The organism is Streptomyces sp. NPDC092369, from assembly GCF_044755245.1.
In the GTDB taxonomy this organism is placed as follows: domain Bacteria; phylum Actinomycetota; class Actinomycetes; order Streptomycetales; family Streptomycetaceae; genus Streptomyces.
On sequence record NZ_JBIVQP010000004.1, the window covers coordinates 115343 to 170737 of the forward strand.

The window sequence follows — 55395 nt, forward strand, 5'->3', positions numbered from 1 at the left end:
CCGCCACGGGCTGACCCCCGCCATGACCGTGGCCACCGCTTTCGCCGAGGTACTGGCCGCCTGGAGCGGACAGCCTCGCTTCCTGCTGAACGTGCCGATGTTCGACCGGCGCGGCTCCCATCCCGATGTCGACCTGCTGGTCGGCGACTTCACCAGTTCCGTGCTGCTGGACGTCGACGTCACCGAGCCCACGTCGTTCACCGACCACGCCCGGCGCCTCCAGGACCGTATGCACACCGATGCCGCACACGCCGACTACTCCGGCGTCGAGGTGCTGCGGGACCTGACCCGGCACAACGGTGAACAGGTTCTGGCGCCGGTCGTGTTCACCAGCGCGCTGAACCTCGGGGAGCTGTTCGACTCCGGTGTCACGCACTCCTTCGGGAAGCCGGTCTGGATCATCTCCCAGGGGCCGCAGGTCCTGTTGGACGCCCAGGTGACCGAGGTCGACGGCGGTCTGCTCGTCAACTGGGACATCCGGGAGGACGCCTTCCCGGCCGGACTGATCGACGCGATGTTCGCCGCCTTCCACGGGCTCGTCACCCGGCTCGGCACCGACGACACGCTGTGGGAGCGGCCGGTCCCGGCCCTCCTGCCCGCTGGGCAGTCCGCGGTGCGTGCCGTCGCGAACGCGACCGACGGACCACGCAGCCATCGCCTCCTGCACCAGGGGTTCTTCGAGCGCGCGGCCGAGCGCCCGGATGCGCCCGCCCTGCTGTGGGACAGCGAAAGCTCTCTGTCCTACGGTGAGTTGGCGGACCGGGTGCTTCGTACCGCCGCCGCCCTGGTCCAGCGCGGGACCGGCCCCGGGGACACGGTCGCCGTCAGTCTGCCCAAGGGACCCGAGCAGATCGTCGCCGCCCTGGGCGTGCTGGCGGCCGGCGCCGCCTACGTGCCGATCGGGATCGAGCAGCCCGCCGCCCGCCGCGACCGCATCCGTGCGACGGCCGGCTTCCGGCTCGCCCTGACCGACGGGCGCCCGCTGGAGGGACTCGACACCCTCGCGGTCGCCGACGCCCTGGCGGCCGAGCCGCTGTCCGCGCCGGTGCCGGTGGACGAGGAGCAGGCGGCCTACGTCCTGTTCACCTCGGGCTCCACCGGCGAACCCAAGGGCGTCGACGTGCCGCACCGGGCGGCCATGAACACCATCGACGACCTCAACGACCGCTTCTCCGTGGGCCCTTCGGACCGCTGCCTGGCGGTCTCCGCCTTTGACTTCGACCTCTCCGTCTACGACCTGTTCGGGCTGCTGAGCGCCGGTGGGGCCGTGGTCCTGGTCGACGAGGCCGACCGGCTCGAAGCGCGGCAGTGGGCGGAACTCGTCCGCGCCCACCGGGTCACGCTCCTCAACTGCGCGCCCCCGCTGCTGGACATGCTCCTGCTGGCCACCGGACCAGGTGAACTCGCCGGACTGCGCACGGTGTTGCTCGGCGGCGACTGGGTCGGCACCGATCTGGCCGGCCGGCTCGCCGAACGGGCGCCGGGCTGCCGGTTCGTCGGTCTGGGCGGGACCACCGAGACCGCGATCCACTCCACGGTCTGCGAGGTGACGGATGCTCAGGTCCCCGTGCACTGGCGGGCGGTGCCCTACGGGACCCCGTTGCGCAATGTGCGCTGCCGGGTGGTCGACGCGCAGGGCCGGGACTGCCCGGACTGGGTGCCGGGGGAGCTGTGGATCGGCGGGGACGGGGTGGCGCTCGGCTACCGGCGCGATCCGGAGCGCACCGCCGAGAAGTTCCCCGAGTGCGACGGCATCCGCTGGTACCGGACCGGTGACCTCGCCCGCTACTGGCCCGACGGCACCCTGGAGTTCCTGGGCCGCCGCGACCACCAGGTGAAGGTGCGCGGCTTCCGGATCGAGCTGGGCGAGGTGGAGGCGGCCCTCGCCGGACATCCGGCGGTACGGCGTGCGGTGGCCGGGGTGACCCGGGCGCAGGGCGCCCAGCTCGCCGCCACGGTGGCCGCCGAGGACGTGACCGAGGACGAGCTGCGGGAGTGGGCGCGGACGGTGCTGCCGCCGCATATGGTCCCGGCCCGCATCGTCGTCGTACGAGAGCTGCCCCTCACCTCGAACGGGAAGCTGGACCGGCGGACGGTGGCGCAACTCTGGGAGTCCGCGGAGGAGTTGGAGCATCGGGCGCCGGGCACCGCACTGGAGAGCGTCGTGGCGCAGATCTGGGGAGACGTCCTCGGCACCGGGCGCGTCGGTCTCGACGACGGGTTCTTCGCGCTCGGCGGTGATTCGGTGCTCGCCACCGTGATCGTCAGCCGCTTGCGGGAGGCGCTGGACACCTCCGAGGTGTCCGTCCGTGCCCTGTTCGCGACTCTCACGGCCGGTGGGATGGCCAAGCGGCTGTCCGCCGAGGAGGAGACGCCCGGCCGGCTCGAACAGGTCGCCGCCATCCACCTGGAGATCGAGGGGATGTCGGCGGAGGAGATCGACTCGGCGCTGCGGGACGCGTGAGACGGTGAAGCGGCGGGGCGCCTGGGGCACCCCGCCGCTTCACCGTATGTGCCGGGCCCAAGTAGCCGCTCGGCGTACCTACTTGTCGAGCTTGGCGAAGCCCGCGTCCAGGTTGTTCAGCGCCCACGGGATGCCCAGCGCCGAGGGGCTGCGCAGCTGGCTGATGGTCTCGACGTCGGTGACGAAGTAGTTGCCCTTCTTCACCGCCGACATGTTCTTCACCAGCGTGCTGGACTCGAACGCCTTCTGCAGGTCCTTCGTCGTGAACGCGATGACCACGAGGTCGGCGTCCAGCTTGTCGAGCTGCTCGAAGGACAGCTCGCCCGTGGGGCTGCCGCTGACCGTCTTGATGTTCTTGATCGACGGGGTCAGCCCCAGCCCGAGTTCGCTCATCAGCTTGGCGGCGAAGTCCGTCTCGGAGGCGATGGTGTAGATCTTCGCCGGGGTGTTGCCGATGGACAGGCTGTAGGTCTTGCCGGCCAGGCCGGGGTGGGCCGCCTTCACCTTGGCGACGGCCGCCTCGGTGTCCTTGACGACCTGCTCGGCCTGCGCCTCCTTGCCCACGGCCTTGCCGACCACCTCGACGTGCTGCTGCCAGGTCTGCTGGCCCCACGCGCTCTCGTAGCCGATGGTCGGGGCCACCGCGGACAGCTTCTTGTAGTCCTTGTCCAGGGTGAAGTCGGAGGTGGCGAGAATCAGATCGGGCCGGAGGGCCGCGACCGCCTCGAAGTCGACGCCGTTGACGGTGTCGAGGAGCTTGGTCTTCTTGGTGTCGAGCTTGCCCTTCAGCCACGGGTAGACGCCGTCGGAGGCGAAGGTGTCCTTGGACACCGCGATCGGGGTGACGCCCAGGGCGTAGAGCGCGTCGATGTCGTCGGTGCCGCCGTTGCCGATCACCACGACCCGCTTGGGCGCCGAGGGAATCTTCGTGTCCCCGAACTTGTGCTTGATGGTCACCGGGAAGGCGGCGGAGGAGGCTTCCGCCTTCGCCGCGTCCGTCGAGGAGTTGCTGTCGTCGTCCTCGACCGAGCCGCAGGCTGCCAGACCGGCGATCAGGGTGACGCTGAGCAGGGTGGTCCGGAGCGATCTAGACATGGCGGTGCTTCCCTTTTCGCCGGGCGTGGGCAGAGTCATAAGGCCGCCAGTAAAGCAAGGTTAGGCTTGCCTTAGCAATGGATTCAGGCCGTTCGAGTCATCTGACCTGGTGTCATATACCTTTGGACATAAGGTTGTTGGGCACGCCAGAGGGGGCGTCGTCGTACGACGACGCCCCGGCTCGCGGGAGTCGGTCAGGGGCGTGCCGTGAGGTACCCGCCCATCGTGCGGAAGTAGTCGGCGGCGGCCAGTTCGGTGCCGTCCTCGGTGCGTACGCGCCGGACGAGCAGGCCGCGGCACCGGCCGTTGTGCGCGTCCGCGCCCGCCACGACGACCACGCCGTCGCCCTCACGGATGAAGATCCGCCCGGGCGTGCCGCCGTAGAACGCCTCGGACACGCCCGCCGACACGATCCTGAGGCGCTGACCGCGGTGGAAGGTGTAGGCGTTCGGGTACGGGTCCGACTGGGCGCGTACGAGGCGCTCCAGGCGTTCCGCCGGCCAACTCCAGTCGATCCGGCTGTCCTCGGCCGACCGCTTGTGGAAGAAGCTCGCCCGGCCGCGGTCCTGCGGCTGCCACTGGCCCGCGTCCTGGCCGGACGCGATCAGGTCGAGCGACTCGCGCACGATGGGGCTGATCAGGTCGACGGTGCGGTGGAACAGGTCGGTCGCGGTGTCGGTGGGGCCGACCGCGACCGGGCGCTGCACCAGGATGTCCCCGGCGTCGAGTTCGCCGTTCATGCGGTGTGCGGTGACGCCGACCCTGGGCTCGTTGTTGATGAGCGCCCAGATGATCGGCGAGAAGCCGGCGTACGACGGCAGCAGCGAGTCGTGGATGTTGAGCGTGCCGTGCGGCGGCAGGTCGAACAGCTCCGGCGGCAGCCAGGTGCGCCAGTTGTTGGCCACGATGATGTCCGGCGCCGCCTCGCGCAGCGCGGCGAGGAGTTCGGGGTCGTCCGGGCGGTTGCGCAGCAGGACGGGGACGTCGTTCTTCTCGGCGAGTTCGGCGACGCTGTCGTCCCAGATCTTCTCGTAGGCGTGGTCGCTCTTGGGGTGGGTGACCACGAGAACGACCTCGTGATCGGAGTCCAGCAAGGCCTGGAGGGTGCGGTGGCCCCAGGTCTGGTAGCCGAACATGGCGACGCGCATGCGGTTCTCCCGTCCAACGGCTCCATTGCAAGGTTAGGCTAACCTTATCTAACATGTGGCTGCCTGAGGGAGGCGATGCCACGGTGAAGTCACCGCTCAAGGGATCTGACACCAGCTACGACGTCCTCGGAATCGGTTTTGGGCCGTCAAATCTCGCTCTCGCCATAGCGATCGAGGAACACAACGCGGGACTACCACCGGAGGAACGACTCAACGCCCTGTTCCTGGAACGCCAGCCGGGCTTCGGCTGGCACCGGGGCATGCTGATCGACGACGCGACCATGCAGGTGTCGTTCCTCAAGGACCTTGTGACACTGCGCAATCCGACCAGCGACTTCAGCTTCCTGTGCTTCCTGCGGGAGCGCGGCCGGCTGGTCGACTTCCTGAACCAGAAAACCCTGTTCCCGCTGCGGGTCGAGTTCCACGAGTACTTCACGTGGGCCGCGGAGCGGGTACGGCACCTGGTGGCGTACGAGCATGTCGTCACCGCCGTCGACCCGGTGCGCGACGAGTCGGGCACCGTGACCCACTTCGACGTGGTGTGCCGGGATCCCGAGCGCCCCGGCAAGACGGTGACCTACCGGGCCCGGGACATCAGCGTGGCGGTCGGCCTGGAACCCCATGTGCCGCCCGGCATCGAGCTGTCCGAACGGATCTGGCACAACAGCCAGTTGCTGCCCCGGGTCACCGAACTCGCCGCCGAGGGCACGCCGGTCAACCGCGCCGTCGTGCTGGGCGCCGGGCAGAGCGCGGCCGAGACCGTCGACTATCTGCACCGCTCCTTCCCGGACGCCGAGGTCTGCGCCGTCTTCGCCAAATACGGCTACACCCTGGCCGACGACAGCCCGTTCGCCAATCGCATATTCGACCCCGAGGCCGTCGACGTGTACTTCGGCGCGCCCTCTGAGGTGAAGCAGTCCCTCTTCGACTACCACCGCTCCACCAACTACTCGGTGGTCGACATGGAGTTGATCGAGGCCCTGTACGCGACCGCCTACCAGGAGAAGGTGAGCGGGCGGGAGCGGCTGCGGTTCCTCAACGTCTCGCGCATCCGTGACGTGGTGACCCGGGACGACGGATCGCTCGACATCGCCGTCGAGTTCCTGCCCACCGGCGAACAACAGGTGCTGTCGGCCGACGTGTTGGTGCACGCCACCGGCTATCGCCCACGTGACCTCACATCCCTGCTGGGCCAGGCCGCCAAGGTCTGTCTGCGCGACGACGAGGACGCGCTGCGGGTGAGCCGGGACCACCGGGTGGAGACGGCGCAGGGCGTCACCGCGGGGATCTATCTGCAGGGCGGCACCGAGCACACGCACGGCCTGACCTCGACGCTGCTGTCGACGACCGCGATCCGGGCGGGGGAGATCCACCGCTCGCTGGTGGCCAGGCGCGTGGCGCCCGTCTGAGCCGGCCGGATGAGCCCGGGGGAAAGCGGCCCGGGCGGCGCGTGGAGCGGAGGCGGTCGGTCAGACCGCCTCCGCCTCCGTCACCGGGTGCTCGGTGCCGAACGCGGCCACCACCCGGTCCGTCGCCGTCACCGCCCCGCACGTGTCCGCCACCCACTCCAGCGCGAACTCGTGGCTCCCAGGCGTCAGGTCGGCGACCGCGTCGGCCACGACGAACGCCTCCAGATCCTGCGTCCAGGCGTCACCGGCGGTCATCAGCACACCGGCCCGGGCGTACAGTCCGAGGATCACCACCTGGTCGCGCTCCAACTCCCGCAACCGGCCGTCCAGTCGGGTCCGGGCGAACGCGCTGTACTTCCGGGCGGTCAGCACGGTGTCGCCGGCCAGCGGCTCGACCTGCGGGACGAACTCCTCGGCCGCCGCGCCCGCCGACAGGCCGGCGAGCTTCGCGTAGGGGACGGGACCCCGGCCCGAGGCGCGCCGGTCGCCGGCCGGCACCGAGTGGATCACGGGCACTCCGGCGGCCCGGGCGCCGTCGACCAACTGACGCGCGTTGGCGAGGAGTTCGGTCGCAGGGGCGGCCTCTCGCTCCAACGCGCGTACGAACCGGTTCTGGAGATTGAGGACGAGGAGCGCGGCCCTGGCCGGGTCGAGGGTCCAGCCCGTCTGGTCGGCGGGCAGCATCGCGGGGGTCGGCATGACGTAGGGGAACATCGGAGGAGTCATCTCGGTGTGCCCTTCGGAAGTGTGCGGACGGGGCCGTCGGCCGCGCGCCGCCGGGACCGGGCGGGCGGTGCGCCCGGCCGCGACCGGACCACCGGCGGGCAGCTCCGGCCCCCGCTCGACGACCAGGTGATCCGTGTCGGTCACCCGCGCGATCGCCCCGGTGCGGTGGAAGCCGTCGGCGGTGAGGAATCCGGCGTCGTGCTCGGGCGAGCGCCAGTAGCCGCGGATCGTGGACGGGCCGCGGCTGAGCAGATGACCGCTCGTGCCGTCGAGGACCTCGCGGCCCGAGTCGTCGACGATCCGCACCTCGTCCGCGGTCGACACCGGACGCCCCCGGCCGGTCAGGCACGCCTCCGGGCCGTCCTGGGGCCGGGTCCAGGAGATCAGGCCCTGCGCCGTCCCGAAGACCTGCCGCAGCGAGCAGCCGAGCGCCGGCCGCACCCGCCGGGCCAGCCGCTCGTCCAGGGCGGCGCCACTGACCACCAGGGTCTGCAGACCGCCTAGATCGTACGCGGTGACCGCGGCGGCCAGCGTCCACGACGCGACGAGGTGCGCGGGAAGCGCGGTGTGGGTCACCCCCGCGCTCGCGACCACCGGGAACGCGGTGTCCGGATCGGCGGCCCCGGGTCCCAGGACCACCCGGCCGCCCGCCCACAGTACCGCCAGCCAGTCCGCCAACCCCGGTACGCCGACGGTCAGTTCGGGCAGCGCGGCGAGGTGGACCGTGTCCTCGCCGACGCCCAGCACGGTCGCCCTGTCCTCCACCGCGCGCACCAACTCCCGGTCGCTGAGCGGCACGAGGCGTGGGACGCCCACTCCGTCACCGGCGAGCTGGAGGAGGGCGAGATCGTCGGACCCGGGCGCCTCGGCGGCCGACGTGAACCGGCTCACGGCCCGCGTCACCGACTCGCGCACACCGGGCGGCACGACGACGGGCACGGCCCCGATCCGCCGCAGTGCGAAGAACTCCTCGAACAGGTGCAGGGAGCCGGGGAGTTGGACGACCACCCGGTCTCCTGGCCGGATCCGGCGGGCCGTCAGCTCGGCGGCTCGTCGGCGTACCTGCTCGTCCAGTCGGCGATAGGTCCAGGCCCGTCCGCCGTCCGTGACCTCGACGAGCGCCACCCGCTCGGGATGCAGCTCCGCGCGCCCGAGGAGCACATCGTGGAGCGTGGTGGGCAGGGATGCGTCGCTGCTCACAGATCGTTTCCCCTCGCGGTCACGGGCCCGGGGCGCACGGGGGCCGTCGGCGCGGGGGTGGCGAGTGGCACGACTCGTCCACGGCACGGCCTCCCGGTCGGGCTTGGGAGATTAGGTTAGCCTCACCTAAGCTCCTCTGTCGCCTTCATTGGCGCCGAACGCCGGCCCGGTGCCGGGGAGTGCCGAGGGGCGGGACGCGAGGGGTGATCCGAGGGGCCGGGATGCGAGGGGTGGTCCGAGGAGTCGGATGCGAGGGATGATCCGCGCCGTCACCGGCGGCGGGCGGGAGGTCAGAGAGGACCGTGCGTCCAGCGCCCGCCGAGCATCGTCGCGTGCACCGGCATGTCGCGCAGCGTGTCCGCGTCCGCCTTCAGCGGGTCCACGTCGACGGCCACCAGATCGGCCGCGTCACCGACCCGGATCAGCGACCGGCCGAGGGCCGACGCGGCCAGCGCCGCACGCACCGGGACGCGCTGCTCCGGATGCCAGGCGGGCCGCTCGTCGCTCGTCCGGCTGACGGCCGAGGCGATGCCCAGCCACGGGTCGAGCGGCGAGACGGGCGCGTCCGAACCGAACTCCAGCCGTGCACCCGACGCCAGCAGGTCGGCATAGGCGAACGCCCGTCCGGTGCGCCCCGCCCAGTACACGTCCGCCACGTCACGGTCGTCGGGGGCGTGCGCGGGCTGCACGCTCGCCGTCACGCCCAACTCCGCGAACCGGGGCACATCGGCGGCCGACAGCAACTGGGCGTGCTCGATGCGCCCACGGCAGCGGACCGCCTCGAACGCGTCCAGGGCAAGGGTGTTGGCCCGGTCGCCGATCGCGTGGACGGCCGGCTCTATCCCGTGTGCGGAGGCGCGCCGCATCAGCCGGACCAGCTCCTCGTACGGCGTCTCCTCGATGCCGTACGCCTCCTCGGTGTTCTCCATGCCGGGGTACGGGTCGCAGCACAGCGCGGTACGGGTGTTGAGAGAGCCGTCGGTGAAGAGCTTCAGGGGGCCGACCTGGACCAGGCCGCCGGTGCCGGGCAGCACGTCACCGGTTCGCAGGCCGCGGGCGATCGCCGCTTCCAGGTGCGCGGGGTAGACGGCCGCCCGCACCCGCACAGGGAGCGGTGAACTCGCGGCGCGGCGGCTCCAGTCGACGAGGTTGTCGGAGAAGTGGAAGTCGATGAACCCCGTCACCCCGCGCGCGGCCGCGTCCCGGCAGGCCTCCGCGACCCAGCGGTCGAGGACGTCCTGGGGCACCTCGGGCAGCGCGGCGATCGCCTCGAAGCACTCGTGCTCCCGCAGGACGCCCGTGGGATGGTCACCGCGTCCGACCAGCGCCAGACAGGGCGAGTTGAGCCACGCCGCATGCAGATCGGCGCTGATCAGCGCGACCGGCCGGTCCGGGCACACCGCGTCCAGCAGCGACTTGTGCGGCAGGTCGGGCCACAGTCCGTCCCGGAACCCCTGCCCCAACAGGACGTCCCCGCCGGGCAGTTCCGCCGCGGCAGTCCGTACGGCAGCCGCCACCGCCCGTGCGGACCCACGACCGGACAGGTCCACCCGGTGCCGGTTGCCGGCCCACTGGGCGGCATGCACATGGGCGTCCCACAGACCCGGCAGCACGGTACGCCCGTCCAGATCGACCACCGGACCGTCCCCGAGATCGCCCTGCGTGGCACCCTCGGTGATCACGACGATCCGTCCGCCCTCGATCCGCAGGCTGCGCAGCGGCCCGCCCGCCCCCAATCGCACCCGCGTGAGCGTCAGCGCGGTTGGCGGGGTGTCGAGAGCGTCCGCCAGGGGGCCGGAGATGCCGTCGAGGCTCGTCATGAGGGCTCCAGTGGTGTGATCACGTGCGGTGGGGCGGGACCGGGACGTCCGACCGGCGTCCCGTCCTGAGCGTCGAACCAACCGGGTCCTCAGCCGAGGGCCCGGTCCAGGTTGAACGCTGCACTGATCAGCGCGAGATGCGTGAACGCCTGCGGGAAATTGCCCTGTTGCTCACCGGTCTGGCTGATCTCCTCGGCGTACAGACCCAGATGGTTGGCGTACGTCAGCATCTTCTCGAAGGCGAGGCGCGCCTCGTCGATCCGGCCGGCGTGGACCATGGCCTCGACGTACCAGAACGAGCAGATGGAGAAGGTGCCTTCGTCGCCCCGCAGCCCGTCGGGGCTGGCCAACGGGTCGTAACGGTAGACCAGCGAGTCCGAGACCAGGTCGTGGGTGAGGGCGTCCAGGGTGGACAGCCACTTGGGGTCGGTGGGCGCGATGAACTTCGTCAGCGGCATCATCAGGACGGACGCGTCCAGCACCTCGCTGCCCTCGAACTGCGTGAAGGCCTGACGGGACTCGGACCAGCCCTTGCTCATGATCCGCCGGTAGATCGTGTCCCGGCAGTCGCGCCAGCGCAGCAGGTCGGCCGGCAGACCGCGGCGGTTGGCCATCCGGATGGCCCGCTCGATGGCCACCCAGCACATCAGCCGCGAATAGAGGAAGGTCTTGCGGCCGCCGCGCGTCTCCCAGATGCCCTCGTCGGGCTGGTCCCAGTTGTCGCACACCCAGTCCACCAGCGCGCACACGTCGTCCCACTGGGCGCTGGAGACGGGCTTGGCCCACTTGTCGTAGAGGTAGATCGAGTCGATCAGCGCGCCGTAGATGTCGAGTTGGAGCTGCTCGGCGGCGGCGTTGCCGACCCGCACCGGCGCGGAGCCCTGATGCCCTTCCAGGTGGTCGAGTTCGAGCTCGGGGAGGTCGGTGCGGCCGTCGATGCCGTACATGATCTGCAGGGGGCCCGAGGGTTTGCCGTCGCCCGGGGAGATGTGCCGGGTCACGAACTTCATGAACGCCTCGGCCTCGCCGGTGAATCCGAGCCGCAGCAGGGCGTAGACACAGAAGGCCGCGTCGCGCACCCACACGTAGCGGTAGTCCCAGTTGCGCTCGCCGCCGAGCTGCTCGGGCAGGCTCGTCGTCGGGGCGGCGACGATCGCGCCGGTGGGCGCGTACGTGAGGAGCTTCAGGGTGAGGGCGGAGCGGTGCACCATCTCCCGCCAGCGGCCCCGGTACTTGGAGGCGGACAGCCAGTGCCGCCAGTAGTCCACCGTCGTGGCGAACTGCGCCTCGGCCTCCTCCTTCGCGCACCGGTGCGGCTCGACGCCGCGGCCGACCTGGTCGAGGGCGAAGACGGCCTGCTCGCCCTCGGCGAGCTTGAAGTCGGCCCGGACGTCCGCTCCGTCGGCCTCCAGCGGCACGGTCGAGGTCAGCGCGAGCGACAGTTCGCCGGTGTCGAAGACGGCGGCCTCGCCGATCATGCGCACGGTGTGCGGGAGGGAACCGTAGTCGAAGCGCGGGGCGACCCGGGCGCGGAACGGGATGGAGCCGCGTACGCACACGACCCGGCGGATCAGCCGATGCCGCTCGGCGTCACCGTCCTCGCCGTCGATCGGCATGAAGTCCTGTACCTCACCGACGCCCTCTTCGGTGAAGAACCGGGTGATCAGGACGTTGGTGTCCGGGAAGTAGAACTGCTTCGTCTTCGCCGGCACGGCCGCCGCGAGCTCGAAGGAGCCGCCGCGCTCCGCGTCCAGGATCGCCGCGAAGACGCTCGGCGCGTCGAAGGCCGGGCAGCAGTACCAGTCGATGGTGCCGTCGGTCCCGACCAGGGCCACGCTGCGCAGATCGCCGATCAGTCCGTGCTCGGCGATCGGCAGATAGCGGCGATCGCCCCCGGGGGTGTCCTGGTCGTTCTCCGTCGCGCCCATCGCCGCCTCCCGATCCCCGACCCACAGTGCGCTCTCAGCCTAGGTGGAAACGGTCTTGCGGGCGCGAGGATCGAGGTGGCCGGAAGGGACTGTGGCCAGTCACACGGTGAAGGCACCACGGCCGGTCACACGACGAGGACGTCGATGCCCGCCTCCTCGAAGCGCCGTACCGTGTCCGGGCCCGCCGCCGTGTCCGTCACGAGCGTGTCCACCGTCTCGGCCGCGCAGATCCGGGCGAACGCGCGCCGGCCCAGCTTGCTGGAGTCGGCGGCGACGACCACGCGCTCGGCACGCTCGCACAGCGTCCGGTTGATCGCGGCCTCCGCCTCGTCGTGCGCGGCGGCCCCGTGCGCGACGTCGAAGGCGACGACACCGAGCACCGCCACGTCGAGGGTGATCTGCCCGAGCACCCCGTCGGCGAGCGGCCCGATCAGCTCGTACGACTGCGGCCGGGCGACCCCGCCGGTCACCACGATCTTGAACTGGGGGCGCACGGCCAGCTCGTTGGCGATGTTGAGCGCGTTGGTGACGACGGTGAGCGCGGGGGAGCCGGTGCCGAGATCGCCGCGCACCGCGAGGGAGCGCGCGACCTCGGTGGTCGTCGTCCCGCCGGTCAAGCCGACGGCCTCGCCGGGTGCGACGAGATCGGCGACCGCCTTCGCGATGCGCTGCTTCTCGGAGGCGTGCCGGGCGGTCTTGTAGCGCAGCGGCAGCTCGTAGGACACCCCGTGCACGACCGCGCCCCCACGCGTGCGGACCAGCATCTGCTGCTCGGCGAGCTGGTCGAAGTCGCGCCGGATCGTCGCGGCCGAGACCGCCAGCTCGACGGCCACCTCCTCGACGTCCAGCCGGCCCCGCTCCACGAGCAGTTCCAGCAGCGTCTGCCAGCGGGCGTCGCGCGACATCCGGTCCCTCCGTTCCCTGGCCCGTTCCCGGCCCGTTCCCCGGCCGGTGGCCGATCTTCCGGCGACCCTAGCGCACCTGGAGTGCGCTCGAATGCTTGATTGTGCTCGAAAACTCGCTATATCTTGCAAGAACAATCATATCCGGGAGGGGTAAGCATGACCCACGTCGAGGACGAGCTGACCAGCCAGCCCGAGTGCTGGACCCGGGCGGCAGCGGAGGCGCCCGGGTACCGCGGGGTGCTGCCGGCGCCGGGGGAGCGGGTCGCGATCGTCGGCTGCGGCACCTCGTACTTCATGGCGCAGGCCGCCGCGGCCCTGCGCGAGGGCGCGGGCCAGGGCGAGACGGACGCCTTCGCCGCATCCGAGTACCCGCGCGGGCGCACCTACGACCGTGTCGTCGCCCTCACGCGGTCCGGCACGACCACCGAAGTGCTGGAGCTGCTCGGTGAGTTGACGGGCCGCATCCGCACCACCGCGATCACCGCCGACCCGGACACCCCGGTCATGACGGCCGCCGACGACGTCGTCGTCCTCGACTACGCGGACGAACGCTCCGTCGTGCAGACCCGGTTCGCGACCACCGCGCTGACCCTGCTCCGCGCCCACCTGGGCCTGCACACCGACTCCGCGGTCGCCGACGCCCGCACCGCGCTGGCGACACCGCTGCCCGAAGGCCTTGTCGCCTGCACGCAGTTCACCTTCCTGGGCCGTGGCTGGACGGTGGGCCTCGCCAACGAGGCCGGACTCAAGATGCGCGAGGCCTCCCTCGCCTGGACCGAGGCCTACCCCGCGATGGAGTACCGGCACGGCCCCATCAGCATCACCACCGAGGGCACCGCGACCTGGATGCTCGGCGAGGCGCCCGAAGGGCTCGCCGAACAGGTCCGCGCCACCGGCGGGTTGTGGGTGGCCGGGGTCCTGGACCCGCTCGCCGAACTGGTCCGCGCCCAGCGCCTCGCGGTCGCCGTCGCGGCGGCCAGGGGCCTCGATCCGGACGCCCCGCGCCACCTCACCCGCTCGGTGATCCTCGCCCCCTGAGCCGATCCCTCGAAGGACCGACCGGACAGGACCTGACAGCACCGAGCAGGATCGGAGAAGAGAAGCCGTGCCCCTCGTCACCACCGCAGAACTGGTCACCCGCGCCGCCGCCGCGCATTCCGCCGTCCCCTCCTTCAACGTCATCACGTTGGAACACGTCGAGGCCGTCATCGCCGGAGCCGAGGCCGCGCAGGCGCCCGTCGTCCTCCAAGTCAGTGAGAACGCCGTCAAGTTCCGTTATGGGCGCCTCCTCCCGCTCGCCCGCGCGGCCGTCGCCGCCGCCGAACGTGCCTCCGTGCCCGTCGCGTTGCACCTCGACCACGTCCAGAGCGACGACCTGCTGCGGCAGGCCGCGACCGCCGGCTTCAGCTCGGTGATGTACGACGCGGCCCGGTTGCCCTACCTCGACAACCTCGCCGCGACCCGGGCCGCCGCCGACTGGGCGCACTCCCAAGGCCTGTGGATCGAAGCCGAGTTGGGCCAGGTCGGCGGGAAGACCGGCGAGCCCCGCCTTGACGCCCACGCGCCCGGTGCCCGCACCGACCCCGTGGAGGCGGGGGCCTTCGTCGCCGACTCCGGGGTGGACGCCCTCGCCGTCGCCGTGGGCAGCACGCACGCGATGACCACTCGCACCGCGACCCTCGACCACGCCCTGATCAAACGCCTCTCCGCCGCCGTGAGCGTCCCCCTCGTCCTGCACGGCTCCTCCGGAGTGCCGGACGGCGAACTCACCGCCGCGGTCGCGGGCGGCATCGCCAAGGTCAACGTCGGCACCGCCCTCAACCTCGCCATGACCGGCGCCATCCGTGACTTCCTCGCCGCCCACCCCGAGGCGGTCGACTCGCGCAAGTACCTGAGCGTGGGCCGGGAGGCGATGGCGGAGACGGCCCGACGGATCATCCAGGTGCTGAACGGGCTCTGCTGACTTGTTGTCAAATAGCGTCGCCGGAAGGGAATTTGGTAATCGCGTTGCGGAAGTGAAAGGACACACACAGTCTCTTCACGGGGTGTAGCTTCTACCCGTCAGTAGAGGCTTGAGCGAGGGTGGTTGTGTGGTTGCCTCTCCGCATACCGAAAAGTTCGCGGCCCACCTCCGGATGCTGAAGGACCGCAGCCGTCGCGGCTACGACCGTCTCGGCAAGGAGGCGGGCGTCAGCGGTTCCAGTCTGCATCGGTACTGCTCCGGGCTCAGCGTCCCCGCGGACTATCGGGTGGTGCACGCCTTCGCCAAGGTGTGCGGCGCCAGCGCGGAGGAACTGCGCGAACTCCATCGGCTGTGGGCACTGGCGGACACCGATCGGGACGCACCGGTCGTGCCGGTCAAGGACGCACCGGCCGTGCCGGTCAAGGACGCATCGGCCGTGCCGGACAAGGACGACCCCGCACCGGTACCGGAATCCGACGGCTCGGCCGTGCCGGTGCAGACGAGCCCTGAGCCCGACGAGCCCGCTGCCGTGCCTGCGCCGCTGTCCCCTGCCGTGTCCGCCCAGGCGGGCCCCGGACCGGACGACATCACCCCGTCGGAGCTCACCCCCGGCGAGAGCGAGAAGCCGCGATGGTCCGGGGTGCCGGAGAAGTGGTCCTCCCGTTGGGCGGTACTGGCGGCCGTGGTCGCGGTGGTGCTGGTGGCGGGCTTCGTGTGGATGCCCGACAGCGACACCGGCGGAGGCTCGTCCGCGGCCGGCAAGAGGCTCCTGTACTCCAAGGCGTGCAAGTCGGTCAGCATGGGGCAGCACGACGAGTGCGTACGCGAGTTGCAGACCCTGTTGCTGCGGGCGAAGGGCAAGCTCGCCGTCGACGGGGACTTCGGGCCGGAGACCCTGCGCAGACTGACCGCGTTCCAGGTGCTGGCGGGTCTGCCGGCCACCAACGTGGTCGATGAAGCCACCAAGAAGGCGCTCTACGCGCACAAGGTGAGCATGACGACCTGGTCGCAGGCAAAGGTGGCGAAGCGGGTCCGAGAGGTGTTCGTCGAGGATCCCGACACCGCCGTGGCCGTCGCCCGCTGTGCGTCCTTCCTCGACCCGCTCTACGTACTGCCCAACACCAACGGCAGCCGGAACTGGGGCGTTTTCCAGATCTCCGACCGCCGCCTGCCGGAGCTCGGCGGCACTCCGCTGCGGGCGTTCGACCCGGACTGGAACATCAAGGCGGCCCACCGCCTGTGGAGCGCCGAGCACGACTTCCACGACTGGCCCTCCTGCGAAGCGGCGTTGAAGGACAAGCCGAAGAGCTGACGCCGGCCGGGGCTCCGGGTACCGACACGGCGGTACCCGGAGCCCCGCTCCCCCGAAAGCGGCATCAGACCGTGCCGCTCTCCCACCACCAGTCGCGGCCGAGGTCGGCCCGGCTGTCGACATGCTGGTGGTCGACCGTGTACCGCTCCAGACCGGAGAACCCGCAGGTCTCCGCCTTCTGGTAGACCGTCTTGGTGGCCACACCGGGCACGTCCAGGTCGGCCGCGGTGCCGTACAGGTGCATGCTGTCGCTCGCCCCGCCGATGTCGGCGTTGTGCGCGATGCTGCGGAAGCCCGAGTTGACCGTGATCGGCTTGTCGCCCAGCTTCTTGCGCAGCGCCTCCAGCTTGTACATGCAGCGCCGGACGTTCTCCTTCACCTGCGCCGCGCTCACCTTGCCGCCGTTGAAGGCGCCGCCCGTCTGGTTCTCGAACTCGCTCCAGTTGAAGTGGAGCGTGGAACCGTCCGACTGCTCCAGCGAGTTGAGCTTCGCCTGGGTGTTGGGCCCGACACTGGCGTCGGCGGTGAGACCGTACGCCGTCTGGAACCGGCGTACCGCCGCGGCCGTACCGGGACCGAAGTCCCCGTCGATGCTCACCCGGCTGTGGCTCGCGCTGTCCGCCGCCCAGCCCGCGACCCGGATCTGCAGCTCGGTCACGTCGGCGCCGGTGGCGCCCTCGTTCAGGGTGCGCGACCACGAATAGGCCTGTGCGACGCCCGAGAACAGCAACTGACCGAACGCGACGCCGGCACCGGCGGCGAGCGTGCCACGCAGCATGGCGCGGCGGTTCATGGGACGGAAGGAGGAGGTCATCATCGTCCTTTCGGAGAACGGTGGTGGGGGAGACGAGGTCAGTAGGCGATCTGGAAGGACACGTTCTGCGCGTCGGTGTCATAGGCGTGCACGCGCAGGACGAAGTGGGTGCCGTCCTTGACGTCGGTGGCGACGGTCCCCCACTCGGTACCGTGCGTGGTGTACGCGTCGCCGTTGTTGCACTTGGTGGTGTGGTCGGTGAACACCACACAGGCGTCCAGGTACACCCCCGGCACGTCCGTGATGAGCCGCATGTTGATGTCGCTGCACCGCGAGGACGTGGTGTACGTGCCGTACTCCTTGGCGGCCGCCTGATAGTGGTACGTCAGGTTCTTCGCGCCGCCGTAGCAGCTGACCGCGGCGGCCGAGGACTGCGCGGTGGCGGGGACGGCGCCCGCTGCCAGCAGCGCGGCCGTGGTGAACAGAGCTGAGGCGAGCGCCTTGCTCCGGAGCATGGTGGTCTCCGTTCGGTGAGTGAGCGGGGTGGTCAGAAGGCGATCTGCGCGACCGCGTCGTCCCCCTCCAGGGGCACGCCGTTGGGCACCGTGAACTTGGTGCCGTCCAAGACGTCGGTGGCGATGGTCGTCCAGCTCCGGCCGACCTTGGTCCAGCGGTTGCAGGTGCCGGTCTTCGCGAACTTCACGCAGACGTTCAGGTAGTCGGCGGTTCCGCTGGTGACACGCATGTTGATGTCGACGCAGCGGCTGGTGGTCCAGTAGGGGCCGAAGTCGAGCACGTCCCCGTAGCGCACCGTGACCGCGCCGCCGTAGCAACTCGTGGCGGCAGCGACCGAGTCGGCGGCCAAGACGCCCCGCGCCGAAGCCGTGAGACCTGAGGTGCGGTTGGCCAGCCGGTCCAGATCCGCCTGGGTGCCGTTGAACACGTCACCGGTCGCCGGAGCGCGCAGGCCCGGGAAGAGCGCGGCGTCGGTGTACTGCCACATCGACCAGGTCGTCGAGCCGTTCGGCACCGGCGGCGAGGTGATCGACTGGCGGTAGTCCGCGAGTTGCAGCGGATAGCGGGCGAAGGCGGTGGTCGAACCCATGCAGTCGTCCAGGAAGGACTTCTGGGTGTAGATCATCGGGGTACGGCCGAAGGCCGCCTCCACCTTGTCGAGCCAGGCCTTGGCGTCGCTCACCGTGCCGTAGGTGGGACAGCGGCCGCTGCCGTCGTCCATGCGCTCCAGGTCGAAGATCGGCGGCAGATCGCCCGCCCGCTGCCCGGTGTATCCGGTCGCCCGCACCGCGGAGATGAACCGGTCGGCCTGCGCCGCACCCGTGTCGGCCGCCGTGCCCGTGTAGAAGTGGTACGGCGCCACGGCCAGCCCGGCGGCCCGGGCCGCGACGAGGTCGGTGGCGAGGTACTCGTCGGTGACGTTCAGGCCCCGGGTGGCCTTGACCGTCGCGAACTCGACGCCCGAGGCCTTCACGGCCCTCCAGTCGATCGCCGCGCCGCCCGGGTGCTGGTACTTGGCCGTGTCCAGCCCGTCGATCGGATAGCCGGCGGGGCGCGGTGGCGTGCAGTAGGTGTTACGGGCGGACCAATCCACCAGCTTCGCCCAGGTGTTGGGGCCCACGACGCCGTCGGCACTGAGGTTCGCGCAGTGCTGGAGCTCGATGACGCGGGACTTGGTCCCGCCTCCGAAGTCGCCGTCGATAGTCAGCGGCGCGTAGTGGAACGGCTCCATGGCCAGGTTCAGCCGGCACTGCAGCTCCTCGACCTCCGTGCCCTTCGCGCCCTGCTGCAGCGTCGGCCGCGTGTCGGTGTGGCCGCAGACGGCCGCCTGCGCCGTGCCCGACGTGCCCTGCGTCGCGCAGGTGTGCGGCTGCGCGGCCCAGGTGTTGAGCGCCGCCCAGGTTTGCGGGCCGACCACACCGTCCACGCCCAGTCCGGCACACCGCTGGAACTCCTTGACCCGCGCCGCCGACGCGGGACCGAAGGAGCCGTCCGCCGCGATCGGCGTGTACCTGCTCGGCTTCGTCGCCAGATTGAGCTGGCACTGCGCCTCGACGGCCGCGTCCCCCGTCGATCCCTGCTGCAGCGTGGGCTGCGCGCTCGTATGCCCGCAGACCGCGACCGCGGCGGTGGCTGCGGACTGCGCAGCCTGCACCACCGTGGGCCCGTACAGGGGCAGGAGCGCTGCCACGGCGAGGGTCAGACCCCGCAGAAGCGTCCTTTGTCCCATCTGGTGTTCCCCTCTGATGAGTTGCCGGAAGCCCCGGCGGACTCATGCTGGCCCGGACCTCCAGAAGCCCGGATCCTCCGGACCCCGATTGGGACGCCGGGACGATCACACGCCTGTGACCAGTGAGGATGGATCAGCGCTGGGACGAACGCGGGATACGGGGGATGGGCCTGCTCGGACGGTCGCCACCCGTTCGGCCGCCGAAGAGTGTCGGGGTACCCCCAAGCACCGGCAGCGTGGAAGGACATGCCCCTCCAAGTGACAGGAGTTCTTCATGAGCAAGCGTCTGACGGCAGCGGTCGGTCTGGCGGGTGCGGCGTTGATGCTGTGTGCCGGTACGGCGAGCGCGGACCCGGACCCCTCCGGCGTCGCCACCGACAGCCCGGGCGTGCTCTCCGGAAACGTCGTTCAGGTCCCCGTGGACCTGGACCTCAACCTCTGCGGCAACTCCGTCAACATCGTCGGTCTGCTCAACCCCGCCGTGGGCAACTCCTGCGAGGACGCGGACTGACGAGCCGTGCGGACTGACGAGCCGTAGGGACACCTCGGCCGGACGACTCTCCGCCTCTGCGTTCGAATTCATCCCTGCCGACCTCTGGCCTCCGGGACTTACCGACCGGTATACAAAGTCAGTTGAATGAGCGAGGACTTTGCGGGGCCCGTCCCGTTGTCTCGACTCGGATCAGGGGGATCTCCATGAGGCGTGAGCTGAATCCGGCCGCAACGGCACCCGGCCGCCGCAGGGTTGTGGCGGCCGCGGCGGCGGTCAGTGGCTGCGCGCTCGTCGTCGCCTCCGCGGCACCCGCGGCGGCGCACGGTTCGGGCCACGACCGCCGTACGCAGTACGTGGCGCTCGGCGATTCGTACACCGCGGGGCCGGCCATCCCGACCCAGGTGGACGCTAACTGCGCCCGCTCCGACCGCAATTATCCCTCGCTGGTGGCGGCGGACCGCCGGGGGACCGTGCTCAAGGACGTGAGCTGCAGCGGCGCGACCACCGAGGAGATGTGGAAGGCGCAGGGCACGAACCCTCCTCAACTCAACGCGGTCCAGCGCGACACCGATCTCGTGACGGTCCAGATCGGCGGCAACGACTTCGGGTTCGGAACCATCATCGGCACCTGCGCGAGGCTCAGTTCCACGGATCTGACGGGCAATCCGTGCCAGCGGTACTACACCTCGTCCGGGACCGACCAGTTGGTGCTGAACATCCTCAACACGGCACCCAAGGTCACTCGCGTGCTCCGGGCCATCCACGCGAAGGCGCCCCACGCGCGCGTGCTCGTCGTGGGCTATCCGGACCTCCTGCCCGACGACGGCAGCGGCTGCTACCCCTCCGTGCCCTTCGCCGCGAAGGACTTCCCCTACCTGCGGGACACCGGGAAGCGGCTCAACCTGATGCTCCGCCTGGTGGCCGCGCTGAACGGCGCGGAGTACGTCGACACGTACAAGCCGACCATCGGACACGACATGTGCAAGCCGCCCGCGGACCGCTGGATCGAGCCCCTGCAGCCGGCCTCCCCGGCCGCTCCCGCCCACCCCAACGCCAAGGGCGAGGCCGTCATGGCGACCGCCGTGCTGAAGCGCCTGGAGAGGCGGCACGGGCACTGACGTGTGCGCCGTCGCGAGGGCGGCCCGGGCCCCGAGCTAGTCCCTGACCGCCCTCAGCACCACGAACTTCGCGTCACCCGCGACGAGTTCACAGTTGCCGAACAGCCGTCGCAGCTTGGCGTGGTAGCCGAGGTGCCGGTTGCCGATCACCCACAGCTCGCCACCCGCACCGAGCACCCGCCGCGCCCCGGTGAACATCCGCCACGCCGTCGCGTCCGTCGTCGTCTGGTGCGAGTGGAACGGCGGGTTGGTGAGGACGAGATCCACGCTGCCGTCGGCCACTCCGGTCAGCCCGTCCCCGACCCGGAACTCGGCGTGCCCGGGCACCCCGTTCGCCTTGTACGTCGCTTCCGCGGAGGCGACGGCCTGGAACGACTCGTCGACGAACAGCACTTCGGCGTCCGGATCGGCGAGCGCCACCGCCGTACCCACGACACCGTTCCCGCAGCCCAGGTCCACCACGCGGCGGGCGCCGGTCCCGGTGGGCAGATGGCTCAGGAAGAAGCGTGTGCCGATGTCGAGCCGGTCGGCGCAGAAGACGCCCGCGTGATTGACGACGGTGTGCCCGGACACGGTGCCCACGCCGTCGGGCAGGGCGTAGCTGTAGGGCCAGGGGTTGGTCCCGCGGCGCAGCGAGGGGTCGGGCGTGCAGAAGATCAGGCGGGCCTTCTTGTCCGCGAGCGAGGTGCGGGTCGGGCCGAGGATCCGCTCGAACAGGCGCAGCGTCGAGGTGTGGATCTCCTTGACCATGCCGGTGCCGACGACCACCGTGCCCGCGTGCACCGCCGGCGCCAGCCGGTGCAGCTGGTCCTCCAGGAGCGCCAGGCTCTTCGGCACCCGCACCAGCAGTACGTCGACCCGGTCGGGCGGCGGATCCTGGGTGGTGAGCAGCTGCACGGCACCGATCCCGACGTCGGCCCGGCCGAGATTGGCCCGGGTCGCCTCGCGGGTGAGGAAGGAGTCCGTGATCTGCACCGGTTCGTACTCCGCCAGGGCCGTGACCAGGGCACCCCAGCGGTCGCCCACGACCACGACGGTGCCGGACAGGGGGATGCCCTCGTCCGCGAGATGCCTGAGCAGGTACTCGTCGGAAGCGTCCCAGGCACGGAGCCGGTCGCGCGGATCCTCGGGGAAACGGGCCAGCTCGCGCTCGCCCCATGGCGTCGTCATACGGTCGTTCATTGTGCTCAAGGCTAGCGGAGCCGCAGCTCAGACCCGTTCGGGCAGGATGGGAGCCATGGACGAGGCCGAACTCTTCCCCCGCGAACGCACCGAAATCGCGCCGGGCGCGGTCCATGTACCGGACTGGCTGGACCCCCGTCGACAGCGTGAACTCCTGGAGGAGTGCCGCACCTGGGCCCGCCCGCCGGCCGGTCTGCGCACCGTCCGCACCCCCGGCGGCGGCACGATGACCGCCCGCCAGGTCTGCCTCGGCCTGCACTGGTACCCGTACGCCTACGCCCCTACGGCCGTCGACGGGGACGGCGCCCCGGTGAAGCCCTTCCCGGCCTGGCTGGGCGAGCTGGGCCGCCGGGCCGTGACCGACGCGCTCGGGCCGCAGCCGACCCCGGCGGGCTACGACATCGCCCTGATCAACTTCTATGACGGCGACGCCCGCATGGGCATGCACCGCGACGCCGACGAGAAGTCGGACGCACCTGTCGTGTCCCTGAGCCTCGGCGACACCTGCGTCTTCCGCTTCGGCAACCCCGAGACCCGCACCAAGCCCTGGACAGATGTCGAACTGCGCAGCGGCGACCTGTTCGTCTTCGGCGGCCCGTCCCGTCTCGCGTACCACGGGGTGCCCCGAGTGCACCCGGGCACCGCACCACCGGAACTGGGACTGACAGGGCGTCTGAACATCACTCTCCGGGTCGGCGGTCTGTAGTCGTCCGGTGGTCGTCGTACCTGCGGATCATGGGAGACTCGCCTTCATGAGCGGCAAGGCTGACCCCCGGCCGGCGGGGGAAGGGACCACCTCGAGAGCGCGGTTGGACCGAGGGCGCGGTGCGCTCGGACCCGCGCTGGAGCTCGTACACACCGGGCGTGCGCCGACCAGGGCGGTGCTCACCGCCGAGCTCGGCGTGACGCGGGCGACGGCCGGCGCGGTCGCCGCGGAGCTGGAGGCGCTCGGGCTGATCCGGGTGGATGCCCGGCCCGGCGCGGCGGCCGGTTCGCAGGGCCGCCCCTCGCACCGGCTCTCGGTCGCGGACGACGGGCCCGTCGCCCTGGCCGCGCAGGTGCACGCCGACGGGTTCCGGGCCGCTCTGGTCGGTCTCGGCGGCCGGATCGTCGCCACCGCGCCGGGCTGCGAGACCGTCGACGCCGACCCGGCGAAGGTGCTCGGCTCGGTCGTGGAGGCGGGCGCCGAGCTGCTGCGCGAGACGGGCCTGCGGTGTGTCGGCGCCGGTCTCGCCGTACCGTCCGCGGTCGCCGAGCCCGAGGGCCTCGCCCTCAACCCGCTGCACCTGGCCTGGCCGGCGGGCGCACCCGTGCGCCGGATCTTCGCGGAGTGCGTGCACGCGGCCGGCATCACCGGACCGGCGTTCGCGGGCAACGACGTGAACCTGGCCGCCCTCGCCGAACACCGGCACGGCGCGGGTCGCGGCGCCCGGGACCTGCTCTGCGTGGCCACCGGACACCGGGGCGTGGGCGGGGCGCTGGTGCTGGACGGCCGTCTGCACACGGGCAGTTCGGGCCTGGCCCTGGAGGTCGGCCACCTCACCGTCAACCCCGAGGGCCGTCCCTGCCACTGCGGCAGCCGCGGCTGCCTCGACGTCGAGGCCGACCCGCTGGCCTTCCTCACCGCCGCGCATCGCGACCCCGGCCCCGAGGTGTCGCTCCTCCAGCAGGCCATGGACCTGATCCGCAACCACTACGACGACCCGTCGATCCGCACGGCCACCGAGACCCTCATCGACCGTCTCGGCCTCGGACTCGCGGGCCTGGTGAACATCCTCAACCCCGACCGCATCATCCTCGGCGGCCTGCACCGCACCCTCCTGGACGCCGACCCCGAGCGGCTGCGCGCGGTCGTCGCCGACCGCAGCCTGTGGGGGCAGAGCGGCGGGGTCCCCATCCTGCCCTGCACCCTCGACCACAACAGCCTTGTCGGAGCGGCCGAGTTGGCCTGGCAGCCGGTCCTGGACGACCCGCTGGGGGCGCTGGTGTAGGGCCCGTCGCGTAGGCTCGCGGGCATGCGGATCTCCGTCTCCTCGGACATGGACGAACCCGTGGCCCGCGCCCTTGTCGCGGAGCTGCGCAGGCGCGGGCACGAGGTGCTGCCCCATGGGGCGCTCAGCCCCGGCGACGACCCGCAATGGGCCGCGTGCTCGTCGGCCGCCGCCCAGGAGGTCGCCGCCGGGACCGCCGACCAGGCCGTCGTCTGCTGCTGGACCGGCACCGGCGCGTCCATCGCCGCGAACAAGATCCCGGGCGTACGGGCGGCCCTGTGCACGGACGCCTACACGGCGGACGGCGCCCGCCGCTGGAACGACGCCAACGTGCTCGCCCTCAGCCTCCGCCTGACCTCCGAACCACTGCTCGGGGAGATCCTCGACGCCTGGTTCGCCGGCGAGCCGAGCGAGGACCCCGAGGACCGGCAGAACGTGGAGCGCGTCGAGCGGCTCGACCTGGGCAGAGCCACGCCCTGAGTCACCGCCAGGGGGCATGGGGGTTACCTGCGCTACCTGCGCCGAGGCACCGGCAGTCAGCGGCGCAACGCCACCGGCCCCGGCATCCACAGCGCCGCCACCGACGGCCGCCGCAGATCCGCCCGCCGTACGCACAGCCCGATCGGGAACGGCTCCGGCGCCGGATCGGCGGGCAGCACCGTCAGCCGGTCCCGCACCGCACTGTGATCCAGTACGAGCCTGGGGACCACGCCCGTGCCGCAACCCAGGGCGACCAGCGTCAGCAGCCCCTCGTGACCGTCCGGCTCGCACGCCACCTCGGGCGTCCTGCCCCGGGCCCGCAACCACCGGTCGGCCGCGTCGCGCACCAGGCCGCGGTGGGGGAGCACGAAGGGCCCGTCGAGACCGGGGTCCGGCCGGTCCCGGGCCGTGACGAGGACCAGCTCGGTCACCGCCACCGTGCGGCTCACCAGCGACTCCGGCAGCCGCGCCGGGATCCCCGCGACGGCCGCGTCCACCTCGCCCTCGTCCAGCCGGGCCAGGGCGGCCGCCGCGTCACCGGTGCGCAGGTCGATCCTGACCTGGGGGTGGGCGGCCCGGAACGGCGCCAACAGGTCGGGCAGCAGCGCCTGGCAGGCGGTCACCGTGGCGAACACCGCCAGACGGCCGGTGAGTTCGGCCGGTGCGGGATGCTCCTCGCGGTAGGCGCGCCACAACTCCAGTGCCTGGACGGCGTATTCGCGATACCGGTGGCCCTCCGCGGTCAACGACACCCCGCGCGGTCCACGCTCGAACAGCCGATGCCCGAGGTCCGCCTCAAGCCGCTGCACCGTGCGCGTGAGCGTCGCCGGGCTGACATGGCAGTCGAGACTGGTCCGCCCGAAGTTCAGGGACTGCGCCAGATGCAGGAAGAGACGCAGCTCCCGATGATCGTCCCGCATCCGCTGACCTCGCCGTTTCACTTCACGCAACAGCGCGCTGCACAAGTTGTGCTTGCCGCAATGCCTGCCCGGAGCCTACAACTCGACCATGACCTCGACCACGTACACCTCCCACGTCTTCCCTCTCGAAACGATGGACGTGCCCGGCGGCACCGAGACCGTCCTGCGGGGCGGACGGCACCTCTTCCCGCTGCTCCCGCAGGCCTTCGCCGGGGTCCGCCGCGTCGGCGTCCTCGGCTGGGGCCCGCAGGGCCGTGCCCAGGCCCTCAACCTCAGGGACTCGCTGGCCGGTACGGACATCCAGGTCGCCGTCGGACTGCGCCCGGGGTCCGGCTCGGCCGCCGACGCGCGGGCCAACGGCTTCACCGAGGAGGACGGCAGCCTCGGCGACTGGCTGACCGTGGCCGCCGACAGCGACCTCGTCATTCTCCTGATCGCCGACGCGGCACTCGCCGCGCACCACGAGGAGATCTTCGCGGTCCTCAAGCCCGAGGCCGTCATCGGCCTCTCGCACGGCTTCCTGGTCGGCCATCTCCGGGAGACGGGCGGCGAGTTCCCGCCCGGACACGGCGTGATCGGCGTCTGCCCCAAGGGCATGGGCGACTCGGTGCGCAGGCTGTACCGGCAGGGCGAGGAGATCAACGGCGCCGGCATCAACAGCAGCTTCGCGGTCCACGCCGACCCCGACGGACGCGCCACGGACCTCGCGCTCGGCTGGTCGGTCGCGCTCGGCTCGCCGTACACCTTCCGCACCACCCTCGACAGCGAGTACCGCTCCGACATCGTCGGCGAACGCGCCATCCTGGCCGGCGCCGTCCACGGCATCGTCGAGAGCCTCTACACGCGCCGGCGCCTGGCCGGGGACGACCCGGTCACCGCGTACGAGCGCTCCTGCGAGAACATCACCGGGCCGATCGCGCGCACCATCTCGCGCGAGGGACTCCGAGCCGTCCGCGAGAACCTCGACCCGGCCGGCCGTGACGTCTTCGACCGCGCCTACACGGCGAGCTACGGTCCGGCCCGCGAGATCATCGCCGAGATCTACGACGAGGTCGCCGACGGCACCGAACTGCGCAGCGTCATCCTCGCCGAACGCCGGCTCGGCAGCCGTCCGATGAGTGTGATCGGCGGCTCCCCGATGTGGTTGGTGAGCGACGAGGTGCACGCCCGCCGCGCCGAACACGACGTGTCCGTAGACCCGTTCACCGCGGGCGTGTTCGTCGCCACCATGACGGCCCAGATCGACGAGTTCGCCGAACGCGGCCACCCCTGGTCGGAGATCGTCAACGAGTCCGTCATCGAGGCCGTCGACTCCCTGCTGCCCTACATGCACGCGCGGAACGTGGCCTACATGGTCGACAACTGCTCCCGCACGGCCCGCCTCGGCACCCGCCGCTGGAGCCCCCGCTTCCAGGCGGCCTTCGAGCAGATCGCGTACCCGGCGGCCGAACTCCCCGCCGACAAAGCCCTGTTGACGGCATTCGACACCCACCCGGCCCACGAGGCCCTGTCGGCGGCGGCGAAGCTGCGGCCGTCGGTGGACATCTCCGTGGCGTAGGCATCCGGTCCCGCACACCTCCCTGTCCACTGGTGTCCCGCAGAGGCACCGATGAGTTTCGCTGGCGCCCGCTGTCCTACACGTGAAGAGCGCGGACGGACGATCTGTGCGGTCGAGGAGAGGGAGGTGTGCGCGGTGACCGAACCGGCACGGCAGGAGGCGCTGGCACGGTTGGACGCCCTGGTCGGCGAGTGGGAGCTGCGGGCCGACTTCCCCGGCCGGACGGTGCCCCCTGGCCGCAGCGTGTTCGAGTGGACCCTGGACGGACGATTCCTCGTCCAGCGCACCGAGGTGCCGCTCGCGGAGGCCCCGGACACCATGTCCGTCATCGCGGTCGACCAGGAGACGGGCGGCTACACCCAGCACTACTTCGACAGCCGGGGTGTCGTCCGCCTGTACGCGATGACCTTCGTCGACGGACTGTGGCAACTGGTGCGGGAGACACCGGACTTCACACCCCTGTCGTTCCGGCAGCGGTTCACGGGGCGATTCAGCGCCGACGGCGACACCATCAGCGGCGCCTGGGAGATCGCGAAGGACGCCTCGGCCGACTACGAGCACGACTTCGCCCTCACGTACCACAGGAGCCGCTGACATGTCCGCCACCGCAACGCCCGCGGAGATCGCACGCGGCATCGTCGAAGCCAACCTGTACATGGTGCTCGCCTCGGCCGACCAGGACGGACGACCGTGGAGCACGCCCGTGTACTTCGCGCACGCGGACTGCCGGGAGTTCGTCTGGGTCTCCTCGCCGCAGGCCACGCACTCCCGCAACATCGCGTCACGCCCCGAGGTCGGCATCGTGGTGTTCGACTCCTCGGCCCCGATCGGCATCGGCCAGGGCGTCTACATGTCCGCCCTCGCCGCACGAGTGGACGAGTCGGAGATCGAGCGCACGATCGACGTCTTCTCGCGTCGCTCCGTCGGCCACGGGGGACTGGTCTGGACACCCGCCGACGTCAAGGACACCTCGGGCCTCGTTCTCTACCGCGCGGTCGCCGACGCGCACTGGATCCTGGCCAAGGACGGCTCCCCCGACCACCGCATCCCGGTCGACCTCACCTGAACCCGACCTCACCGCCACTCGACGGCGAAGGCACGGGCGGGGTTCTCGGTGAGGACGCGGTCCGTCAGCTCCTCACCGAGGTCCAGCGCGAGCCGCGGCCGTACCCGCCGCAGCAGATACGGCATCCCCGGCCCGCCGTCCACCGACCGCGCTCCCGCGACCACCGTGTCCCCGCCGAGCAGCAACCGGTGGCCGAACCCGGCCTCGGCGAGGGCCCGTACGGCGTCCGGCATGCGCCAGTCGGTGGCGTGGTTGACGCGGGACGGACCGTCGAAGGCCAACCAGCAGCCGGACTTGGCGGCCTGACGCTGGGCCACGAGGTCGGGGGAGCGGTTGAGATGACCGAGGATCACTCGGTGCGGCGGCACGCCCAACTCCCCGCAGAGCAGGTCGAGTACGTCGAGCGCGCCCGTGCCCAGCTCCAGGTGCACGGCGATGGGCGCGTCCGTCACGCGCTGTGCCTCCGCCGCGGCGGCCATGGTCCAACGCGCGTGCGCGTCCAGCGAGTGGAAGCCACCGGCCACCTTGATCAGCCCCGCCCGCACCCCCGACGTGCCGACACCGTCGGTGAGTTCGGAGACGAAGACGTCGGCCGGCTTCCGGCGCACCGCCTCCAGCACCTCCGGCGCGTAATGCGCGGCCTGGTGCAACCCCGTCGCGCAGACGATGTGCACCCCGGTGGCGCGGGACAGTTGAGGCAGATCGGCGACCCGCCGCCCCATCCCGTACGGCGTCCACTGCACGACGGCCGACCCGCCGACCGCGCGAAAGGCCTCCAACTCGGCCCGCGCGGCGGCGCCGTCGTTGAGCTCCTGACCCGGCAACTGCGGGCTGCTGAGGAACAGATGGTCGTGCGCGTCGCACACGCCGAGGTCGGCCGGGTCGACATCCCCCAGCACCGTACGGACGGTTGTCACCGCTGCCGTACGGACCGTGCTCACCACTGCCGCCCGCGCGGCAACCGCTCCCGACCCGGCGCCGACAGGTGCAGCACCTCGAACGCGTCCCCGTCGGCCTTGGGCGCGTCGTGCTCCCAGAGCGAGAAGTGCACCAGCTCCCAGCGGCCCGTGTCGACGGCCGCCGCCGCGAGCACCGCCCCGTCCGCCCCGGCCAGCCGCTCCGTCTCCCGCACCGCCTCCGCCATGACCTCCGCCAACTCCACGCCCTCGGGCACCGGTTGACGCAGTCGTACGGCGAACCGCGCGGGCGAGCCGACAGCGCCGCCCTCCTCGTATGCCACACCTGTCCACTGCCGGATCGACGGCCGCCCGAAGTCGTTGCTGAGCCCCTGGAAGGCGCCTCCCCAGAGGAAGGTGTTCATGCCCTCCATGGTGTTCCACAGGTAGAAGGGCGCGTACTGGTTGACCGGCGAGCCGTTCACCCCGCGCTCGCGCATCAGGTACGTCTTGACGCCGAGTCCGTCCCAGTCGTCGAGGAGATGGCCGACGCGGGCGACCCGGCGGCGGATGACCGCCATGTCGTAGTCGGCGGGCAGGGTCAACTCGTACTGCATGGCGTGCATTCGATGCCTTCCTATCGCGGTGCGAGAAGGGAGAGCAGGCCCCGGACGGCGGTGTCGAAGGCGGCGGGGTTCCCGGAGGCGCGGGCGAGGACATAGCCCCCCTGTACGGTCGCGAGGACGGTCGCGGCGATCTCCTCGCCGTCCAGCGAGGGTGCGAACTGTCCCTGCTCCTTGCCCTCTTCGACGATCCCGGCGAGCCGCTCCCGGATCCGGTCGAGCGTCTCGTCCACCGGGGCGCGCAGCTCGTCGCTGGCGACGACGTCCGGATCCATGGTGAGACGCCCGACCGGGCAACCGCGCAACACATCACGCTCGCGGAGCAGATACGCCTCGATCCGCTCGTACGGACTCCCCGGACCGTCGAGTACTCCCTCGGCGGTAGCCAGCAACTCATCGGCCGTCCGGCGGATCGCCGCCAGGGCGAGATCCGGCTTCCCCTTGAAATGGTGGTACATGCTGCCCTGTCCGGCGCCGGCGCGCTCCAGGATCGCCTTGGGACTGGTGCCCACGTAACCGCGTTCCCACAGCAACTCACGGGTGGACTCGATCAGGCGCTCCGGGGTGCTCATGCGGTGACTGTACATACTAGTAGTTACAGAAGTCGAGACCCTTTCCGTAGACCGCCACGGCCCGCCGGGAGCAGCCGCGATGCACCGGCGTACTCCCCGGGAGGTACGCCCACTGCCGCTGGCCGTACGACGACCCGGGCCCCTCCCCGCGGCCAGTCTCGATACATCACCGCAAGCCCCCTCCGGGGCGACGAACCTCTCTGAGGCTCTTGAAGGAGATGAATCGACATGCAGACTCTCGCGAACTGGAACGGCAACGGACCCGGCCCGTGGATCCTGTTCTTCCCGCTGATCTGGGCGGCCGTCGTGGTCGGCGCCGTCACGCTGCTGCGCCGCACCGTCTGGCGCGGCCGGCGGGGTGGACCGTGGCGCGCGTTCGAGGACCCGCGCCCCTCGGGCGACTCGCCCCTCGCCGTGCTCGGCCGGCGCTTCGCGGCCGGTGAGATCGACGAGGACGAGTACTGGCGCCGGCTGTCCGTCCTGGACGAGCAGTTCGGCCGCACGGCGGGCAAGGGCGGTGCCGCATGACCACCGCGACCGCCACGCGGACGGCCGCCCGGGTCGTCGAGGCCGTGAAGGTCTACGGCCGCGGCGACACCGAGGTGAGGGCCCTGGACGGGGTGAGCGTCGACTTCCCGGTCGGCCGCTTCACCGCGATCATGGGGCCCTCGGGCTCCGGCAAGTCCACGCTCATGCACTGCGCGGCCGGCCTCGACACGCTCACCTCCGGCGTCGCCTGGATCGGCGACACCGACCTGGGCACGCTGGACGACCGCCGCCTGACCCTCCTGCGCCGCGACCGCGTCGGCTTCGTGTTCCAGGCCTTCAATCTGGTGCCCACGCTCACCGTCGAGGAGAACATCAGGCTGCCGCTCGACCTGGCAGGCGCCGGCAAGGGCGACACGGAGTGGCTCGACGCGCTGATCGACGTCGTCGGTCTGCGTGACCGTCTCCACCACCGGCCCTCCGAACTCTCCGGCGGGCAGCAGCAACGCGTCGCCGTGGCACGGGCGTTCGCCGGACAGCCCGACGTCGTCTTCGCCGACGAGCCGACCGGAAACCTCGACTCCCGCGCGGGCGGTGAGGTTCTCGGCCTGCTCGGCCGCACCGCGCGCCAGACGTCCCGCGCCGTCGTCATGGTCACCCATGACCCGGTCGCCGCCGCCCACGCCGACGAGGTCGTCTTCCTCGCCGACGGGCGCCTGGTGGACCGGATGGAAGCCCCGACCGCCGACAGGGTCCTGGACCGTATGAAAGCCTTCGAGGTGCCGTCATGAACGCCTCCGTCCGCCTGAGCGTGTCCTCCCTGCGCGCCCACAAGCGGCGCTTCGCCGGCACCTTCCTCGCCGTGTTCCTCGGCGTCGCCTTCCTGGCCGGCACCCTCGTCATGGGCGACACCCTGCGCGCCGGCTTCGACACCATGTTCGGCAACGCGACCAGCGGCACGGACGCCGTGGTCCGCAGCGCGGACGCCATCACCACACCGGGTGAGAGGGAGGGCGTACGCCAGCCGGTCGCCACGGGCCTCGCCGACACCCTCGCGAAGGTGCCCGGTGTCGCCTCCGCCGAGCCCGAGATCCAGGGCGCGGGCCAGCTGGTCGGCAAGAACGGCAAGCCCATCGGCGGTCAGGGCCCGCCCACCCTCGCCGGCAACTGGATCGCCGACCCGAAGCTCAACCCGTACCAACTCGCCGAAGGCCGCGCCCCGTCGAAGTCCGGCGAGGTCGTGGTCAACCGAGGGGCCGCCGACAAGGGCGACCTGAAGATCGGTGACACGACCACCCTGCGCACCCCGGACCCGGTCCAGGTGAGGATCGTCGGCCTCGCGACCTTCGGCGGCGAGGACGGCATGGCCCAGGTGACGTTCACCGGCATGACCCGCGCCGACGCGGAGAAGTACCTCACGGCCAGGCCCGGCGAGGCGTCCAGCGTTAAGGTGCGGGCCGGCCCCGGAGTGAGCGAGAAGGAACTCGTCGACCGGCTGACTCCCGTACTGCCCAACGGGGTTGAGGCCATCACCGGTCAGGAGTCGGCGCAGGAGAACACCGACATGATCTCCAGCCAGTTCCTGACCATCTTCACCACCTTCCTGCTGGTCTTCTCCGGCATCGCCCTGCTCGTCGCGACCTTCTCCATCCACAACACCTTCGCGATCGTCGTCGCCCAACGCACGCGTGAGAACGCCCTGTTGCGCGCCCTCGGCGCCTCCCGTCGGCAGGTCACCGCCGCCACCCTGGTCGAGGCGACCGTCGTGGCCGTGACCGCCTCGCTCGCCGGTCTGGCGGGCGGCATCGGTATCGCGGCCGGGTTGCAGGCACTCTTCCCGGCGATCGGATTCCCGTTCCCCAAGAGCGACTTGGTGATCAGCGCGCTGTCCATGGCGCTGCCGCTCGTCGTGGGCATCGTGGTCTGCCTGGGCTCCGCGCTCCTGCCCGCCGCCCGCGCCGGACGCACCGCCCCGCTGGCGGCCCTGCGCGAGACCGCCGTCGACTCCTCCGGCGCCTCCCGCACGCGTGCGGTCACCGGAGCGGTCCTGGGCTCCCTCGCCGTCACCGCGACCCTCACCGGCGTGCTGGTCTCACCGTCCCTCTGGCTGGCGGGACTTGGCGCCGTCCTGGCCCTGGTCGCCTTCGTGGTCCTCGGCCCGGTCGCCTCCTCGACGGCCGTACGCGTCCTGGGTGGCCCCTTGGACAAGCTGCGCGGGGTCACCGGCGGACTCGCCCGGCGCAACGCGCTGCGCAGCCCCAAGCGGACGGCCGCGACCGCGAGCGCCCTCATGATCGGTGTGGCCGTCGTCGCCCTGTTCACCGTCTTCGGGGCCTCGCTCAAGGCCACCATGGACCAGACCGTGTCCCGTTCCTTCGCGGGCGACGTTGCCGTGAGCACACCGTCGTTCGGCGCCGGCGGCAGCGGACTCAGCCCCCGCCTCGCCGGAGCCGTCCAGGAGCTGCCCGAGGTCGACACGGCTGTGGGCCTGGGCCGCGGGGTCGCCGAAGTCGACGGCAAGGGAAGGGCGTTGACGGTCACCGACCCGTCGGCCCTGCAACGCACCTTCGACCTGGGCAAGGTCGACGGCTCGATGAGCGCGCTCGGCACCGACGGCATCGCCCTCACCAGGAGCGAGGCCGAGAAGCAGCACCTGGCCACCGGTGACGAGGCCCGACTCACCTTCACCGACGGCAAGAAGGAGACCTTCACGGTCCGCGCGGTCTACGGCCGGTCGGAGCTCGCGGGGGACTACGTCATCACCCGTGCCGCCTGGGCTCCGCACCGCACCCAGGACTCCGACACCCTGGTCGCGGTCTCCTTCAAGGACGGCGTGAGTACCGACGCGGGCAAGGCGGCCGTGCAGAAGGTCGCGGACGTCTACGGCAACCCGGAGGTGCAGACCCGCGACGAGTACGCGCAGTCCTCGGCCGGCGGCATCGACATGATGCTCACCCTGGTCTACGCGCTGCTGGCCCTCGCGGTCCTCATCGCGCTCCTGGGCATCGCCAACACACTGACCCTGGCGATCCACGAACGCACCCGCGAACTGGGCCTGTTGCGAGCCGTCGGGCAGACCCGGTCCCAACTGCGGGCCATGGTCCGCTGGGAGTCGGTCCTCGTGGCGGCCTTCGGCACGGTCGGCGGCCTCGCCCTGGGCGCCTTCCTCGGCTGGGTCCTGGTCAAGGCCTCCGACGGCGCGAGCGACAGCGCCTTCGCCTTCGCGATCCCGCCCCGGCAGCTGCTGATCGTGGCCCTGGTGGGACTCGCGGCCGGCGCCTTGGCAGGCTGGCGCCCGGCGCGGCGGGCGGCCCGCCTGGACGTACTGCGGGCGATCGCCACGGAGTGAGTGAGCGGGGGAGCCAGGGAGGGTTGCCGGGTGCGCGGGACAGCCCGGGAGGACCTGCCGGGTGAGGGGGAGAGCCCGGGAGCGCCTGCCGAGGGGGCGGGCGAGCCCGAGCGTGCCCACAGGACGAGCGGAGGAGCGACCGGCTCCTCCGCTCACCCCGCGACGGCGGACCGAGCGGCGGCATGCGCCGCCCGACGGACATCGACCCCGTGTTCGACATCCGCGAAGCGCTGGGCCGGCTTCTCGGTCACCCGTCGCGGCATACGCGCAGGGGTGGCGGCCGGCGGCTGCGCGGCGGGCAGGGTGAACCAGACGACCTTGCCCGACTCGCCGTTCGCCCGTACCCCCCAGCTCTCGCTCACCGCGGCCACCATGGCGAGCCCGCGCCCGCTGGTGGAGGAGGGGTCCACGTCCCGTACCTCGGGCAGCCGGGGATCGTGGTCGTGCACGGAGACCGTCAGCCGGTCGAGCAGCAGCTCGATCTCCACCGTGCACAGCTTGTCGGGCTGCGCGTGCCGGTGGACGTTGGTCAACAGCTCCGTCACGCCGAGCGCGGCGTGGTCTATCAAGGGATCCAGATGCCAGTAGCGCAACTGCGCCGATACGATTCTGCGGACCTGGCCGATCCGCGACGGCAGGGCATGGAGCTCCACCGTGCAGTGCCTGCTTGGGTGACTGATCACGGCTGCGACTCCCCGACTGAGATGGTCCGGAAGAACACGGAGTTCGGATCCAGCAGGGGCCCCGGCAAAAACGGCCGTCTGCTGTCGTGTCCGGCGGGCTGGTTCGCAGCGTTATCGCCGGTAAACCCAGAGTGACGTGGTAACAGCGTGACGCAGGGGGTGAGGTACCGCAACTCGCGATGGGCCACCCGTCCGGGCCGAGGTCGGCCGGCTGTCCGTCGAAGCGGTCAGCCGCCGCGCCGCGCGGCCTTGCGCACGGCCTCGATGAACCGGCGGGCCGCGGGCGGTCCCGGTTCGCCGGGGGCGGGATCGTGGTCACCGAGGGTCAGCAGGTACCGCTTGCCGTTCAGGTCCGCGAGCGCCCGGCCGTCGGGCGCGAACCAGGGCCTGGAGGCGCGTACCGCCTGCACCGGCGCGCTGTCGATCTCGCTGCCGTAGCTGGTGAGCAACTCCAGTCGGCCGTCGCTGATCCGGACCTGTCCGGCCCGGGTGAGCGAACGCAGCCGCTTCCCTATCCCCACGCCCTTGGCCGTGAACTCGGGCTCCGCCATGCCGCTCCGCCCCCTCGTGTGCGTCCGGTGCGCCGGACCGTGACCCCGCACGGGTCTTGATCCGGCCGGTTCGGTGATCCAGCTCGTCTCGTGATCCAGTGTGCGTCCCCTTCGGCGAAGTCTGCCCGCCCCCGGCGTCGAGCACCAGTGCGCCTGGACACCGTGAGCCCGGCACCCGGAGCACTCGCGCGAATGCGCCCCATGCCGCGTACCACCGTGCCCCAGGGCGGCCTTTGGGCTGCCCAAAGAAGCGTTTATGCAGGTGAGAAGCGTGCGGAAGGTGCATATGATCGGTGTGTCGGCCGCGCGAGGCGCCGTCGGCGCGAAGCAGAAGGAGCCCCGCCGTGACCACCCCACAGCAGACCCGGACCGGCGTGACCCTCGACGTCGACCACAGCGACGCCGACTACCGCGCCTGGCTGAAAGAGGCCGTCCGCAAGGTCCAGGCGGATGCCAACCGTTCGGCCGACACGCACCTGCTCAGGTTCCCGCTGCCCGAGGAGTGGGGCATCGACCTGTACCTCAAGGACGAGTCGACCCACATCACCGGCAGCCTCAAGCACCGCCTGGCGCGTTCCCTCTTTCTCTACGGGCTGTGCAACGGCTGGATCCGGCCGGGGCGCCCGGTGATCGAGGCGTCCAGCGGTTCGACGGCCGTCTCCGAGGCCTACTTCGCGGGGCTGATCGGCGTCCCCTTCATCGCCGTCATGCCCCGCACGACCAGCGCCGAGAAGTGCCGTCTCATCGAATTCCACGGCGGGCAGTGCCACTTCGTGGACGACTCACGCAAAATGTACGAGGAATCCGCCCGCCTCGCGGCCGAGACCGGCGGCCACTACATGGACCAGTTCACCTACGCGGAACGGGCCACGGACTGGCGCGGCAACAACAACATCGCCGAATCCATGTTCCGCCAGCTGGAATTGGAGCGGTTCCCGGAACCCGCGTGGATCGTGGCCACGGCCGGCACGGGCGGCACCTCGGCGACCATCGCGCGCTACGTCCACTACACCCAGCGCGATACGCGCATCTGCGTGGCCGACCCGGAGAACTCCTGTTTCTTCGAGGGCTGGACCACCGGCGACCCGGACGTCACATGCGACTGCGGCTCCCGCATCGAGGGCATCGGCCGCCCCCGTATGGAACCGAGCTTCGTGCCGGGCGCGGTCGACCGGATGATGAAGGTCCCGGACGCGGCCAGCGTCGCCGCGGTGCGCACCCTGGAGCGGGCCATCGGCCGCAAGGCGGGCGGCTCCACCGGGACCGGCCTGTGGAGCGCCCTGAAGATCGTCGCCGAGATGGTGGCCGAGGGCCGCCGGGGGAGCGTGGTGACACTGCTGTGCGACCCGGGCGACCGCTATCTGGACAAGTACTACTCGGACGCGTGGCTGGCCGAGCAGGGCATGGACATCGAGCCGTACACGACGGCGATCGACTCGCTCCTGAAGACGGGCGTCTGGGCTGCCGAGGGCCTAAGAGGCGAGCCGACGGTCCAGTGACGTGACCGCGCCCCGGAAAGCGCGCCCCAGAGCCGACCGGGACCCCTTCAGGACCAGCCGGAGCGGAGCCGAACCGTCCGCCGCGAAGGTCCACTGCACGCGCGTACCGGTACCGGACGGCAGCAATCGCCACTCCTCCACCAGGGCCCGCACCCCCGGAGCATTGCTCGAGTCGACGCGGTAGGCGTACAGCTCAGGCTCCTTCGCCGCGAGGACCGTCTCCTCGAAGTGCCCGCCACCCGTGAGCCACACCTCGCGCCGGGTGCCGTCGCCGAGCGGCCGGGCCCGTTTCACGCCCGGGAACCACTCCGCCCACCCCGGCACGTCCTCGGCGAGGGCGCGGTGCACCGCCTCGGGGGCGGCGGAGATCTCCCGGGCGAACACGAGACGTACGGGTGCGGTCTCGACGAAGTCGAGCCCCTCTGGGCGCAGTTGGCGAGCCATGGACGAGAACCCCCTTGGCGGCGGAGGGTGGTTGACCGGGCAGCGTCACGATAGCTGGCGGCTCGTCAGATGTCTGCACTGCCTGAGATCCGCCCGACGTGCGGGATCAGTCCTCCGGCTCGCCCGCCACCATCAGTCGCCGCAGATGCTCGGAGATCTCCGCGCGCGCGGAGCCCGGCAGCCCGGCGTCCGTCACCAGCGTGTCGACCTGCTCCAGCGCGGCGAAGGAACTCAGGCCCACGACACCCCACTTGGTGTGGTCGGCGACCACCACGACCCGCCGTGCCGACTGCACCAGCCGCCGGTTGGTCTCCGCCTCCGCGAGGTTCGGCGTCGACAGGCCGGCCTCGACCGATATCCCGTGCACACCGAGGAACAGCACGTCGAAGTGGAGCGCCGCGATGGCCTGGTCGGCCACCGGACCCACCAACGAGTCGGAGGGCGTGCGCACTCCGCCGGTCAGCACCACCGTGGCCGCGCCCTGACGGGGGCCCGAGGTGCGCTGCGCCGCGTGGAAGACATCGGCGACCCGCACCGAGTTGGTGACCACGGTGAGGTCCGGCACGTCCAGCAGTTGATGCGCCAGCGCGTACGTCGTCGTACCGCCCGACAGCGCTATCGCCGTACCCGGTGCCACCAGCTGGGCCGCCGAGCGCGCGATGTCCTCCTTGGCCGACAGCTCCAGGCCGGACTTGGCCTCGAAACCGGGCTCGTGCGTACTCGCCTCCACGACGGGCACCGCGCCGCCGTGCACCTTCTCCAGCACACCCTGGCGGGCGAGCGCGTCCAGATCGCGGCGGACCGTCATGTCCGACACGCCGAGCTTCCGCGTCAGCTCGTTGACCCGAACCCCGCCCCGGCGCCGAACCTCGTCCAGGATCAGGGCGCGCCGCTGCTCCGCGAGGAGGTTCTGATTCTCACTCACGTACGCTCCGGTCCTTTCGCCTCATGCCGTCCGACACGCCCCGCGCACCCGCTCCGACCACGACGTTCTCCCCGGCCCCGGTGCGTGGGCGTCCCATCCTCGCACGGGTCGCGGTCACCGGCGCCACCGGTCGCCCGCCGCGCACATGTCACTTGCGGCGCACGCGTTCCTCGCTTGTCACACGGATCGGGGAGATTCGGTGACAGCAGGTGTGGGCGGGGTCGAAAACGGCCATCCTTACTGCCCGCACTACAACAGCGGATGGCGCGTCACGGGGGAAGTGCGAACAGTGCAGCGTGCAAAGGAACGGGTGGAGGAACGTCCCGCGACCGGTGGGCCCGAGCGCCCCGGCGCACAACCGGAGGAAGCCGGAACGGCTCTGGAACTCCTGGTCCACGGCGTGGGCGGCACCACGCCCGAGAAGATGCTCGACGATCCGCGCACGGTGCGGATCAGCGGCGACGGCACGGCGGCCGTATTCCGGCGCGCCGAGGACGTCGACGCGGAGAACCGACCCGACGACCAGCGCGGCCAACCGGTGCCCGAGGCGTACGTCTGGTGCAACCTCACCTCCGGCAACAGCGCCCGCGCCCTGTGGCTCCTGCTGCTGCCGTTCATGGTGGTCAACCTCGCGCACTGGATGCGCCCCGGCGCACAGGGCCACCGGAAGGTGGTGCGGCTGTACGGGCTGCTGGTGCGGCTGATCGGACTGACCCTGACGGTCCTGCTGGTCGCCGCGGCCTGTGAGGTCGCCCTCGACCTCGCCGCCTGGCAGTGCGCGGGCACGCACGCGTGCGCCGAGCAGCACTCCTGGCTCGGCTTCCTGTCGCCCGACACCTCGCACCACGGCTGGTGGAGCGACCCCGGCCGCCGGCTCGCCCTCGCGGCCGTCGTACCCGCCGCGCTCACCTGCCTGCTCTGGTACCTCTCCCGGCGCACCTGGAGCGCCTACGAGTCCCAGCAGCCGATCTCCCGCAAGGCCGAGCCCGAGGAGGACACCGACGGCACGGCCCTGGGCCGGCCCGGCTTCTGGTACGGCCGCCGACTGGTGGCCCGGCTCCGCGCCGCGCACACCGCGGCCGGGCTGCTGACGGTCGCCGCCGCGCTCGCCACGACCGCGGCCCGCTTCGACCGGGAGCCCGGCGGCTCCACCCTCCTCGACACGCTGGGCCGCTTCCTCGTCGCGGCGATCCTGGCTACCGCCTTCGGAGTGGTGTGGGTGGTCTGCCGCCGCGGCCGCAGCGAGCACTTCATCGACCGCCACCTCGACAAACACCTGGTACGGCGCCTGCCGCTCGGCGCGCTCGCCCTGCTCGTGCTCTCCGCGGTCTACGCCGGCTGGGAGCGCCCGGGATGGGTCTCCGCAGGCCGTCTGCCCGGCGACACCACCTTCGGCGCCATCACCCTGGTCCAGGGCGGCCTGGTGATCGCGCTGGCCGTCGTCGCGCGCGTGCTGCACCGCACGCGCCCCGACCCGCGCGCCGCCATGCGCGGCCTGGGCGGACCCGCCGTCGCGATGCTCGCCTGCGCCCTCGGCGGGGTCATGTCCGGTGGAGTCTCCCAGCGGGTCTCCGACTGGCTCGACGGCACCGGCACCTCCATCGCGGGGCCGCCGGTCCTTCTGACCTGGCAGGCATCGATGATCCCCGTGCTGATCCTCGTCCTGCTCGTGCTGTGCGGCGGACTGGGATGGCGGGCCTGGCTGCTGCGCCGCGCGGCGATGGGCACCATCGAACTCGACTACGCGGGGGAGCCCAAGGACACCGCGCGCACCCGCAAGATCGCCACCACGCGCGCGATGGCCACGCTCACCGACCGCGGCCCCCTCGTCGTCGCCGTCGTCTCCACCACGACCCTCGTCCTCGGCGCGGGCTCCCTGATCGGGGCGTTCACCACCGACAAGGCACCGGCCCAGGCCGCGGAGCCCGCGTACGCCTTCGTGCACGGCGCCGCCCAGACCGCCCAGGCGCTCGGCTCCTGGCTGATCGGACTCGGCTTCATACTCTTCGTCACCTGGGGCCGACGCGCCTACAAGGACGCCTCCGCGCGGCGCACCATCGGCATCCTGTGGGACGTCGGCACCTTCTGGCCGCGCGCCGCCCACCCCTTCGCGCCGCCCTGCTACGCCGAGCGCGCGGTGCCCGACCTGACCTGGCGCATGGCGACCTGGACCCGCGCCACCGGCGGCCGGCTCGTCCTGTCCGGGCACTCGCAGGGCAGCGTGCTCGCCGCCGCCGCGGCCTGGCAGCTCAAACCCGCTGTCCGCAAACGGGTAGCCCTGCTGACCTACGGCTCACCGCTGGAGCGCCTCTACGGCCGCTGGTTCCCGGCCCACTTCGGACCGGCCGCGCTCAGCTCCCTGCACCAGGACGTCGACTGCTGGCGCAACCTCTACCGGCTCACCGATCCCATCGGCGGCCCGGTCGGCCTGCCCGGTGACTGCGGCCCCGAAGTCGACCGCGGCCCGCTGAAGGACCCGCTCGCCTACGGCCGCACCGCGCTGCACCCGCTGCCCGCACCCGTCCTGGGCCACTCCGACTACCAGGCGGACCCGGCGTTCGCCGAGGAGCGGGAGCGGCTGCTGGCCCGGCTCATGCCCGACCTGCCGGCCCCGCGCCCCGAGGCCGGGGCGCCGGCTCAGGCCGACTCGGGCAGGTCCTCGGCGTAGAGGAGGGTCAGGTCGTCCGTGCTCGGCTCGGCGAGCTGGGCGACCCGGCTCGCGTGCCGCTCGACCATGCCCTCGAAGGTCTGGCGGGCGGTACGGCCGTTGCCGAACGCCGGGCCCTTCGGGATCGCCGTGAAGTACTTCAGCAGTGCCTCCGACGCGCCCGGCGCCAGCCGGTACTCATGCTCCTCGGTCTGCTGCTCCACGATCCGCAGCAGCTCCTCGGGGCCGTAGTCGCCGAAGGTGATGGTCCGCGAGAACCGCGACGCCACACCGGGGTTGACCGACAGGAACCGCTCCATCTCCGCCGTGTAGCCCGCGCAGATCACCACGACGGCGTCCCGGTGGTCCTCCATCAGCTTCACCAGCGTGTCGATGGCCTCCCGGCCGAAGTCCCGGCCTGAGTCCTCCGGGGACAGCGCGTAGGCCTCGTCGATGAACAGCACGCCGCCGCGCGCCCGGTCGAAGGCCTCCTGGGTGCGGATCGCCGTCGAGCCGATGTGCTCGCCGACCAGGTCGACGCGGGACACCTCGACCAGATGCCCCTTCTCCAGCACACCGAGAGAGGCCAGGATCTCGCCGTAGAGCCGGGCGACCGTCGTCTTGCCGGTGCCGGGCGAGCCGGTGAAGACCAGGTGGCGCTTGACGGAGGCCGCCTTGAGGCCCGCCTGCTGGCGGCGTCGGCCGACCTCGATCATGTCGGTGAGCGCCCGCACCTCGCGCTTGACGCTCTCCAGGCCCACCAGTGCGTCGAGTTCACCCATCACGGACTGCGAGGTCCGCACGGGCTGCTCCGGCTCCGCGGCGGCGGGGGCCAGGGGTTCCTGCTCGCCCGCGCGCTGCCCGGGGATCGCGCCCAGCAGACCCGCGGACTGGCCCGCGCCCTCGACTGCCGTCTCCCGCAGGCTCGCGCTCTCGTCGCTGGTGCAGTCCTCCACGACGGGACCCGTGCCGGCGCCGGCGTCCGGGCCGGCGTCCGCGAACTCGTACCCACCGCGCGCGCAGCGCTCCGTGCGGCACTTGCGCAGTGTCGCGCGGCAGCCGTCTATCACGTGGAAACCGTAGCCGCCGCTGCCCGTCACCCGGCAGTTGAGGAAGCTGCCCCGTCCGCCCGCCGACACGTAGAAGCCCGCCTCGGCCGGCGAGTCCACCGTGCAGCGTTCGATGGTGGGGTCGGCGCCCTTGGTGACGATCACGCCGGTCTGGGTGCCGTCCACGGTGCAGTTGTTGAGCGTGCCGCCGCTGCCGTGGTCGCGGAACCAGGCACCCGTCGCCGCGTCCCGGATCCGGCAGTCGTCGAGCTGCGCGGTGGCGCCGTCGCTCACCGACACGGCCGTGTTGCGCACCTGCGAGATGTCGCTGTCGACGACGTCCGCCCGCGAGCCGCGGTCCAGGACGAACAGCGCGTCCGGCACGTCGTGCACGCGGCAGGAGTCCAGTACGGCGGTGGCGCCGTCGCTGACCCAGACGGCCGGGTAATCGCCGGTGCTGTCGAAGATCTCGCACTGGTTGGCGTCCACGCGCGTGCCCGGATCCCACACCGACAGGCCGTTGCGCCCGAACTGACGCACCGTCGTGCGGGTCAGCGTGAGCACCGAGCGGGAGCGCAGGTCGACCGCGTTCTCCGGGATGTCGTGGATGCGGCAGTCGGCCAGGGTCAGCACCGCGTCCGTGTCGAGCGTGACGCCGTCCCCGGTGGTGCGGTGCACATCGCAGTCCGTGAGGTGCGCGGTGGCGCGGCCGGTGACCTGGACGCCGCTGCCCCGGACCTCGTAGATCTCACAACCCACCGCTTCCAGCGCGGAGTTCTCCCCGGTCGCCGTCAGGCCCGAGCCCGAGGCGTGGTGGATCCGGCAGCGCTCCAGGCGCGGGTGCCCGCCGCCGCGGACCGAGACGCCCGCCTGGCCGGCGGAGACGATCTCGCACTCCTCGAACACCCCGCCCCCGCCGTCGAGTACGGCGATGCCGACGCCGGCCGGGTTGTCGACCGTGCAGCGCCGCACGGTTGGCCGGGCGCCGCCGCGCACCTCGATGCCGGCGGCGGAACGCGTGACGATCCGGACGTCCGTCAGCTCGGGGGTGCCCTCCTCGACGAGCAGGGCGGGGGAGGCCGCGTCCTGGCCCTCCACGTGCAGGTCCTGCACCACGGCCGAGGCGCGCACGGTCAGCGGCACCCCGTCCAGGGGCGCGATCCGCACCGAGCCGGGGGAGCCCTCGGGGCCGCGCAGGGTCACCGCCCGCTGCACGACGAGGTTCTCCCGGTAGGTGCCGGGGGCGACGGTGAGCACGTCCCCGTCGGCCGCGGCCTCCAGGGCGGCGGCGAGCGACGCGTACTCACCTGTGCGGCGCCGCCACCTCGATGTACCGGTGTGCGTCACCTGGACCGTGCCCTGTGCCATGGCGTTGCTGTGCCCCCACCTCGTGGTACGCGGGTTGATGCCGACAACGTTCGGCCGGTCCACCGTAGCGTGCGTGCGGCCGGTGGGTTGACCAGTGCCGGAATGCCGTCAACTGCCGGTGCCGGTGCGGCCCCAGTCCGGACCCGCCCGGTCCCAGGCCTGGTCCCAACGCGCGTACCGGCGACGGACCATGCGCCACACGACCACTCGCCGCGCGGCCTCGACCAGACCCGCGGTGAACATGGCGGCGCCGAACCCGGCCAGGACCGCGTGCGTCGTCGCCGTCGCGGAGTCCAGCGGGCGGACCGTCGGCCGGCCGTGCGCGTCGGTCCATATCCCGAAGTGGTCGCCGCGGTGGGGGACCTTGAGGTTCGCCAGGGCCTGGCCGTGCTGGGCGGTGCCGTCCGGGCCGGTCCAGTCGGCGATGACGCGGCTGCGCACCATGCGGGACGAGGAGGTCTCGGGGTCGGCGTCCATCGGTGAGTCGTCCAGCTTGCGGACCACGGTGGCCGTGACCAGATGCCGGGCCTTGCGTTGGTCCCGCACGGCCTGCTGCAGGGCGTCCTGGGCGACACCGCCGGCGAGGGCGCCGACCACGGGCGCGACGAAAAGGATCAGCAGCAGGGCCACCAGAGCCAGCCAGGCCTCGACCAGATCGGTCGTGCGGCGCAGCGGATTGCGCCGCCAGCGCCAGAGCCCACCGAGTGTCCGCACCGTCCGCACCCCCTCCCTCTCCGTGATAACTCCGCCGACCGCCGTTCACGCGCGGACCCGGTCAAAGAGAGAGCGAAATCACCTGCGGCCGGGACCTCTCATGAACTTCTTACGCAACCTCAACGCGCCGGGCCCCGGCCCCGGTTCCCGCACTCCGGGCCTTGTCCGGATCTTTCCGCCGACGGCGCCGAAGGGCGGCTATCCGACGATCGTCACCGGGTCGCCGACGCGGATCGTGCCGCGGGCGAGGGGCACGAGATTCTGGCCGAAGACCAGCTTGCCGCCGATGCGGCGGTGCCGGCCCAGCGTGTGCAGCGGCTCGCGGCCCCGGTCGGCGGTGCGCTGGTCGGTGGTGGTCACGACACAGCGCCCGCACGTCTTCGCGACGCGGAAGGGGACCTCGCCGATGTCGATGCGGGTCCAGTCGTCCTCGGCCCAGGCGGCGGTCCCGGACAGGACCACGTTCGGCCGGAAGCGGTTCATCGGCAAGGGGCCCTCGGCGGAGTGATCACCTTGCGCCACAAGGGAGTTGAGGGCGTCGAGAGAGGCGATGGTGGTGGCCAGCAACGGGTATCCGTCGGCGAAGGACACGGTCTCGCCCGGGCGGGCGTACTCCGGATCGACGGGTCGGCGGACGGCCGGGTCGTCCATGTGCACGAGGCGCACGTCGACGTCGAGGTAGGCGCTGCACCAGGCGTGCGCCGCCTTGTCCTCGGCGAGGACGCCTTCGACCTTGTCGCGGAAGATCTCCACCGGCACCGTGCCGACGGGCCGCGGCACGGACACGGTCAGCGGCTCCATGCCGGGTGCGGACATACGAACGCCGCCGCCGGGCACGAGCTCGGCGGCGGCCAGGGCGAGACGCGGTTGCTGACGCTGTGTGACGACCTTTCCCCCTGCGTCGATCAGCACCCAGCGCCGGTCCCCGGCCAGACCCCAGGGCTCCACGTCGGCCTGCCGGGGCGCGAGGCCCCGGAACGCCTTGACCGGATGGATGTGGATCGACTGCAGTCGTGCGCTCCCCATGACGCCATCGTGCCAGGGCGGACGGCGATCGGGGAGGACGCTCTAGTAGCCGCCGCCGCGGTACTGCTGCTGCTGGTTGTTGTACGGGTCCTGGTACTGGGCGGGGCGGGGCGCCGCGGGGCGCATCGCCTCGTAGCCCGTACCCGGTGCCATCGGGCGCTGTTGCTGCGGCTGCTGGGGACCGGGGTAACCGCGCGGGGCGGTCGACTGCGGCGGGATGTACGCCGCGGGAGCCTGCTGGAGCGGAGACGGCTGGGCCGCCTGCGGATAGCCGTACTGGGAGGGACCCGCCGGGAGGGCGGGGAGTGCCGACGGCAACGCGGGCAGGTGACTGCCTGGTGCGTCGTAGGCGGCGGGAACCCGGATCGGGGCGATCTGCGGGGTGCCCCGCTCGGCGACGAGCCTGTCGTAGATCGGAGTGTCCGGGAAGGCGGAGTAGTAACCGCCGCCATAAGTGGAGCGGGGGGAGGTCATGGCACATAAGTTAAGCCCACGATGTGCTGGTTGGGGAGACCGATAAGAGGGTTGTTTTCCGTGTCGGCAGTGACGCGGGACCCCCAATGCGAGCGAACTCGGCAAAATAGGGCGCAGACCTGCGTACGGATCCTGTAAAGGTCGAGTTCCGAGCCGGTTACCAGGGGTTGACCACCAGTGATCCTGTGCCCCTCATGGGAGTTCGCTGTCCCGGGGAATAGGTTGGTCGGGTAGAGAAGCCGAACAGGGCTGCCGGGACATGGACCTGGCGCGATGACACGTGATGGGGGCGGTCATGTCAATGCCGAAGGGATCGAATGTGCCGGTGCCGACGACGGCCCTGCGCGTCGAATTGGGCTGGCGTTCCGGACCGGGTGTACCGGACGCCGACGCCTCGGCCCTCCTCCTGGTGGGCGGCAAGGTCAGGTCGGACGGCGACTTCGTCTTCTACAACCAGCCCGCGCACGCGTCGGGCGCCGTCCGGCACGAGGGCAAGCGGGACGCCGGTGGCAGCATCACCGACACGCTCGTCGTCGACCTCGCGCGCGTGGAGCCCGCGATCGAGACCGTCGTCCTTGTCGCGTCCGCCGACGGCGGCACGTTCGGGCAGGTCCCGGGCCTGTACATCGAGGTGCGCGACGCCGCACAGAACACGGTGGCCGCCCGCTTCGACAGCACCGGCGCGAGCGTCGAAACCGCTTTCGTGCTCGGCGAGTTCTACCGCCGCCAGGGCGCCTGGAAGTTCCGTGCCGTCGGCCAGGGCTACAGCAGCGGACTCGAGGGGCTCGCCAGGGACTTCGGCATCACGGTCGACGAGCCGCAGCAGGCCGCGCCGACGCCCGCACCGCAGCCCGTCGCGCCTCCGCCGCCAGCGCCCGTCGCCCCGCCGGTGACCGCGTACCCGCCCGTTGCTCCGCCCGTGACGATGCCGCCGCCGCCCGCACCCCCGGCGGCACCGCCCGCCGCTCCCGTGCGCCTCACCAAGGTGACGCTCACCAAGTCCGCCCCCTCGGTCTCGCTGACCAAGCAGGGCGGCACGTCGGGCGCCATGCGGGTCAACCTCAACTGGCAGACGCGCAAGCAGTTCTCGGGCTGGGGCAGCAAGCGGGGCCGGGCCGTCGCCCACCACTCGGACCTCGACCTCGACCTGTGCGCCCTGTACGAACTCACCGACGGCAGCAAGGGCGTCGTACAGGCTCTCGGTAACGCCTTCGGGTCGCTGCACCGTCCTCCGTACCTGCACCTCGACGGGGACGACCGCAGCGGAGCCGTCGAGAGCGGCGAGAACCTCACCATCAACCTCGACCACAAGCAGGACTTCCGGCGCATCCTCGTCTTCGTGACGATCTACGAGGGCGCGCGGTCCTTCGCCGACCTGCACGCCACGGTCACCCTGCAACCCCAGTACGGCGCCCCGATCGACTTCTCGCTCGACGAGTGCACCGTCCCCTCCACCGTGTGCGCGCTCGCCCTGATCACCAACACCGGCAACGACCTCGTCGTCCAGCGCGAGGCCCGCTACCTGGTGCCCGAGCGCGGGGTCAGCCCGCAGCGGACCATCGACTACGCCTACGGGTGGGGCATGAACTGGACTCCCGGCCGGAAGTGACGTTCCCCCGGGTTCGTCACAGGGCGTGCTCGTCGGGGACGGCGTCCGGACGCGCGTACGTGCGGCCCTTCCAGGCCGCACCGCGCCCCCGGTAGTGCTGCACCGCGGAATCGACCGTCATGAGGAGGTAGAGGAACGCGGTGAACGGCAGCAGGGGAGCGAGCCGGAGCGGCTGGCGGTAGTAGCGGAGCATCGGGACGTACGTGCCCGTCATCACCAGCCAGGCCAGACCGCCGGCGAGAGCGGCGATGGTGTCCCCGCCGGCCGCGCCCGCGATCAGCGTCACCGGCGGCGCCAGATAGACCAGCGCCAGGCCCAGGACCGTACCGAGCAGCAGCAGCGGGTTGTGCCGCAACTGCGCGTACGCGCTGCGCGAGACCATCCGCCACAGGTCGTGCAGGCGCGGGTACGGCCGCACGCTGTCGACCCGCTCGGCAAGGCCGAGCCAGATCCGGCCGCCCCCGCCCTTGACCGCCCGCGCGAGCGCGACGTCGTCGATGACCGCGTGCCGGATGGCGTCGGGGATCCGCGCCCGCTCGGCGGTCTCGGCGCGCAGCAGCACACAGCCGCCCGCCGCGGCCGCCGTACGCGTGCGTGCGCCGCCGATGCGGCGGAACGGATACAGCTGCGCGAAGAAGTAGACGAAGGCCGGCACCACCAGCCGCTCCCACACGCTCTCCACCCGCAGCCGCGCCATCTGCGAGACGACGTCGAAGCCGCCGGTGCGGGCGGCGGCGACCAACTCCCGCAGGCTGTCGGGCGCGTGCGCGATGTCCGCGTCCGTCAGCAACAGGTACTCGGGTCCACGCGCGCGTGCCAGACCGATGCCATGGCGCACCGCCCACAACTTGCCCGTCCAGCCCGCCGGGGGTTCGCCGGGGGAGTCCACGGTCAGTGGCAGCCCGCCGTGCGTGCGGGCGAGTTCGCGAGCCAGGTCGCCCGTGCCGTCCGAGCTGCCGTCGTCGACGAGGAAGATCTCCGCCCGCCCGGGATAGTCCTGCGCGAGCAGCCACGGCAGGCTCGCGGGCAGGACGGCCGCCTCGTCGCGCGCGGGGACGACCACGCAGACCGACGGCCACACGTCCGGGTCCTCGCGGCGCGGCAGCCTGATGTCCGTGCGCCAGAAGAAGCCCTGACAGAGCAGCAACCAGAGCCAGGCGGCGAGTGATACGACGGCAATCCACGCGATGGCGCTCACCCGCGCAGTCTGCCCCACCCCACCGGCCCGAAGAGGCCCATCGTCTATCGTGGCCGGGTGAAGATCGCGCTGATGGACTCAGGAATCGGTCTGCTGGCGGCCACCGCCGCGGTACGGCAGCTGCGACCCGACGCCGATCTCGTGCTCTCCCTGGACCCCGACGGCATGCCCTGGGGACCCAGGACCCCCGAGGACCTCACCGAGCGCGCCCTGGCCGTCGCCGAGGCCGCCGCCGCGCACCGGCCCGCCGCCCTGATCGTCGGCTGCAACACCGCGACCGTGCACGCCCTGCCCGCGCTTCGCGCCCGCCTCGAACCCGGGATCCCGGTGATCGGCACGGTCCCGGCGATCAAGCCGGCCGCGGCCGGCGGCGGACCCTTCGCGATCTGGGCCACCCCCGCCACTACCGGCAGCCCCTATCAGCGCAATCTCATCGCGGACTTCGCCGACGGCGTGCCGGTCACCGAGGTGCCCTGCCACGGGCTCGCCGAGGCCGTGGAGCACGCGGACGAGGAGGCGATCGACGCCGCCGTCGCCGCGGCCGCCGCGCTCACCCCGCCCGAGGTAACGACCGTCGTCCTGGGCTGCACCCATTACGAACTCGTCGGCGAGCGCATCCGCGCCGCCGTCCAGCGCCCCGACCGCCCGCGGCTCGTCCTGCACGGCTCCGCGGGCGCCGTGGCGGCCCAGGCGCTGCGCCGGATCGGCGAGCAGGCCGCCCCCGAGGCCCCGGCCACCGGCACATTGACGGTGTTGTTGAGCGGACGGGAAGGCGCGCTGCCCGCGCCCGCCCTCGCCTACGCGGAAGGCCGGCTGCTCCGGACGGTCAGCCCGGCGCGGTGACCGACAGGCACGAAACGGACGGCTTCGGTCCATCTGCCGCCCGGTCGGCGGAGTAACTCTCCGCGACCCGGTACCCGTGCACCGAAACCTGAGTAATCTCGTAGGCATGAGGGACCACCCCCACCCCGAGAAGACCCAGCACCCCGACCTGTGGACCGGACGCGCCACCAACCGGGTCCAGTGGCTGCTGGCACTCGGCGGTGCGGCCTGTCTGGCGCTCGGCATCGAGCTCGCCGTCGACTCCGCCTGGAAGTCCGGCGTCGCGCCGCTCGCCATGGCCGTCGTCGGCTGCATCGCGGCCGGACTGCTGGTGATCTTCGGCACCCTCGCCTTCGTGCACGTCGACCTGAAGCTCGACAAGGAGTCCCTCGAAGTGCGCTGCGGCCACATCGGTGTGCCGCGCCGCCGTATCCCGCTCTCGCACGTGGCGGGCGCGGAGTTCGACGCGCACGTCACCCCGCGTCAGTGGGGCGGCTGGGGCTACCGCTGGCGGCCCGAGAAGGGCACCGCCGTCGTCGTACGCCGCGGTGAGGGCGTCGTCCTGAGCCTGTGGGACGGTCATACGTTCACGATCACCGTGGACAACGCGGAGGCGGCCGTACGGGCCATCAAGGACAGTCTGCGGCCCGGCTCGACGCGCTGAGCGCGAACGGCCGAACTCCAAGGTCAGTCGGGCGTCAGCCGGTCACGGTGTCCGCGTACCTGCGTCTCCCGGTGCGGTGAGTCGTCGGCGAGGGGTCTCGCGGTGGCCAGGCCTGCGAGCAGGCCCGCGCCGACCGACACCGCGGTGAAGCTCAGGGCGTTGCCGATGGAGGCGATGGCCGCGAGGCCGGTCAGGGCCGCGCCCGCCGTGAGCACGACCGGCGTGGGGCGCGGCGAGCGCCACAGCGCGTACAGCACCCAGCAGAAGGCCGCCGCCAGCAGGGCGACGCCCACCACGCCCTCCTCCGCCGCCTGTTGCAGGGGCGCCGAGTGCGGCTTGCCGTCCGAGAGCAGCGTGCGGGTCGCCGTCGTGCTCAACTCGCCGAAACGGCCCGGGCCGACGCCCAGGCCCGCGTTGTGGCGGGCCAGTTCCAACGCGTCGTGCCACAGCTCGATGCGGTGCCCGGTCAACTGGGCCGCCAGCGAGTCGTCCAGGCCCTCGGGCACCGCGTTGCCGGCGAGCGCCCAGACCAGACCGGTCACCAACGCCGCGGCCAGGGCCAGTCCCACGATGCCCAGACCCCGGCCGCGCATCCGGCCGGCGGCCAGTGAGCAGAGCAGGACGCCGGTGCAGGTGATGAATCCGGTGGTCGAGCCGACGACGGCCGCGGTCACCGTGATCCCCGCGCCCAGCGTGCCCAGGGCGAACCGTACGCCCGGCGCCTGCGCCGCCCAGGCCGCACAGCACGCGGCACCGGTGCACAGCGTCAGCAGGGCGGCGGTGGCACCGGCGTGCCCGAGCGGGGCGTCGATCTGCGGGCCCGGTGCGAGATGGGGCACGGCCACCAGGAGCACCACCCCGGCCAGCGCTCCCGCGCACGGCGCGGCGACCGGCACCAGCGCCCCGCAGATCCGCCCCACGGCATAGCCGGCGGCCACGGCCAGGATCGCCAGCAGCACGCCCTCGGGGCGGCCGTCATGAGCGCCGGCCGTGATCAGGGACCAGGTGGCACAGGCCCCCAGTACCACCACGCCCGCCGCGTCCGAAACGTTTCGTCTCTCGCCGTCCTCCCCAGGACCGGCCACAGACGTCATCCCAGTGGAACCCACCCAGCCCCCACCCGGTCAGCGCCCCCGGACCTCGCTCGGCCCGTCATCCGGCGGTTGACGGAGGCTCCGGCACACCGTAACGGTTGATGGACGTTTTGTGGATGAGTTGGGCAGAGATGTGCACGAACGATTCGGGGGTCGCGCCTGGTGACGCCCGGTGCCGCCATCCGGACCGCGCTGTCGGCGCCAAGGTCACCCGCCGTACACTCCCCGAGTGACCGCCACCGCAACCTCCGTGGACGAGTCGGACACGTCGCAGCCCGAGACCACGCGCGCGTCAGGCGTGGCACGGCTCGTACGCCTCGTCCCGGCCCTCGTCGCCGCGCTCTCCGGAGTGCTGCTCTACGTCAGCTTCCCGCCACGCACCCTGTGGTGGCTGGCCCTGCCGGCCTTCGCGGGATTCGGCTGGGTGCTGCGCGGCCGGGGCTGGAAGGCCGCGTTCGGTCTCGGCTACCTCTTCGGTCTGGGCTTCCTGCTGCCGCTGCTGGTGTGGACGGGCGTGGAGGTCGGCCCCGGACCGTGGCTCGCGCTGGTCGCGGCCGAGGCGGTCTTCGTCGCGCTGGTCGGCATGGGAGTCGCCGCCGTGTCGAAGCTGCCTGGTTGGCCCCTGTGGGCGGCCGCCCTGTGGATCGCGGGCGAGGCGGCACGCGCGCGTGTGCCCTTCCACGGCTTCCCCTGGGGCAAGATCGCGTTCGGCCAGGCCGACGGCATCTTCCTGCCGCTCGCCGCGGTGGGCGGCACCCCGGTGCTCAGCTTCGCCGTCGTCCTGTGCGGCTTCGGCCTCTACGAGGCGGTACGGCTCGGCATCGACGGCCGGCGCACCCGGACCGTACGGCGGTCCGCAGCGGCCGTGGCCCTGCTGAGTGTGGCCGTGCCGGTGGTCGGCGCGCTGGCGGCGCGCACGCTGGTCAGCGACAAGGCCGAGGACGGCTACGCGACCGTCGCGGTCATCCAGGGCAATGTGCCGCGCGCCGGACTGGAGTTCAACGCCCAGCGGCGGGCCGTGCTCGACTACCACGCGCGTGAGACGGAACGCCTGGCCGCCGAGGTCAGGGCCGGCAAGATCGCCAAGCCGGACTTCGTGCTGTGGCCGGAGAACTCCTCCGACGTCGACCCGTTCGCCAACGCCGACGCGCGCGCCGTCATCGACAAGGCGGCGAAGGCGATCGGCGTCCCCATCTCGGTCGGCGGCGTCGTCGAGCGCGACGGCAAGCTCTGGAACGAGCAGATCCTGTGGGACCCGGTGCAGGGCCCCACCGACACCTACGACAAGCGGCAGATCCAGCCCTTCGGCGAGTACCTGCCGCTGCGCTCCCTGATCGGCGCGATCAACAGCGACTGGACCTCGATGGTCCGCCAGGACTTCAGCCGGGGCACCAAGCCGGGCGTGTTCGACATGGCAGGCACCAAGGTCGGGCTGGTCACCTGCTACGAGGCCGCCTTCGACTGGGCCGTGCGCTCCGAGGTCACCGACGGCGCCCAGATCATCTCCGTACCCAGCAACAACGCCACCTTCGACCGCAGCGAGATGACCTACCAGCAGCTCGCGATGTCCCGGGTGCGGGCGGTCGAGCACAGCCGGACCGTCACCGTGCCCGTCACCAGCGGCGTCAGCGCGATCATCATGCCGGACGGGAAGATCACCCAGAAGACCGGCATGTTCGTCGCCGACCACCTCGTGCAGAAGGTTCCGCTGCGCTCGTCGCAGACGCCGGCCACCCGGCTCGGCATCCTGCCCGAGATCGCGCTGGTGCTGATCGCCGCGGGCGGACTGGGCTGGGCGATCGCCTCCGGTGTGCGCGGGCGACGCGCCGGTGACGCGTAGCCGTACGCCGGGCACATGCTCCCCGCTCGGCGCGGGAGGGGCATCAACTCCCGGTTAGGGTCGGGGACATGGCTACTCCTGACTTCATCCGTGAGATCCGTGCCTCGGCCGGTCACCAGTTGCTGTGGCTGCCCGGCGTCAGCGCCGTCGTCTTCGACGACGAGGGCAGGGTCCTGCTCGGGCAGCGCGCCGACAATCACCGATGGGCGCTGATCTCCGGCATCCCCGATCCCGGTGAGCAGCCCGCGGTCGCCATCGCGCGGGAGGTGGAGGAGGAGACGGGCGTCCGGGTCGCCGTCGAGCGGCTGGTCGCGGTGCGGTCCGGGCGGCAGGTCACCTACCCCACCGGTGACGTCTGCCAGTTCATGGACCTCTCCTTCCTCTGCCGCTCACTCGGCGGCGAGGCCCGGGTGAACGACGACGAGTCCCTGGCGGTCGGCTGGTTCGCGCTGGACGACCTGCCCGAGCTGACCGACTACCACCACTTCCGGATCAAGCAGGCGCTGTCCGACGAACCCACCTGGTTCGAGCCCGCGAGTTCGGAGTGACGTGAGGGCGGTGCCGCCCTTAACAGCTGCCCTCTGACGGCCTTCTGGCGGCCCTATGACGGCTGCGGGTGTGTGGTGGCGAAGCGCCTGCGGTACTCGGTAGGGGTGGTGCCCAGGTGGCGGGCGAAGGCGCGGCGGAGGGTCTCGTCGCTGCCGAGCCCGCTGCGCTGCGCGGCCGAGGTCACGCTGTGTCCGTCGAGGAGGAGTTGGCGCGCGCGGTCGAGGCGGACGCGCTCGACCCAGCGGGCGGGGGTGGTGTCCAGTTCGGTCTGGAACAGCCGGGTCAGGTGCCGGGTGCTGACGGCGGCGGACGCGGCCATGGCGGGCAGGCTGTGGTTGGCGCCGGGGTCGGCCAGCACCGCCGTGGTCAGGGTGCGCAGCAGGTCGCTGCGGGCCGGCGGGGTCATCAGCGCCGTGGAGAACTGCGACTGCCCGCCCGGGCGTTGCATGAAGACGACCAGTTCGCGGGCCGCCTCCCGGGCCGCGTCCGCCCCATGGTCGTCCTCGACCAGGGCGAGGGCCAGATCGATGCCCGCGCTGATACCCGCGGAGGTGAGGTAGTGGCCGTCCCGGACATGGAGGGCGTCCGGTTCGACCCGCACCCGGGGGTGGCGCCGGGCCAGCGCCTCGGCCTGCCGCCAGTGGGTGGTCGCCCTGCGTCCGTCCAGCAGACCCAGCTCGGCGAGGACGAAGGCGCCGGTGCACACCGAGGCGACCCGCGACGCGCGCTCGGCGAGGACCGCTGCCGCGGCCAGCAGCTCCTCCTCGACGGGTGGCACGGCGAGCCGGTCGGCCCCGGCGACCACGAGCGTGTCCACCGGTCCCGCGTCCGCGGCCGTCAGCGTCCGCGCCAGCACCACGCCGGAGGCCGTCGTGACATCACCCCCGCGCGGGGAGACCAGGACGGGCTCGTAGCGGGGATCAGGCCGTCCGGCCTTGATCAGCACCTCCAGCGGACCGCTGACGTCCAGCAGCGTCACACCGTCGAACACGAGGAAGGCGACCCGATGCGTCATGTCTGAATCTGTGGGTTGTACGGCTGTGAGGACACGGCGCCAGGATAGGTCACCGCGCGACTCTGAAGGAGGTCACCGACCGACGGAGTGAGAAAGGCAGCATCATGAGCGAAACGATCGCGGACGTACGGATCCCGGACAGCGCACTGGCACGGGAGGCGACCGAACTGGTGCGGGACGTCGCCTCACCCCTGCTGTTCGACCACTCCCGGCGGGTGTTCCTGTTCGGATCGCTGCGCGGCCGGGAACAGGGGCTGTCCTTCGACCCCGAACTGCTCTACGTGGGCGCGATGTTCCACGATCTGGGGCTGACCGAGCGGTTCCGCCGTACCGACCAGCGGTTCGAGATCGACGGCGCCGACGAGGCCCGCCGCTTCCTGCGCGCGCACGGCGTCGACGGCGAGCCGGCCGACCGGGTCTGGACGGCGATCGCCCTGCACACCACCCCGGAGATCCCGCTGCACATGGCGCCCGAGGTGGCCCTGGTCACCCGCGGTGTGGAACTGGACGTCCTGGGGATCGGCTACCACGCCGTCTCCGACGAGCAGCGCGCGGCCGTCGTCGCGGCCCACCCCCGCCCCGACTTCAAGAACCGCATCCTCGCCGCCTTCACCGAGGGCATCGAGGACCGCCCCGACACGACCTTCGGCAACGTCAAGGCGGACGTGCTGGCCCACTTCTCGCCCGGCTTCGTGCGCGGGGACTTCGTCGAGGTCATCAAGGGCTCGGACTGGCCCGAGTAACCGGGGGAGTCGCCCAGGTCGACCCGGCCGCCGACCCGACCCGGCCGGGTCACCGCCGCGTGATGTGGCGCAGGAGTGCGGCCACGGCGGGCGGCAGGTCCCCGCGCGGGTGGACCACGCGTACCGACCACGAGGGTGCCTGTCCGGTGAAGGGGCGCACCCGGAGGTCGGGGAACCGGGACGCCAGGGACGGCGGCATGATGCACACCCCGAGGCCGTGCCGGACCAGGTCGGTGGCCGCCAGCAGGTCGTTCACCTCGAAGGTGACCGTGTGCTCCAGGGACAGCGCGCGGAAGGCCCTGTCGACCGCGTGCCGGACCGCCCAGCCGGGCGAGAAGTCCACCAGCGGGAGCCGAGCCGCCTCCGTGAGCGTCACCGGGCCCTCGGGCGGCAGGTCGTCCGCCGCCGGGGCGGTCACCAGGACCATCTCCTCCCGTGAGAGCAGCCGTGTTGTCAGACCGCGCTGCAGCGGCGCGTCCAACGCGGCCACGGCCAGGTCGACGGTGCCGTCGCGCAGGGCCTGCGGGATGTCCTCGGCCGGGGCCTGGCGCAGCCGTACCACCACGCCCGGGTGTTCCCGGTGGAAGCCGGCCAGCGCCTCGGCACCGCCGTACAGGCCCTGCATGACCCCGATCGTCAGCTCACCGCGCAGTTCTCCCTGGGCGAGGTCGACCGCGGTCCTGGCCTCCTCGGCGGCGCGCAGGGTGGCGCGGGCGGCCGGCAGGAAGGCGTGCCCCGCGGGGGTCAGCGACACCCGGTGGGTGGTGCGCTGGAACAG

Annotated in this window: 50 protein-coding genes (2 of these 50 only partly in view); 24 read left to right on the forward strand and 26 right to left on the reverse strand. The window is 71.8% G+C overall.

Annotated elements, in window-relative coordinates; all coding sequences use genetic code 11:
* Positions 1–2464, forward strand: partial view of an amino acid adenylation domain-containing protein gene (locus ACIQI8_RS24330; protein ID WP_402354400.1) — the 3' portion only. Its footprint begins 1001 nt before the window's first position; the window shows 2464 of its 3465 coding nt (coding positions 1002–3465); its start codon lies off the left edge, out of view; its stop codon occupies positions 2462–2464.
* Between the two features lie 78 nt (positions 2465–2542).
* Here ACIQI8_RS24330 and ACIQI8_RS24335 read toward each other — a convergent pair whose 3' ends face one another.
* Entirely contained in the window at positions 2543–3559 is a 1017-nt protein-coding gene (locus ACIQI8_RS24335; RefSeq protein WP_402354403.1) for an iron-siderophore ABC transporter substrate-binding protein, read from the reverse strand.
* 194 nt (positions 3560–3753) lie between these two features.
* Positions 3754–4707 carry a methionyl-tRNA formyltransferase gene (locus ACIQI8_RS24340; RefSeq protein ID WP_402354406.1) on the reverse strand — a complete coding sequence of 318 codons (954 nt, stop codon included), beginning with the start codon at positions 4705–4707 and terminating at the stop codon, positions 3754–3756.
* Between the two features lie 53 nt (positions 4708–4760).
* Here ACIQI8_RS24340 and ACIQI8_RS24345 point away from each other — a divergent pair, with 53 nt between their 5' ends.
* Positions 4761–6116, forward strand: a complete 1356-nt coding sequence (locus tag ACIQI8_RS24345) for a lysine N(6)-hydroxylase/L-ornithine N(5)-oxygenase family protein (protein ID WP_402354408.1) — start codon at positions 4761–4763, stop codon at positions 6114–6116.
* Positions 6117–6176: 60 nt separating this feature from the next.
* On the opposite strand, the gene ACIQI8_RS24350 is transcribed toward ACIQI8_RS24345, so the two are convergent.
* The 4 genes from ACIQI8_RS24350 to ACIQI8_RS24365 all read right to left on the reverse strand — a co-directional run bounded on the left by ACIQI8_RS24350 (position 6177) and on the right by ACIQI8_RS24365 (position 12695).
* Positions 6177–8042 (reverse strand): isochorismatase family protein, encoded by a 1866-nt coding sequence (locus ACIQI8_RS24350; RefSeq protein WP_402354411.1) that lies wholly within the window; start codon positions 8040–8042, stop codon positions 6177–6179.
* 290 nt (positions 8043–8332) lie between these two features.
* Positions 8333–9862 (reverse strand): amidohydrolase, encoded by a 1530-nt coding sequence (locus ACIQI8_RS24355; protein ID WP_402354413.1) that lies wholly within the window; start codon positions 9860–9862, stop codon positions 8333–8335.
* An 89-nt stretch (positions 9863–9951) separates the two neighbouring features.
* Complete coding sequence (locus ACIQI8_RS24360; RefSeq protein WP_402354416.1) at positions 9952–11790, reverse strand: glycoside hydrolase family 15 protein; 1839 nt, start codon at positions 11788–11790, stop codon at positions 9952–9954.
* A 125-nt stretch (positions 11791–11915) separates the two neighbouring features.
* Positions 11916–12695 carry a DeoR/GlpR family DNA-binding transcription regulator gene (locus tag ACIQI8_RS24365; RefSeq protein ID WP_402354419.1) on the reverse strand — a complete coding sequence of 260 codons (780 nt, stop codon included), beginning with the start codon at positions 12693–12695 and terminating at the stop codon, positions 11916–11918.
* 156 nt (positions 12696–12851) lie between these two features.
* Between ACIQI8_RS24365 and ACIQI8_RS24370 the strand changes: the two genes are divergently transcribed.
* The 3 genes from ACIQI8_RS24370 (at position 12852) to ACIQI8_RS24380 (ending at position 15970) form a co-directional block, all read left to right on the forward strand.
* Complete coding sequence (locus tag ACIQI8_RS24370; protein WP_402354422.1) at positions 12852–13733, forward strand: SIS domain-containing protein; 882 nt, start codon at positions 12852–12854, stop codon at positions 13731–13733.
* Positions 13734–13800: 67 nt separating this feature from the next.
* Positions 13801–14658: a ketose-bisphosphate aldolase gene (locus tag ACIQI8_RS24375; protein ID WP_402354425.1), complete on the forward strand. Its 858-nt coding sequence runs from the start codon at positions 13801–13803 to the stop codon at positions 14656–14658.
* 127 nt (positions 14659–14785) lie between these two features.
* Positions 14786–15970, forward strand: a complete 1185-nt coding sequence (locus ACIQI8_RS24380) for a helix-turn-helix domain-containing protein (RefSeq protein WP_402354428.1) — start codon at positions 14786–14788, stop codon at positions 15968–15970.
* A 64-nt stretch (positions 15971–16034) separates the two neighbouring features.
* Here the strand turns inward: ACIQI8_RS24380 and ACIQI8_RS24385 are convergent, their stop codons facing one another.
* Genes ACIQI8_RS24385 through ACIQI8_RS24395 form a run of 3 tightly spaced genes read right to left on the reverse strand, consistent with a single transcriptional unit; the run spans position 16035 to position 18969 of the window.
* Complete coding sequence (locus ACIQI8_RS24385) at positions 16035–16784, reverse strand: D-Ala-D-Ala carboxypeptidase family metallohydrolase (RefSeq protein WP_402354431.1); 750 nt, start codon at positions 16782–16784, stop codon at positions 16035–16037.
* A 38-nt stretch (positions 16785–16822) separates the two neighbouring features.
* Positions 16823–17239, reverse strand: a complete 417-nt coding sequence (locus ACIQI8_RS24390) for a hypothetical protein (protein WP_402354434.1) — start codon at positions 17237–17239, stop codon at positions 16823–16825.
* 32 nt (positions 17240–17271) lie between these two features.
* Entirely contained in the window at positions 17272–18969 is a 1698-nt protein-coding gene (locus tag ACIQI8_RS24395) for a GH25 family lysozyme (RefSeq protein ID WP_402354437.1), read from the reverse strand.
* Positions 18970–19243: 274 nt separating this feature from the next.
* Between ACIQI8_RS24395 and ACIQI8_RS24400 the strand changes: the two genes are divergently transcribed.
* Both ACIQI8_RS24400 and ACIQI8_RS24405 read left to right on the forward strand, forming a co-directional pair.
* Positions 19244–19480 (forward strand): chaplin, encoded by a 237-nt coding sequence (locus ACIQI8_RS24400; protein ID WP_402354440.1) that lies wholly within the window; start codon positions 19244–19246, stop codon positions 19478–19480.
* A gap of 185 nt (positions 19481–19665) precedes the next feature.
* On the forward strand, positions 19666–20580 hold the full coding sequence (locus tag ACIQI8_RS24405; RefSeq protein ID WP_402354443.1) for an SGNH/GDSL hydrolase family protein: 915 nt from the start codon (positions 19666–19668) through the stop codon (positions 20578–20580).
* A 36-nt stretch (positions 20581–20616) separates the two neighbouring features.
* Here ACIQI8_RS24405 and ACIQI8_RS24410 read toward each other — a convergent pair whose 3' ends face one another.
* A complete protein-coding gene (locus tag ACIQI8_RS24410; RefSeq protein WP_402355953.1) occupies positions 20617–21750 on the reverse strand; it encodes a methyltransferase in 1134 nt (377 codons plus the stop codon).
* Positions 21751–21808: 58 nt separating this feature from the next.
* Between ACIQI8_RS24410 and ACIQI8_RS24415 the strand changes: the two genes are divergently transcribed.
* From ACIQI8_RS24415 to ACIQI8_RS24425, 3 genes are read left to right on the forward strand one after another with little or no spacing between them, the layout of a single operon-like run.
* On the forward strand, positions 21809–22468 hold the full coding sequence (locus ACIQI8_RS24415; RefSeq protein WP_402354446.1) for an alpha-ketoglutarate-dependent dioxygenase AlkB family protein: 660 nt from the start codon (positions 21809–21811) through the stop codon (positions 22466–22468).
* A gap of 46 nt (positions 22469–22514) precedes the next feature.
* The gene (locus tag ACIQI8_RS24420) at positions 22515–23753 is read left to right on the forward strand and encodes an ROK family protein (RefSeq protein WP_402354449.1); all 1239 of its coding nucleotides are present in this window, start codon (positions 22515–22517) and stop codon (positions 23751–23753) included.
* A gap of 24 nt (positions 23754–23777) precedes the next feature.
* Positions 23778–24233, forward strand: coding sequence for an RpiB/LacA/LacB family sugar-phosphate isomerase (locus ACIQI8_RS24425; RefSeq protein ID WP_402354451.1), 456 nt, complete (start codon positions 23778–23780; stop codon positions 24231–24233).
* Positions 24234–24289: 56 nt separating this feature from the next.
* On the opposite strand, the gene ilvY is transcribed toward ACIQI8_RS24425, so the two are convergent.
* Positions 24290–25153 (reverse strand): HTH-type transcriptional activator IlvY, encoded by an 864-nt coding sequence (gene ilvY, locus ACIQI8_RS24430; protein ID WP_402354454.1) that lies wholly within the window; start codon positions 25151–25153, stop codon positions 24290–24292.
* 88 nt (positions 25154–25241) lie between these two features.
* Between ilvY and ACIQI8_RS24435 the strand changes: the two genes are divergently transcribed.
* The 3 genes from ACIQI8_RS24435 (at position 25242) to ACIQI8_RS24445 (ending at position 27777) form a co-directional block, all read left to right on the forward strand.
* A complete protein-coding gene (locus tag ACIQI8_RS24435) occupies positions 25242–26711 on the forward strand; it encodes a ketol-acid reductoisomerase (protein ID WP_402354457.1) in 1470 nt (489 codons plus the stop codon).
* Positions 26712–26846: 135 nt separating this feature from the next.
* Positions 26847–27305, forward strand: coding sequence for a hypothetical protein (locus ACIQI8_RS24440; RefSeq protein ID WP_402354460.1), 459 nt, complete (start codon positions 26847–26849; stop codon positions 27303–27305).
* Between the two features lies 1 nt (position 27306).
* Entirely contained in the window at positions 27307–27777 is a 471-nt protein-coding gene (locus tag ACIQI8_RS24445; protein ID WP_402354463.1) for a pyridoxamine 5'-phosphate oxidase family protein, read from the forward strand.
* A gap of 8 nt (positions 27778–27785) precedes the next feature.
* Here ACIQI8_RS24445 and ACIQI8_RS24450 read toward each other — a convergent pair whose 3' ends face one another.
* From ACIQI8_RS24450 to ACIQI8_RS24460, 3 genes are read right to left on the reverse strand one after another with little or no spacing between them, the layout of a single operon-like run.
* Positions 27786–28694 carry a phosphotriesterase gene (locus ACIQI8_RS24450; RefSeq protein ID WP_402355956.1) on the reverse strand — a complete coding sequence of 303 codons (909 nt, stop codon included), beginning with the start codon at positions 28692–28694 and terminating at the stop codon, positions 27786–27788.
* A 20-nt stretch (positions 28695–28714) separates the two neighbouring features.
* Positions 28715–29299, reverse strand: coding sequence for a DUF4865 family protein (locus tag ACIQI8_RS24455; RefSeq protein WP_402354466.1), 585 nt, complete (start codon positions 29297–29299; stop codon positions 28715–28717).
* 11 nt (positions 29300–29310) lie between these two features.
* Positions 29311–29868: a TetR/AcrR family transcriptional regulator gene (locus ACIQI8_RS24460; protein ID WP_402354469.1), complete on the reverse strand. Its 558-nt coding sequence runs from the start codon at positions 29866–29868 to the stop codon at positions 29311–29313.
* A gap of 228 nt (positions 29869–30096) precedes the next feature.
* Here ACIQI8_RS24460 and ACIQI8_RS24465 point away from each other — a divergent pair, with 228 nt between their 5' ends.
* The 3 genes from ACIQI8_RS24465 to ACIQI8_RS24475 are packed head-to-tail and all read left to right on the forward strand — an operon-like array spanning position 30097 to position 33703.
* Entirely contained in the window at positions 30097–30396 is a 300-nt protein-coding gene (locus ACIQI8_RS24465) for an SHOCT domain-containing protein (RefSeq protein WP_402354472.1), read from the forward strand.
* Positions 30393–31145, forward strand: a complete 753-nt coding sequence (locus ACIQI8_RS24470) for an ABC transporter ATP-binding protein (protein ID WP_402354475.1) — start codon at positions 30393–30395, stop codon at positions 31143–31145. Before ACIQI8_RS24465 ends, ACIQI8_RS24470 begins: the two co-directional genes overlap by 4 nt.
* On the forward strand, positions 31142–33703 hold the full coding sequence (locus tag ACIQI8_RS24475) for an ABC transporter permease (RefSeq protein WP_402354478.1): 2562 nt from the start codon (positions 31142–31144) through the stop codon (positions 33701–33703). Before ACIQI8_RS24470 ends, ACIQI8_RS24475 begins: the two co-directional genes overlap by 4 nt.
* 152 nt (positions 33704–33855) lie before the next feature.
* Here ACIQI8_RS24475 and ACIQI8_RS24480 read toward each other — a convergent pair whose 3' ends face one another.
* Positions 33856–34386 (reverse strand): ATP-binding protein, encoded by a 531-nt coding sequence (locus ACIQI8_RS24480; protein ID WP_402354481.1) that lies wholly within the window; start codon positions 34384–34386, stop codon positions 33856–33858.
* 227 nt (positions 34387–34613) lie between these two features.
* The gene (locus ACIQI8_RS24485) at positions 34614–34937 is read right to left on the reverse strand and encodes a hypothetical protein (protein ID WP_402354484.1); all 324 of its coding nucleotides are present in this window, start codon (positions 34935–34937) and stop codon (positions 34614–34616) included.
* Between the two features lie 344 nt (positions 34938–35281).
* Between ACIQI8_RS24485 and ACIQI8_RS24490 the strand changes: the two genes are divergently transcribed.
* A complete protein-coding gene (locus tag ACIQI8_RS24490) occupies positions 35282–36436 on the forward strand; it encodes a PLP-dependent cysteine synthase family protein (protein WP_402354487.1) in 1155 nt (384 codons plus the stop codon).
* Here the strand turns inward: ACIQI8_RS24490 and ACIQI8_RS24495 are convergent.
* A complete protein-coding gene (locus ACIQI8_RS24495; protein ID WP_402354490.1) occupies positions 36410–36880 on the reverse strand; it encodes an SRPBCC family protein in 471 nt (156 codons plus the stop codon). The two genes, ACIQI8_RS24490 and ACIQI8_RS24495, sit on opposite strands and share 27 nt — an antisense overlap.
* Before the next feature lie 106 nt (positions 36881–36986).
* Positions 36987–37805, reverse strand: coding sequence for a DeoR/GlpR family DNA-binding transcription regulator (locus tag ACIQI8_RS24500; RefSeq protein ID WP_124001150.1), 819 nt, complete (start codon positions 37803–37805; stop codon positions 36987–36989).
* Between the two features lie 310 nt (positions 37806–38115).
* Here ACIQI8_RS24500 and ACIQI8_RS24505 point away from each other — a divergent pair, with 310 nt between their 5' ends.
* Positions 38116–40473, forward strand: coding sequence for a hypothetical protein (locus ACIQI8_RS24505; protein WP_402354493.1), 2358 nt, complete (start codon positions 38116–38118; stop codon positions 40471–40473).
* Here ACIQI8_RS24505 and ACIQI8_RS24510 read toward each other — a convergent pair.
* From ACIQI8_RS24510 to ACIQI8_RS24525, 4 genes are all read right to left on the reverse strand, one after another.
* Positions 40443–42869, reverse strand: a complete 2427-nt coding sequence (locus ACIQI8_RS24510; protein WP_402354495.1) for a right-handed parallel beta-helix repeat-containing protein — start codon at positions 42867–42869, stop codon at positions 40443–40445. The genes ACIQI8_RS24505 and ACIQI8_RS24510 overlap by 31 nt on opposite strands.
* 108 nt (positions 42870–42977) lie before the next feature.
* A complete protein-coding gene (locus tag ACIQI8_RS24515) occupies positions 42978–43583 on the reverse strand; it encodes a hypothetical protein (RefSeq protein WP_402354497.1) in 606 nt (201 codons plus the stop codon).
* Positions 43584–43781: 198 nt separating this feature from the next.
* Complete coding sequence (locus tag ACIQI8_RS24520; protein WP_402354499.1) at positions 43782–44609, reverse strand: MOSC domain-containing protein; 828 nt, start codon at positions 44607–44609, stop codon at positions 43782–43784.
* 42 nt (positions 44610–44651) lie between these two features.
* Positions 44652–45083: a DUF6643 family protein gene (locus ACIQI8_RS24525; RefSeq protein WP_402354501.1), complete on the reverse strand. Its 432-nt coding sequence runs from the start codon at positions 45081–45083 to the stop codon at positions 44652–44654.
* A 301-nt stretch (positions 45084–45384) separates the two neighbouring features.
* Between ACIQI8_RS24525 and ACIQI8_RS24530 the strand changes: the two genes are divergently transcribed.
* Positions 45385–46692: a TerD family protein gene (locus tag ACIQI8_RS24530; RefSeq protein WP_402355959.1), complete on the forward strand. Its 1308-nt coding sequence runs from the start codon at positions 45385–45387 to the stop codon at positions 46690–46692.
* A gap of 16 nt (positions 46693–46708) precedes the next feature.
* On the opposite strand, the gene ACIQI8_RS24535 is transcribed toward ACIQI8_RS24530, so the two are convergent.
* Positions 46709–47890: a glycosyltransferase gene (locus ACIQI8_RS24535; RefSeq protein WP_402354503.1), complete on the reverse strand. Its 1182-nt coding sequence runs from the start codon at positions 47888–47890 to the stop codon at positions 46709–46711.
* Between the two features lie 57 nt (positions 47891–47947).
* Here ACIQI8_RS24535 and ACIQI8_RS24540 point away from each other — a divergent pair, with 57 nt between their 5' ends.
* Complete coding sequence (locus ACIQI8_RS24540) at positions 47948–48733, forward strand: glutamate racemase (protein WP_402354505.1); 786 nt, start codon at positions 47948–47950, stop codon at positions 48731–48733.
* 106 nt (positions 48734–48839) lie between these two features.
* The gene (locus tag ACIQI8_RS24545) at positions 48840–49376 is read left to right on the forward strand and encodes a hypothetical protein (protein ID WP_402354507.1); all 537 of its coding nucleotides are present in this window, start codon (positions 48840–48842) and stop codon (positions 49374–49376) included.
* 23 nt (positions 49377–49399) lie between these two features.
* Here the strand turns inward: ACIQI8_RS24545 and ACIQI8_RS24550 are convergent, their stop codons facing one another.
* A complete protein-coding gene (locus tag ACIQI8_RS24550; protein WP_402354509.1) occupies positions 49400–50470 on the reverse strand; it encodes an O-antigen ligase family protein in 1071 nt (356 codons plus the stop codon).
* A 229-nt stretch (positions 50471–50699) separates the two neighbouring features.
* On the opposite strand from ACIQI8_RS24550, the gene lnt reads away from it, so the two are divergent.
* Entirely contained in the window at positions 50700–52310 is a 1611-nt protein-coding gene (gene lnt, locus ACIQI8_RS24555; RefSeq protein WP_402354511.1) for an apolipoprotein N-acyltransferase, read from the forward strand.
* Positions 52311–52378: 68 nt separating this feature from the next.
* Positions 52379–52858 (forward strand): NUDIX hydrolase, encoded by a 480-nt coding sequence (locus ACIQI8_RS24560; RefSeq protein WP_402354513.1) that lies wholly within the window; start codon positions 52379–52381, stop codon positions 52856–52858.
* Positions 52859–52911: 53 nt separating this feature from the next.
* On the opposite strand, the gene ACIQI8_RS24565 is transcribed toward ACIQI8_RS24560, so the two are convergent.
* A complete protein-coding gene (locus ACIQI8_RS24565; RefSeq protein WP_402354515.1) occupies positions 52912–53874 on the reverse strand; it encodes a GlxA family transcriptional regulator in 963 nt (320 codons plus the stop codon).
* 104 nt (positions 53875–53978) lie between these two features.
* On the opposite strand from ACIQI8_RS24565, the gene ACIQI8_RS24570 reads away from it, so the two are divergent.
* Positions 53979–54617, forward strand: coding sequence for an HD domain-containing protein (locus tag ACIQI8_RS24570; protein WP_402354517.1), 639 nt, complete (start codon positions 53979–53981; stop codon positions 54615–54617).
* Positions 54618–54666: 49 nt separating this feature from the next.
* Here ACIQI8_RS24570 and ACIQI8_RS24575 read toward each other — a convergent pair whose 3' ends face one another.
* Positions 54667–55395 carry the 3' portion of a LysR family transcriptional regulator gene (locus ACIQI8_RS24575; RefSeq protein ID WP_402354519.1) on the reverse strand. The gene runs 138 nt beyond the window's last position, so 729 of the gene's 867 nt are visible here — the last part of the coding sequence; the start codon falls outside the window, past its right edge — the gene reads right to left on this strand; it ends in the stop codon at positions 54667–54669.

What these genes read in the sequence shown, in the direction of transcription:
- ACIQI8_RS24390 (WP_402354434.1), bottom strand. Translation starts at nt 17,239, where the DNA reads ATGCTCCGGAGCAAGGCGCTCGCCTCAGCTCTGTTCACCACGGCCGCG.
- ACIQI8_RS24475 (WP_402354478.1), top strand. Translation starts at nt 31,142, where the DNA reads ATGAACGCCTCCGTCCGCCTGAGCGTGTCCTCCCTGCGCGCCCACAAG.
- ACIQI8_RS24495 (WP_402354490.1), bottom strand. Translation starts at nt 36,880, where the DNA reads ATGGCTCGCCAACTGCGCCCAGAGGGGCTCGACTTCGTCGAGACCGCA.
- ACIQI8_RS24410 (WP_402355953.1), bottom strand. Translation starts at nt 21,750, where the DNA reads ATGACGACGCCATGGGGCGAGCGCGAGCTGGCCCGTTTCCCCGAGGAT.
- ACIQI8_RS24370 (WP_402354422.1), top strand. Translation starts at nt 12,852, where the DNA reads ATGACCCACGTCGAGGACGAGCTGACCAGCCAGCCCGAGTGCTGGACC.
- ACIQI8_RS24470 (WP_402354475.1), top strand. Translation starts at nt 30,393, where the DNA reads ATGACCACCGCGACCGCCACGCGGACGGCCGCCCGGGTCGTCGAGGCC.
- ACIQI8_RS24345 (WP_402354408.1), top strand. Translation starts at nt 4,761, where the DNA reads ATGTGGCTGCCTGAGGGAGGCGATGCCACGGTGAAGTCACCGCTCAAG.
- ACIQI8_RS24355 (WP_402354413.1), bottom strand. Translation starts at nt 9,862, where the DNA reads ATGACGAGCCTCGACGGCATCTCCGGCCCCCTGGCGGACGCTCTCGAC.
- ACIQI8_RS24570 (WP_402354517.1), top strand. Translation starts at nt 53,979, where the DNA reads ATGAGCGAAACGATCGCGGACGTACGGATCCCGGACAGCGCACTGGCA.
- ACIQI8_RS24545 (WP_402354507.1), top strand. Translation starts at nt 48,840, where the DNA reads ATGAGGGACCACCCCCACCCCGAGAAGACCCAGCACCCCGACCTGTGG.
- ACIQI8_RS24420 (WP_402354449.1), top strand. Translation starts at nt 22,515, where the DNA reads ATGAGCGGCAAGGCTGACCCCCGGCCGGCGGGGGAAGGGACCACCTCG.
- ACIQI8_RS24360 (WP_402354416.1), bottom strand. Translation starts at nt 11,790, where the DNA reads ATGGGCGCGACGGAGAACGACCAGGACACCCCCGGGGGCGATCGCCGC.
- ACIQI8_RS24510 (WP_402354495.1), bottom strand. Translation starts at nt 42,869, where the DNA reads ATGGCACAGGGCACGGTCCAGGTGACGCACACCGGTACATCGAGGTGG.
- ACIQI8_RS24525 (WP_402354501.1), bottom strand. Translation starts at nt 45,083, where the DNA reads ATGACCTCCCCCCGCTCCACTTATGGCGGCGGTTACTACTCCGCCTTC.
- ACIQI8_RS24460 (WP_402354469.1), bottom strand. Translation starts at nt 29,868, where the DNA reads ATGAGCACCCCGGAGCGCCTGATCGAGTCCACCCGTGAGTTGCTGTGG.
- ACIQI8_RS24425 (WP_402354451.1), top strand. Translation starts at nt 23,778, where the DNA reads ATGCGGATCTCCGTCTCCTCGGACATGGACGAACCCGTGGCCCGCGCC.
- ACIQI8_RS24395 (WP_402354437.1), bottom strand. Translation starts at nt 18,969, where the DNA reads ATGGGACAAAGGACGCTTCTGCGGGGTCTGACCCTCGCCGTGGCAGCG.
- ACIQI8_RS24445 (WP_402354463.1), top strand. Translation starts at nt 27,307, where the DNA reads ATGTCCGCCACCGCAACGCCCGCGGAGATCGCACGCGGCATCGTCGAA.
- ACIQI8_RS24560 (WP_402354513.1), top strand. Translation starts at nt 52,379, where the DNA reads ATGGCTACTCCTGACTTCATCCGTGAGATCCGTGCCTCGGCCGGTCAC.
- ACIQI8_RS24385 (WP_402354431.1), bottom strand. Translation starts at nt 16,784, where the DNA reads ATGACCTCCTCCTTCCGTCCCATGAACCGCCGCGCCATGCTGCGTGGC.
- ACIQI8_RS24550 (WP_402354509.1), bottom strand. Translation starts at nt 50,470, where the DNA reads ATGACGTCTGTGGCCGGTCCTGGGGAGGACGGCGAGAGACGAAACGTT.
- ACIQI8_RS24340 (WP_402354406.1), bottom strand. Translation starts at nt 4,707, where the DNA reads ATGCGCGTCGCCATGTTCGGCTACCAGACCTGGGGCCACCGCACCCTC.
- ACIQI8_RS24465 (WP_402354472.1), top strand. Translation starts at nt 30,097, where the DNA reads ATGCAGACTCTCGCGAACTGGAACGGCAACGGACCCGGCCCGTGGATC.
- ACIQI8_RS24435 (WP_402354457.1), top strand. Translation starts at nt 25,242, where the DNA reads ATGACCTCGACCACGTACACCTCCCACGTCTTCCCTCTCGAAACGATG.
- ilvY (WP_402354454.1), bottom strand. Translation starts at nt 25,153, where the DNA reads ATGCGGGACGATCATCGGGAGCTGCGTCTCTTCCTGCATCTGGCGCAG.
- ACIQI8_RS24365 (WP_402354419.1), bottom strand. Translation starts at nt 12,695, where the DNA reads ATGTCGCGCGACGCCCGCTGGCAGACGCTGCTGGAACTGCTCGTGGAG.
- ACIQI8_RS24520 (WP_402354499.1), bottom strand. Translation starts at nt 44,609, where the DNA reads ATGGGGAGCGCACGACTGCAGTCGATCCACATCCATCCGGTCAAGGCG.
- ACIQI8_RS24415 (WP_402354446.1), top strand. Translation starts at nt 21,809, where the DNA reads ATGGGAGCCATGGACGAGGCCGAACTCTTCCCCCGCGAACGCACCGAA.
- ACIQI8_RS24405 (WP_402354443.1), top strand. Translation starts at nt 19,666, where the DNA reads ATGAGGCGTGAGCTGAATCCGGCCGCAACGGCACCCGGCCGCCGCAGG.
- ACIQI8_RS24335 (WP_402354403.1), bottom strand. Translation starts at nt 3,559, where the DNA reads ATGTCTAGATCGCTCCGGACCACCCTGCTCAGCGTCACCCTGATCGCC.
- ACIQI8_RS24565 (WP_402354515.1), bottom strand. Translation starts at nt 53,874, where the DNA reads ATGACGCATCGGGTCGCCTTCCTCGTGTTCGACGGTGTGACGCTGCTG.
- ACIQI8_RS24485 (WP_402354484.1), bottom strand. Translation starts at nt 34,937, where the DNA reads ATGGCGGAGCCCGAGTTCACGGCCAAGGGCGTGGGGATAGGGAAGCGG.
- ACIQI8_RS24455 (WP_402354466.1), bottom strand. Translation starts at nt 29,299, where the DNA reads ATGCACGCCATGCAGTACGAGTTGACCCTGCCCGCCGACTACGACATG.
- ACIQI8_RS24400 (WP_402354440.1), top strand. Translation starts at nt 19,244, where the DNA reads ATGAGCAAGCGTCTGACGGCAGCGGTCGGTCTGGCGGGTGCGGCGTTG.
- ACIQI8_RS24530 (WP_402355959.1), top strand. Translation starts at nt 45,385, where the DNA reads ATGCCGAAGGGATCGAATGTGCCGGTGCCGACGACGGCCCTGCGCGTC.